56 protein-coding genes and 2 tRNA genes (2 of these 58 only partly in view) are annotated in these 55,594 nt (G+C 65.5%); 37 read left to right on the forward strand and 21 right to left on the reverse strand.

Translation table 11 applies throughout. From position 1 onward, the window contains the following. From ACGLHS_RS12385 to ACGLHS_RS12415, 7 genes are all read right to left on the reverse strand, one after another. Positions 1-661 carry the 5' portion of a Gfo/Idh/MocA family protein gene (locus ACGLHS_RS12385; protein WP_394480009.1) on the reverse strand. It extends 503 nt beyond the left edge of the window, so the window shows 661 of its 1,164 coding nt (coding positions 1-661); the start codon lies at positions 659-661; the stop codon falls past the left edge of the window. A gap of 49 nt (positions 662-710) precedes the next feature. Then, complete coding sequence (locus ACGLHS_RS12390; protein ID WP_394480011.1) at positions 711-2,141, reverse strand: enolase C-terminal domain-like protein; 1,431 nt, start codon at positions 2,139-2,141, stop codon at positions 711-713. Positions 2,142-2,150: 9 nt separating this feature from the next. Further along, positions 2,151-2,930, reverse strand: coding sequence for an ABC transporter ATP-binding protein (locus tag ACGLHS_RS12395; RefSeq protein ID WP_394480013.1), 780 nt, complete (start codon positions 2,928-2,930; stop codon positions 2,151-2,153). 57 nt (positions 2,931-2,987) lie between these two features. Further along, positions 2,988-3,989: an ABC transporter substrate-binding protein gene (locus tag ACGLHS_RS12400; RefSeq protein WP_093246841.1), complete on the reverse strand. Its 1,002-nt coding sequence runs from the start codon at positions 3,987-3,989 to the stop codon at positions 2,988-2,990. A 38-nt stretch (positions 3,990-4,027) separates the two neighbouring features. Then, the gene (locus ACGLHS_RS12405; RefSeq protein ID WP_093246842.1) at positions 4,028-4,801 is read right to left on the reverse strand and encodes an ABC transporter permease; all 774 of its coding nucleotides are present in this window, start codon (positions 4,799-4,801) and stop codon (positions 4,028-4,030) included. A 35-nt stretch (positions 4,802-4,836) separates the two neighbouring features. Then, entirely contained in the window at positions 4,837-5,832 is a 996-nt protein-coding gene (locus ACGLHS_RS12410) for a tripartite tricarboxylate transporter substrate binding protein (RefSeq protein WP_394480016.1), read from the reverse strand. Between the two features lie 142 nt (positions 5,833-5,974). Next, complete coding sequence (locus ACGLHS_RS12415; protein WP_093246844.1) at positions 5,975-6,631, reverse strand: TetR/AcrR family transcriptional regulator; 657 nt, start codon at positions 6,629-6,631, stop codon at positions 5,975-5,977. 94 nt (positions 6,632-6,725) lie between these two features. Between ACGLHS_RS12415 and ACGLHS_RS12420 the strand changes: the two genes are divergently transcribed. Beyond that, positions 6,726-8,450 (forward strand): thiamine pyrophosphate-binding protein, encoded by a 1,725-nt coding sequence (locus tag ACGLHS_RS12420; RefSeq protein WP_394480019.1) that lies wholly within the window; start codon positions 6,726-6,728, stop codon positions 8,448-8,450. Here the strand turns inward: ACGLHS_RS12420 and ACGLHS_RS12425 are convergent. After that, positions 8,416-8,709, reverse strand: a complete 294-nt coding sequence (locus ACGLHS_RS12425; RefSeq protein ID WP_394480021.1) for a hypothetical protein — start codon at positions 8,707-8,709, stop codon at positions 8,416-8,418. The genes ACGLHS_RS12420 and ACGLHS_RS12425 overlap by 35 nt on opposite strands. 121 nt (positions 8,710-8,830) lie before the next feature. Between ACGLHS_RS12425 and ACGLHS_RS12430 the strand changes: the two genes are divergently transcribed. After that, entirely contained in the window at positions 8,831-9,610 is a 780-nt protein-coding gene (locus tag ACGLHS_RS12430) for an AraC family transcriptional regulator (RefSeq protein ID WP_394480023.1), read from the forward strand. A gap of 40 nt (positions 9,611-9,650) precedes the next feature. On the opposite strand, the gene ACGLHS_RS12435 is transcribed toward ACGLHS_RS12430, so the two are convergent. Together ACGLHS_RS12435 and ACGLHS_RS12440 are read right to left on the reverse strand one after the other, a co-directional pair. Continuing rightward, positions 9,651-10,097 carry an SWIB/MDM2 domain-containing protein gene (locus ACGLHS_RS12435; protein WP_093246848.1) on the reverse strand — a complete coding sequence of 149 codons (447 nt, stop codon included), beginning with the start codon at positions 10,095-10,097 and terminating at the stop codon, positions 9,651-9,653. Positions 10,098-10,252: 155 nt separating this feature from the next. Continuing rightward, positions 10,253-11,176 (reverse strand): DMT family transporter, encoded by a 924-nt coding sequence (locus ACGLHS_RS12440; protein ID WP_394480025.1) that lies wholly within the window; start codon positions 11,174-11,176, stop codon positions 10,253-10,255. Positions 11,177-11,217: 41 nt separating this feature from the next. Between ACGLHS_RS12440 and ACGLHS_RS12445 the strand changes: the two genes are divergently transcribed. Next, positions 11,218-11,598: a gamma-glutamylcyclotransferase gene (locus ACGLHS_RS12445; RefSeq protein ID WP_394480027.1), complete on the forward strand. Its 381-nt coding sequence runs from the start codon at positions 11,218-11,220 to the stop codon at positions 11,596-11,598. 241 nt (positions 11,599-11,839) lie between these two features. Next, on the forward strand, positions 11,840-13,171 hold the full coding sequence (aceA, locus tag ACGLHS_RS12450; RefSeq protein ID WP_093246982.1) for an isocitrate lyase: 1,332 nt from the start codon (positions 11,840-11,842) through the stop codon (positions 13,169-13,171). A 97-nt stretch (positions 13,172-13,268) separates the two neighbouring features. Here the strand turns inward: aceA and ACGLHS_RS12455 are convergent, their stop codons facing one another. Beyond that, positions 13,269-14,228 (reverse strand): GlxA family transcriptional regulator, encoded by a 960-nt coding sequence (locus ACGLHS_RS12455; RefSeq protein WP_394480029.1) that lies wholly within the window; start codon positions 14,226-14,228, stop codon positions 13,269-13,271. Between the two features lie 118 nt (positions 14,229-14,346). Here ACGLHS_RS12455 and ACGLHS_RS12460 point away from each other — a divergent pair, with 118 nt between their 5' ends. The 10 genes from ACGLHS_RS12460 (at position 14,347) to ACGLHS_RS12505 (ending at position 22,942) form a co-directional block, all read left to right on the forward strand. Next, on the forward strand, positions 14,347-14,658 hold the full coding sequence (locus ACGLHS_RS12460; RefSeq protein WP_093246852.1) for a putative quinol monooxygenase: 312 nt from the start codon (positions 14,347-14,349) through the stop codon (positions 14,656-14,658). A 217-nt stretch (positions 14,659-14,875) separates the two neighbouring features. Next, positions 14,876-16,783, forward strand: a complete 1,908-nt coding sequence (gene thrS / locus ACGLHS_RS12465) for a threonine--tRNA ligase (protein WP_394480032.1) — start codon at positions 14,876-14,878, stop codon at positions 16,781-16,783. A 101-nt stretch (positions 16,784-16,884) separates the two neighbouring features. Continuing rightward, on the forward strand, positions 16,885-17,505 hold the full coding sequence (gene infC, locus ACGLHS_RS12470; RefSeq protein ID WP_093246854.1) for a translation initiation factor IF-3: 621 nt from the start codon (positions 16,885-16,887) through the stop codon (positions 17,503-17,505). Positions 17,506-17,668: 163 nt separating this feature from the next. Next, positions 17,669-17,872 carry a 50S ribosomal protein L35 gene (gene rpmI, locus ACGLHS_RS12475; protein WP_007832497.1) on the forward strand — a complete coding sequence of 68 codons (204 nt, stop codon included), beginning with the start codon at positions 17,669-17,671 and terminating at the stop codon, positions 17,870-17,872. Between the two features lie 24 nt (positions 17,873-17,896). Next, a complete protein-coding gene (gene rplT, locus ACGLHS_RS12480) occupies positions 17,897-18,256 on the forward strand; it encodes a 50S ribosomal protein L20 (protein ID WP_012747009.1) in 360 nt (119 codons plus the stop codon). 112 nt (positions 18,257-18,368) lie between these two features. After that, positions 18,369-19,445, forward strand: coding sequence for a phenylalanine--tRNA ligase subunit alpha (gene pheS / locus ACGLHS_RS12485; RefSeq protein WP_093246855.1), 1,077 nt, complete (start codon positions 18,369-18,371; stop codon positions 19,443-19,445). Positions 19,446-19,503: 58 nt separating this feature from the next. Continuing rightward, complete coding sequence (gene pheT / locus ACGLHS_RS12490; protein WP_394480036.1) at positions 19,504-21,945, forward strand: phenylalanine--tRNA ligase subunit beta; 2,442 nt, start codon at positions 19,504-19,506, stop codon at positions 21,943-21,945. Positions 21,946-21,947: 2 nt separating this feature from the next. Then, entirely contained in the window at positions 21,948-22,319 is a 372-nt protein-coding gene (locus ACGLHS_RS12495; RefSeq protein WP_093246983.1) for an integration host factor subunit alpha, read from the forward strand. Between the two features lie 64 nt (positions 22,320-22,383). Further along, on the forward strand, positions 22,384-22,839 hold the full coding sequence (locus tag ACGLHS_RS12500; RefSeq protein WP_394480038.1) for a MerR family transcriptional regulator: 456 nt from the start codon (positions 22,384-22,386) through the stop codon (positions 22,837-22,839). Positions 22,840-22,865: 26 nt separating this feature from the next. Continuing rightward, positions 22,866-22,942: transfer RNA gene (locus tag ACGLHS_RS12505), tRNA-Pro, on the forward strand. Positions 22,943-23,115: 173 nt separating this feature from the next. Here the strand turns inward: ACGLHS_RS12505 and ACGLHS_RS12510 are convergent. Both ACGLHS_RS12510 and ACGLHS_RS12515 read right to left on the reverse strand, forming a co-directional pair. Next, the gene (locus tag ACGLHS_RS12510) at positions 23,116-23,496 is read right to left on the reverse strand and encodes a hypothetical protein (RefSeq protein ID WP_394480040.1); all 381 of its coding nucleotides are present in this window, start codon (positions 23,494-23,496) and stop codon (positions 23,116-23,118) included. Then, positions 23,496-23,984: a hypothetical protein gene (locus tag ACGLHS_RS12515; protein WP_394480042.1), complete on the reverse strand. Its 489-nt coding sequence runs from the start codon at positions 23,982-23,984 to the stop codon at positions 23,496-23,498. Before ACGLHS_RS12515 ends, ACGLHS_RS12510 begins: the two co-directional genes overlap by 1 nt. A 94-nt stretch (positions 23,985-24,078) precedes the next feature. Here ACGLHS_RS12515 and ACGLHS_RS12520 point away from each other — a divergent pair, with 94 nt between their 5' ends. After that, positions 24,079-24,264: a YadA C-terminal domain-containing protein gene (locus ACGLHS_RS12520; protein ID WP_394480044.1), complete on the forward strand. Its 186-nt coding sequence runs from the start codon at positions 24,079-24,081 to the stop codon at positions 24,262-24,264. Between the two features lie 63 nt (positions 24,265-24,327). On the opposite strand, the gene ACGLHS_RS12525 is transcribed toward ACGLHS_RS12520, so the two are convergent. Further along, positions 24,328-24,981, reverse strand: coding sequence for a glutaredoxin domain-containing protein (locus tag ACGLHS_RS12525; protein WP_394480046.1), 654 nt, complete (start codon positions 24,979-24,981; stop codon positions 24,328-24,330). Between ACGLHS_RS12525 and ACGLHS_RS12530 the strand changes: the two genes are divergently transcribed. Continuing rightward, a complete protein-coding gene (locus ACGLHS_RS12530; RefSeq protein WP_394480048.1) occupies positions 24,980-25,438 on the forward strand; it encodes a MerR family DNA-binding protein in 459 nt (152 codons plus the stop codon). The genes ACGLHS_RS12525 and ACGLHS_RS12530 overlap by 2 nt on opposite strands. A 5-nt stretch (positions 25,439-25,443) precedes the next feature. Here ACGLHS_RS12530 and ACGLHS_RS12535 read toward each other — a convergent pair whose 3' ends face one another. The 4 genes from ACGLHS_RS12535 to ACGLHS_RS12550 form a co-directional block, all read right to left on the reverse strand. Further along, positions 25,444-25,977 carry an SGNH/GDSL hydrolase family protein gene (locus ACGLHS_RS12535; RefSeq protein ID WP_394480050.1) on the reverse strand — a complete coding sequence of 178 codons (534 nt, stop codon included), beginning with the start codon at positions 25,975-25,977 and terminating at the stop codon, positions 25,444-25,446. Between the two features lie 89 nt (positions 25,978-26,066). After that, on the reverse strand, positions 26,067-26,594 hold the full coding sequence (locus tag ACGLHS_RS12540; RefSeq protein WP_394480052.1) for a nucleoside 2-deoxyribosyltransferase: 528 nt from the start codon (positions 26,592-26,594) through the stop codon (positions 26,067-26,069). 107 nt (positions 26,595-26,701) lie between these two features. After that, positions 26,702-27,118, reverse strand: a complete 417-nt coding sequence (locus tag ACGLHS_RS12545; RefSeq protein ID WP_394480054.1) for a hypothetical protein — start codon at positions 27,116-27,118, stop codon at positions 26,702-26,704. A gap of 414 nt (positions 27,119-27,532) precedes the next feature. Beyond that, entirely contained in the window at positions 27,533-27,748 is a 216-nt protein-coding gene (locus ACGLHS_RS12550) for a hypothetical protein (protein ID WP_394480056.1), read from the reverse strand. A 354-nt stretch (positions 27,749-28,102) separates the two neighbouring features. On the opposite strand from ACGLHS_RS12550, the gene ACGLHS_RS12555 reads away from it, so the two are divergent. The 9 genes from ACGLHS_RS12555 (at position 28,103) to ACGLHS_RS12595 (ending at position 39,107) form a co-directional block, all read left to right on the forward strand. Continuing rightward, entirely contained in the window at positions 28,103-29,902 is a 1,800-nt protein-coding gene (locus ACGLHS_RS12555) for an FAD-dependent oxidoreductase (protein ID WP_394480058.1), read from the forward strand. Beyond that, positions 29,899-31,785, forward strand: coding sequence for a 2-oxoacid:acceptor oxidoreductase subunit alpha (locus ACGLHS_RS12560; RefSeq protein WP_394480060.1), 1,887 nt, complete (start codon positions 29,899-29,901; stop codon positions 31,783-31,785). The genes ACGLHS_RS12555 and ACGLHS_RS12560 overlap by 4 nt, the downstream gene beginning before the upstream one ends. Next, a complete protein-coding gene (locus ACGLHS_RS12565; RefSeq protein WP_093246869.1) occupies positions 31,782-32,837 on the forward strand; it encodes a 2-oxoacid:ferredoxin oxidoreductase subunit beta in 1,056 nt (351 codons plus the stop codon). Before ACGLHS_RS12560 ends, ACGLHS_RS12565 begins: the two co-directional genes overlap by 4 nt. A gap of 44 nt (positions 32,838-32,881) precedes the next feature. Continuing rightward, complete coding sequence (locus ACGLHS_RS12570) at positions 32,882-33,319, forward strand: CBS domain-containing protein (RefSeq protein WP_394480062.1); 438 nt, start codon at positions 32,882-32,884, stop codon at positions 33,317-33,319. 157 nt (positions 33,320-33,476) lie between these two features. Next, positions 33,477-35,105, forward strand: a complete 1,629-nt coding sequence (locus ACGLHS_RS12575; RefSeq protein WP_394480064.1) for a phospholipase D family protein — start codon at positions 33,477-33,479, stop codon at positions 35,103-35,105. A gap of 114 nt (positions 35,106-35,219) precedes the next feature. Beyond that, positions 35,220-35,293: transfer RNA gene (locus ACGLHS_RS12580), tRNA-Gly, on the forward strand. Between the two features lie 512 nt (positions 35,294-35,805). Beyond that, positions 35,806-36,459, forward strand: a complete 654-nt coding sequence (locus ACGLHS_RS12585; protein WP_394480066.1) for a hypothetical protein — start codon at positions 35,806-35,808, stop codon at positions 36,457-36,459. A gap of 226 nt (positions 36,460-36,685) precedes the next feature. After that, positions 36,686-38,491 carry a hybrid sensor histidine kinase/response regulator gene (locus tag ACGLHS_RS12590; RefSeq protein ID WP_394480068.1) on the forward strand — a complete coding sequence of 602 codons (1,806 nt, stop codon included), beginning with the start codon at positions 36,686-36,688 and terminating at the stop codon, positions 38,489-38,491. Positions 38,492-38,819: 328 nt separating this feature from the next. Further along, positions 38,820-39,107: a hypothetical protein gene (locus ACGLHS_RS12595; protein WP_093246874.1), complete on the forward strand. Its 288-nt coding sequence runs from the start codon at positions 38,820-38,822 to the stop codon at positions 39,105-39,107. A 329-nt stretch (positions 39,108-39,436) separates the two neighbouring features. Here the strand turns inward: ACGLHS_RS12595 and ACGLHS_RS12600 are convergent, their stop codons facing one another. The 3 genes from ACGLHS_RS12600 to ACGLHS_RS12610 all read right to left on the reverse strand — a co-directional run bounded on the left by ACGLHS_RS12600 (position 39,437) and on the right by ACGLHS_RS12610 (position 42,325). Next, a complete protein-coding gene (locus ACGLHS_RS12600; protein ID WP_394480071.1) occupies positions 39,437-40,543 on the reverse strand; it encodes an alpha/beta fold hydrolase in 1,107 nt (368 codons plus the stop codon). A gap of 538 nt (positions 40,544-41,081) precedes the next feature. Then, on the reverse strand, positions 41,082-41,426 hold the full coding sequence (locus ACGLHS_RS12605; RefSeq protein WP_143012602.1) for a hypothetical protein: 345 nt from the start codon (positions 41,424-41,426) through the stop codon (positions 41,082-41,084). A 77-nt stretch (positions 41,427-41,503) separates the two neighbouring features. Next, the gene (locus ACGLHS_RS12610; protein WP_093246878.1) at positions 41,504-42,325 is read right to left on the reverse strand and encodes a ferritin-like domain-containing protein; all 822 of its coding nucleotides are present in this window, start codon (positions 42,323-42,325) and stop codon (positions 41,504-41,506) included. Between the two features lie 253 nt (positions 42,326-42,578). Here ACGLHS_RS12610 and alaS point away from each other — a divergent pair, with 253 nt between their 5' ends. The 12 genes from alaS to ACGLHS_RS12670 all read left to right on the forward strand — a co-directional run. Next, positions 42,579-45,203 (forward strand): alanine--tRNA ligase, encoded by a 2,625-nt coding sequence (alaS, locus tag ACGLHS_RS12615; protein ID WP_394480074.1) that lies wholly within the window; start codon positions 42,579-42,581, stop codon positions 45,201-45,203. A gap of 38 nt (positions 45,204-45,241) precedes the next feature. Further along, positions 45,242-46,258: a 2-dehydropantoate 2-reductase gene (locus tag ACGLHS_RS12620; RefSeq protein WP_394480077.1), complete on the forward strand. Its 1,017-nt coding sequence runs from the start codon at positions 45,242-45,244 to the stop codon at positions 46,256-46,258. Between the two features lie 62 nt (positions 46,259-46,320). Next, entirely contained in the window at positions 46,321-47,580 is a 1,260-nt protein-coding gene (locus tag ACGLHS_RS12625) for a D-amino acid dehydrogenase (protein WP_394480079.1), read from the forward strand. 185 nt (positions 47,581-47,765) lie between these two features. Continuing rightward, positions 47,766-48,752 carry a Bug family tripartite tricarboxylate transporter substrate binding protein gene (locus ACGLHS_RS12630; RefSeq protein WP_394480081.1) on the forward strand — a complete coding sequence of 329 codons (987 nt, stop codon included), beginning with the start codon at positions 47,766-47,768 and terminating at the stop codon, positions 48,750-48,752. A gap of 12 nt (positions 48,753-48,764) precedes the next feature. Next, on the forward strand, positions 48,765-49,580 hold the full coding sequence (locus tag ACGLHS_RS12635) for an SDR family oxidoreductase (RefSeq protein WP_394480084.1): 816 nt from the start codon (positions 48,765-48,767) through the stop codon (positions 49,578-49,580). A gap of 30 nt (positions 49,581-49,610) precedes the next feature. After that, positions 49,611-50,159, forward strand: a complete 549-nt coding sequence (locus ACGLHS_RS12640; protein WP_093246884.1) for a cupin domain-containing protein — start codon at positions 49,611-49,613, stop codon at positions 50,157-50,159. A 7-nt stretch (positions 50,160-50,166) separates the two neighbouring features. Then, positions 50,167-51,039 (forward strand): alpha/beta fold hydrolase, encoded by an 873-nt coding sequence (locus ACGLHS_RS12645; RefSeq protein ID WP_394480086.1) that lies wholly within the window; start codon positions 50,167-50,169, stop codon positions 51,037-51,039. A gap of 39 nt (positions 51,040-51,078) precedes the next feature. Then, a complete protein-coding gene (locus ACGLHS_RS12650) occupies positions 51,079-51,912 on the forward strand; it encodes an IclR family transcriptional regulator (RefSeq protein WP_093246886.1) in 834 nt (277 codons plus the stop codon). A gap of 5 nt (positions 51,913-51,917) precedes the next feature. After that, positions 51,918-52,754, forward strand: coding sequence for an SDR family oxidoreductase (locus ACGLHS_RS12655; RefSeq protein ID WP_394480088.1), 837 nt, complete (start codon positions 51,918-51,920; stop codon positions 52,752-52,754). Continuing rightward, positions 52,747-54,450, forward strand: a complete 1,704-nt coding sequence (locus ACGLHS_RS12660) for a thiamine pyrophosphate-binding protein (RefSeq protein WP_394480090.1) — start codon at positions 52,747-52,749, stop codon at positions 54,448-54,450. Before ACGLHS_RS12655 ends, ACGLHS_RS12660 begins: the two co-directional genes overlap by 8 nt. A 20-nt stretch (positions 54,451-54,470) precedes the next feature. Next, positions 54,471-55,268: an aspartate dehydrogenase gene (locus ACGLHS_RS12665; protein WP_394480092.1), complete on the forward strand. Its 798-nt coding sequence runs from the start codon at positions 54,471-54,473 to the stop codon at positions 55,266-55,268. Positions 55,269-55,286: 18 nt separating this feature from the next. After that, positions 55,287-55,594, forward strand: the 5' end (the start) of a protein-coding gene (locus tag ACGLHS_RS12670; RefSeq protein ID WP_394480094.1) for an aldehyde dehydrogenase. The gene runs 1,168 nt beyond the window's last position; only the first 308 of its 1,476 coding nucleotides appear in the window; its start codon is at positions 55,287-55,289; the stop codon falls past the right edge of the window.

Below are 55,594 nucleotides of genomic sequence, written 5' to 3' on the forward strand. Positions count from 1 at the left end.
ACGACACCGACTTCACTTCGCCGAACAGGTTGTCCAGCACGTAGCGCCAGTGGCACATCATGTCCAGGATCATGCCGCCGCCGTCTTCCTTGCGGTAGTTCCAGCTCGGGCGCTGGATGGGCTGCAGGTCACCCTCGAACACCCAGTAGCCGAACTCCAGGCGCACGCTGAGCATGCGGCCGAAGAAGCCGGCGCGGCGCAGCATGTCGAGCTTGCGCAGGCCGGGCAGGAAGAGCTTGTCTTGCACGGCGCCGTGCTTCAGGCCCGAGCCTTCGGCCAGGCGTGCGATCTCGACGGCTTCGTTCAGGTTGGTGGCGATCGGCTTCTCGCAGTACACATGCTTGCCGGCGCGGATGGCCTTGGCCAGCAACGCGGGGCGCATCTGCGTGGTGCCGGCGTCGAAGAAGATGGTGTCGTCCTTGTTCTCCAGCGCCTTGTCGAGGTCGGTGCCCCAGCGTGCGATGTTGTGGGCCTTGGCGAGCGCTTCCATCTTCTCGGCGTTGCGGCCGATGAGGATCGGGTCGGGCATGACCTTGTCGCCGTTCGACAGCGTGACGCCGCCCTGTGCGCGAATGGCGCAGATGGAGCGGATCAGATGCTGGTTCATGCCCATGCGGCCGGTGACGCCGTGCATGATGATTCCGAGACGTTGGGTGGCCATCGTTTTCTTCCTTGAGATGCGAGAGAGACTGAGAGAGAGAAGGGGTGCTTCAGTAGACGGAACGCATGGCGTCCCACGAGATGCCGGCGCCGGGTTGGCCGGTGGCAAAGCCGGGCGCGGTGGCGAGCGAGGACAGGTCGAGCTGTCCGTCGCGGATGGCGAGGCGCACGGCGCCATCGCTTGCTTCGTAAAGGCCGGGGTGCCGCTTCAGCAGGGCTTGCTGCTCGGCCTCGGGCACGGCCGCAAGGCCGTTGACGTAGTGATGGCCGTTGCGCTCCACATGCGAGAGCCCGAGCCACGCAACCAGCGCCAGGTCTTGCTGCACACCAATGCCGGCCTGCATGGTCAGGTCTTCGCCCGAGAGAAAGTAGCGGGGCTTGTCGGCATTCGCATTCCAGTGCGCGCAGCGCGCCGCATTGACGATCGACTTGTAGAAGCCCTTGCAGCTCTTGCTCGACACGCCGGTGTAGCCCAGCGCGCGGGCCTGCACGAAGGCGTCGAGCGTGGCGTCGGATTCGTCGATCAGCAGCGGAATGCGCTTGCCCAGCGCCGACACGTCGCGTTGCAGCGCTGCATCGCGGCGGATCGGCTGCTCGACGAAAACCGTCTTCTGCGCGAGCTTCCACAGCACGGGCGTCGACAGCATGCGGTCGAGAAAGACGGCAAAGGCATCGGCATCGGCGTACTGCTCGTTGCCGTCGAGCGTGACCAGTTGCGCATGGCCATCGATCACGCGGGCGATGCGTTCGAGCCGGTCGATGTCTTGCGCGGTGTTGCCGCACAGCTTGAGCTTGAAATGCGTGAGCCCGTAGCGGCGCACGGCGGCCGCGAGCGTCGTGGGCAGGCCGTCGGCGGGCGCGTCGGGCAGTGCATCGCTGTCGTCGATGGCATCGGCCAGGCCCACGGTGTGGCGCGCCGCGATGCGCGTGCGAGGCGATTGCTTCGCCAGGAAGCCGGGCATGTCGAAGCCCGCGAGGTCATCGGCCAGGCCGCTGCCGGCGATGTCGATGCCGCTCAGGTTGCGGCTCATTGCCGTCGCAAAGCTCAGGCCGCTGTGCAGGCACAGCGCGTCGAGCAGGGCGCGGTCGATCAGCGCGGGGCCGTAGCTTGCGACCAGCGGCTGCAGGCCCTTGGCCCTGGCGCGCGCCTGCAGCGCGGCGTAGTTCGAGGCGAAATGCGTCCACGCCGTCTGCGCATCGGCCTCGCCGGTGTAGGCCTCGCGCGCGTCGCGCAGGGCAAAGCGCAGCTGCTCGAAATTCTGTTCGTTGGTCAGCGCGGGGTTCTTGTCGAACCACTTGGGCACCATCATCTCGGCGGCGCAGCCCTCGGCCGTGCGGCCGTCGGGCAGGCGAATGCGGGCCTTCACATAGACCTGCGGGCAGGCGGTGACGGTGGCCGCGCCGAAGCGGAACGGCAGCCGCAGCGCCACGTTGCGTTCGGCGAAGCGGATCTCTTCGACGTGAAAGCGGATCGCGTCCATCGGTGCCGCTCAGTGGTCCAGGATGCCCTGGGAGAAGAAATGCGCGCGCACCAGCTTCGTGTACGCGCCGAACTCGGCCGAGGCCATCATGTCCAGCGTGCGGGCGCGCGGCAGGTCGATGTCGTACACGGCGGCGATCGAGCCGGGCCGCTCGCTCATCACGATCACGCGGTCCGACAGGAAGATGGCCTCGGGGATGCTGTGGGTGATGAGCATCACGGTCTTCTTCGAAGCCATCCAGATGCGCTGCAGCTCCAGGTTCATCTTCTCGCGCGTCATTGCGTCGAGCGCACCGAAGGGCTCGTCCATCAGCAGCACCGACGGGTCGTGCAGCAGCGCGCGGCAGATCGATGCGCGTTGCTGCATGCCGCCCGACAGCTGCCAGGGGTACTTGCCTTCGAAGCCTTTGAGGCCGGCCATTTCCATCAACTCGCGGGCGCGCGCCCTGGCGGCGTCCATGAGCAGATGGCGCATCTCGGCCTGCAGCAGGATGTTGTCTTCGACGCTGCGCCAGGGCAGCAGCACCGCGCTCTGGAACACGATGCCTACGTCTTTCTGCGGCCCCTTGATCGGCTTGCCGGCCAGCGTGAGGCTGCCGCCACTGATCGGCAGCAGGCCCGCCACCATCTTCAGCAGCGTGCTCTTGCCGCAGCCCGAGGGGCCGACGACGGAGACGAACTCGCCTTCCTTGATGGCGAAGTCGAGGGGCCTGAGCGACTCGACGGGGCCATCCTTGCTGGGGTAGATCTTCGAGACGCCGCGCGCTTCGATCAGGTTGACTTGGGACATGGAATGCGTGAGAGGTTGCAACGGCAAAAGGCGCGCGGGTTCAGGAGCGGCGGGCGGTCAGGGCAGGAAGTCGAGCGTCACGTAGTCTTCGGGCTTGCCGCGCGTGGATGCGTCCATGCCGCCGTACTGCACCAGCAGGTCGAGCGAGTCGCTGACGTTCTTCATGGTCACGCGGAAGGGGCGCTGGTTGGCCGTTTCCTTCGTGTGATAGAGCGCCACGCTCTGCTTCATGCCGACGATGAGCGTGTCGCGCACGCCGGCCTTGGCGTTGGCCTTGAGCATCGCGTCGACGGCGGCCTCGGGGCTCTTTTCGGCCGCTTCGGCGGCCTTGGTCGAGGCGCGCATGAAGCGCTTCACGAGGTCGGGGTTCTCGGTCAGCAGGTTCTTGTTGGTGATGATCCCGGAGCTGATCTGGTTGACGCCCGAGTCGGCAAAGCGGATCGGCGTCACGGGCTTGCCGGTGGCGTCCTGCAGCTTGATGGCCTGGTCCATCACGTAGCCCAGCAGCAGGTCGGCCTGGCCGTTGGTCACGGCATTGAGCTTGGTCTGGCCGTCGCCCGAGACGATCTTCACCTGGTCGGGCTTGATATTGTTGACCTTGAGGAACAGCGGCCACATCTGCGACATCGAATCGCCGGGCGTGACGGCCACGGTCTTGCCGATGATGTCCTTCGGGGTCTTGATGTTCTTCTCGGTGAAGCCCATGACCGACATCGGGCTCACCTGGAACAGCACGCCGGTCGACTTCAGCGGCGCGCCTTTGGCGGCCGCCTTGATCATGGTCGTCACGTCGATGTAGCCGAAGGTGGCCGACTTGGCCGCCACGGCCTGCGCGGTGACGGCGGAGCCGCGGCCTTCCTGGATGTCGAGATCGATGCCTTCGTCGGCATAGAAGCCCTTCTCCTTGCCCAGGAAGAAGGGTGCGTGCTCGCTGTACAGGTACCAGTTGAGCATCAGCGTGACCTTGTCCTTCGGCTTGTCGCCCTGTGCGTGCGCGGGGGCGATGGCAAAGGTAGCAAGCGCCGCGGCGGCGAGCAGCGAGGGAAGCAGTTTCTTCATGGTCTTGTCTCCAGGATTTGTTGGATTTGCGAGGGAACTCAGTGCGCGTGGCGCTGCGAGGCGTGCCACGGAATCATCACGCGCTCGATCAGGTCGACCGCGACGAAAAGAATGACGCCGATGCTCGACAGCACGACCAGCGCGGCGAACATCAGGGGCAGGTCGAAGTTGCCGTTGGCCACCTGCAGCACGTAGCCGATGCCCGAGTTGGAGCCGACGAATTCACCGACCACCGCGCCCACCACCGCGAGCGTGACCGACACCTTCAGGCCGCTGAAGATCTGCGGCAGCGCCTGCGGCAGGCTGATCTTGAAGAAGGTCTGCAAGCGGCTCGCACCCATCGAGCGCGAGAGGTCGAGCATGTCGGGCTCGACCGACTTGAAGCCCATCACGGTCGACACGACCACCGGGAAGAAGCCCAGCAGGAAGGCGCTGATCACCTTCGGGAAGATGCCGAAGCCGAACCACACCACGAACAGCGGCGCGATCGCCACCTTCGGGATGCTCTGCGAGAACACCAGCAGCGGGTACACGTACGACTCGACGACGCGCGAGTAGGCGATGACCATCGCGATCGGGATGCCGATGAGGATGGTCAGGCCGAAGCCGCCGAGCGTGGCGAGCGTGGTCTTCCAGCTTTCGGCGAGCAGGTGCGGCCATTCGGCCACCAGCTGCTTCACGACGTCCCACGGCGTTGGGATCAGGTAGGCCGGAATCTTGAAGAGGCGGATCGTCAGGTCCCAGAGCACCAGCAGCAACAGGATCAGGATGAAAGGGCGCAGGGCCGGGGAGAGCAGGAGCTTGCGGAGCATGGCGGTGGCCGGGACTTTCTTTGGGGCTGACTTACTTACTGTTGAACGGAAAGGCCGGCGGCCTTCACGAGTTCGGCGTTGCTGGCGATCTCGTCCTTGATGTAGGCATCGAACTGCGCGGGCTTGAGCGTCCAGGCGTCGGCGCCGAGCTTGAGAAAGCGCTCTTTCACCTCGGGCGTGGCCAGGGCCTTGGTCACCTCGGCGTGCAACCGATCGACAACGTCGCGCGGCGTCTTGGCGGGCGCCATCATTCCGATCCAGAAGTTGAATTCGGAGCCGGGCACGCCGGCCTCGGTGGTGGTGGGCACGTCGGGCAGGGCGTCGGCGCGCCGGGGCGAGCCGACGGCCAGTGCGAGCAACTGGCCTTCCTTGATCTGACCGATGACCGGGGCGATGGGCGAGAAGTAGTAGTCGACGCGGCCCGAGAGCACCTCGGTCACGGCCTCGCCCGAGCCCTTGAAGGGGATGTTGGTCGCGTCGATCTTCGCGGCCATCTTGAACTTCTCGGCGTTCAGGTGCGTGGCGCTGCCCTGGCCGGCCGACGCGAAGTTCATGCTGCCCGGCTTGGCGCGGGCCGCGGCCAGCAACTGCGGCAGCGTCTTGATGTTCTTCGAGGGCGAGATCACCAGCGCGTTGGGCAGCGACGAGATGGGCGTGACACCGGCGAAGTCGCGCGCCGTGTCGAACGGCAGCCTGGCGAAGGTGGAGGGGCTCACTGTGTGCGAAGACGAGTGAATCATGATCGTGTAGCCGTCGGGCGCGGCCGTGGCCACCGCCTGCTGGCCGATGGTGCCGCTGGCGCCGCCGCGGTTGTCGATCACCAGTGCCTGGCCCATGCTGGCGCCCATCTTGTCGGTGATGGCACGGGCAATGATGTCCGTGGTGCTGCCCGCCGCGAACGGAACGATCACGCGGATCGGCTTGCTGGGGTAGCCGTTGTTCTGCGCGAAAGCCAGGCCCGGCAGCAGGGCGGCCAGGCAGGCCAGCGCCGAAAGCGCGCTGACAGCGGTGGTGCGTGCAAGTTGCTTCAAGGTTGTCTCCGCGCGGTCGGGCCGCCTGCTTGGGTCAATCAATTCACCAATAAGTGAATTAAAGATTTTAGAAAGGCTCGCGCTGCAGCGTCAACCGCTGCTGCCTAGTGGATACCCGAGGGTGGCGAAGAAGCCTGTCGGCTCAGTGAAGCACGTAGCCCAGGACCAGGTCGGTCATGTGCGAGAGGCGTTGCGCCATCGCCTTGGGCGCACGCAGATCGCGGCCGAAGATGGCCGAGAGCGTGTGGTTGTTCGAGAGGTAGAAGTAGCAGAGCGACGCGATGGAGATGTACAGCTGCACGGGGTCGACGCCCGCGCGAAAGAGGTTGTCTTTCTTGCCGCGCTCCAGCACGGTGTCGAGCAGTTGCACCAGCGGCGAGTTCATTTCCTGGATGCGGTCGGAGCGCTTGAGGTGCGCGGCGCAGTGCAGGTTTTCGCTGTTGAGCAGCGTGATGAACTCGGGGTGCTCCAGGTAGTAGTGCCAGGTGAACGAGACCAGCTGGCGGATCGCCTCGACCGGATCGATCTCGTCGAGGTGCAGCCGCTGCTCGGCTTCGCGGATGTCGGCGTAGGTGCGTTCGAGCACCGCCAGGAACAGGTCGTCCTTGCTGCCGAAGTAGTAGTAGATGAGGCGCTTGTTCAGGCCCGCGCGCTCGGCGATGCTGTCCATGCGCGCGCCGGCCAGCCCGCGGGCCGAGAACTCGTCGCGCGCCGACGCGAGGATGGCGAGCTGCGAACGGTCGGCATCGCGCGAGCGCGGTTCGAGCGTTTCGGTGGCGGAGTCCTTCGGGGCCTTCATGGCGCGAATGTAACCAATTGGGGAATTAACGCAAGGCGTGGAAGGTGGACGCGGATAATTGCCAGAGACATTTGCAGCTGAGGTTCGACTTCACATGAGTACATCACAACCCGCGGGCCACCTGATCGTCGAGTGCCTCGTCGCGCAGGGCATGAAGATCGCGTTCGGCGTGCCGGGCGAGAGCTTCCTGGCGGTGCTCGACGGCTTTCATGCGTACCGCGATCGCGCGCGTTTCATCGTCAACCGGCAGGAGGGCGGCGCGGCCTTCATGGCCGAGGCGCACGGCAAGGTCACCGGGCGGCCGGGCGTGTGCTTCGTGACGCGCGGGCCGGGTGCGACCAATGCATCGATCGGCGTGCACAACGCCTTCCAGGATTCGACGCCGATGGTGCTGTTCGTGGGTGACGTCGGCAGCGACTTCCGCGACCGCGAGGCCTTCCAGGAAGTCGACTACGGCAGCTTCTTCGGCCCGAGCACCAAGGGCTTTGCCAAGCGGGTGGAGCGCATCGACGATGCCAACCGCATTCCGGAGTACGTGGCGCGTGCCTTCGCCACGGCGATGAACGGTCGGCCGGGGCCCGTGGTGCTGGTGCTGCCCGAAGACATGCTGCGCACCGAAACCACGGCGCGGCCGTTGCCGCGCGTTGAGCCGGTACAGCCCTGGAGCGACCCCGGCGCATTGCGCACCTTGCGCGAGTTGCTGCTGAAGTCGCAGCGCCCGCTGGTGATTGCAGGCGGTGGCGGCTGGACGACACAGGCCGCGCAGGCGCTGCAGCGCTTTGCCGAGAACTGGCGCCTGCCGGTCACCAACGCCTTCCGCTACCAGGACACTTTCGACAACCACCATCCGCAGTACGCGGGCGATGTCGGCATCGCGATCAACCCGAAGCTTGCACAGCGCGTGAAGGATGCGGACCTGATCCTTGCCATCGGGCCGCGCCTGGGCGAGATGACGACCGGCGGCTACACGCTGCTCGAAGCGCCCAAGGCGAAGCAGACGCTGGTGCACATCCACGCGAGCGCCGAGGAACTGAACCGCGTCTACCAGGCCGACCTGGCGATCAATGCCGGCATGAGCGCCGCCGCGCGCAGCCTCGAAGTGTTGAGCGCGCCGCCCGTGTTGCCGTGGGAAGAGTGGACCGAGCAGGCGCATGCGGACTACGAGGCCAACTGCGTGCCGCAGGCGCTTGCCGGCATGCCGGCGGAAACGCCGCGCGGGGCGGTCGACATGGCGGCCGTGGTCGCGTTGCTGCAGAAGCACCTGCCGCCCGATGCGGCCATCACCAACGGTGCCGGCAACTTCGCGAGCTGGGTGCATCGCTACTTCCGCTACCACGGGCTGACGAAGGGGCACAAGACGCAACTGGCACCGACCAGCGGGGCGATGGGCTATGGGGTGCCCGCGGGCATCGCGGCCAACCTCGCGACGGGGCGCGTGGCCTTCACCATCGCGGGCGACGGCGATTTTCTGATGACGGGGCAAGAGCTGGCGACAGCATCGCAGCACGGTGGCAAGAGCATCATCGTGCTGCTGAACAACGGCATGTTCGGCACCATCCGCATGCACCAGGAACGCGAATACCCCGAACGCACCAGCGGCACCGCGCTGCGCAACCCCGATTTTTGCGGGCTCGCACGTGCCTATGGCTACGCGGCCGAGCGGGTGACCGAAACGGCGCAGTTCGAGGCCGCGCTGCTGCGCGCGCTGGCCGCAGATACCGGCACGCTGATCGAGATTCCGCTGGACCCCGAGGTGATCACCACGCGCGGCACGCTGGCGTCGATCACGCGCGCGGCGAAGCAGCAGGCGCAGGGCTGAGCGCCGCGCGATGACGGGCCACCTCGTCGCGCAAGGCCGGCGAGCGCAGCTCGAACACATCGAACAGGCCGAGCGCGTCGAGGGCGGGCAGCAGCGCGATCAGGTCGCGTTCGGCGGCCTGCCGCGCTTCGGGCGTGGCGAGCGGGTCTTGCAGCAGCTGTGCGTTGGCGAGGAAGGCGCCCACCGATCCCTTGCGCAGCGTGAGGCCGTTCCTGACGACGAAATCCTGCCCGTCGGGCAATACATCCTGAGCTTGCATGAGCGTTCCTTTGAAGGCGTTGTGAAGATGGACTCGATGCTAGGCAGCAGGGCGATCCGGGGCTTGCGGCGCGAGGCCAATCGATACCGCGCGCGGGCCACGCCGCCGGAGGGCAGGGCGCATGGCTGCTGAAGCGCCGGTCAAGCTCTGGATCAACGCCTACGAGGCGCCACGGGTCACGGGCTATCACGCACACGAAGATGGCCAGTTGTTCGCACTGCGCGAAGGCCTGCAGGTGATCGAGACGCCAGCGGGGCGCTGGGTGCAACCACCGGGCTGGATCGGCTGGATCGCGCCGCGCTGCGCGCATGCGGCGCACAGCTTTGGTGCTACAGCAGGCTGGAGTCTGCACATCGACCCAGCCATGGCGCAGGCCTTGCCGGCCGAACCGCATGTGTTTGCGACGACGCCGCTGATGCAGGGGCTGGTCGATCGGCTGACCTCGCTCGATGCATCGTCGATGGCTTGTGAGGCGCGTCGCGCACGGCTTGTCGGCGTGCTGCTCGACGAGCTTGCCGCGAGTGCGAGGCCGTCGCTGCACCTGCCGATGCCGCAGGACAAGCGGTTGGTGGGAATGGCCTCGGCGCTGGCCAATGACCCAGCATCGCCCGACACCATCGACCAGTGGGCCGACCGCATCGGCATGGCACGCAGGACGCTCACGCGCCGCTTCGCCATCGAGACCGGCCTGAGCTTTGCGCAATGGCGCCAGCAGGCGCGCTTGCTGAAGGCGGTGGAGCTGCTGAGCCTCGGGGAGTCGGTCACGGCCGTGGCGTTGACGGTCGGCTACAGCTCGGTGAGCGCCTTCATCGAGGCCTTCCGCAAGCACTTCGGCTGCACGCCGGCACGCTTCTTCGACGAAGGAATGGCCTTGCCGCAGGCGAAAAAAAAGCCGGCATGAAGCCGGCTTTTTGATTCAGGAGCACGAGGCTCCCGAGCGCTTACTTGACGTGCTTGCCAATCAGCGCGGCCAGTTCGAACATCGAAACTTGGGCCTTGCCGAAGATTTCCTTCAGCTTGGCGTCGGCGTTGATGTTGCGCTTGTTGGCCTTGTCTTGCAGGTTGTTCTTCTTGATGTAGTCCCACAGCTTGCTCACGACAGCGGTACGCGGCAGCGGCGTCGAGCCGACCACAGCGGCCAGTGCCGGGCTGGGGGTCAGGGCCTTCATGAACGCGGCGTTGGGCGTGCGCTTCTTGGCGGGAGCAGCCTTCTTTGCGGGAGCGGCCTTCTTTGCAGGAGCAGCCTTCTTCGCCGGTGCAGCCTTCTTTGCAGGAGCAGCAGCCTTCTTGGCCGGTGCAGCCTTCTTCGCAGGAGCTGCCTTCTTTGCGGGAGCCGCAGCCTTCTTTGCCGGAGCTTTCTTGGCCGGAGCCTTCTTTGCAGTTGCCATGGTTGATTTCCTTTTTTGGTTGAACACTCACCAATGAAAAACTTGCGTCTCCAGTGGCAATGCGGATGCTAAATGAGAAAAAACGCGTTTCCAAGGGAAAAAGCGCTTTTTTCATTGGGAGCTGTTGTTTTTTCAGAGGGGAGAAGCCTTGTTTTTCACGTTCGGCGGCCGGGCCATGTCGCCAGCACCACGCCCACGAGTGCGATGACGAACGCAAGCAGCTGTGGCGAAGAGAGGTTTTCGCCCAGCACAAGCACACCGACAAGGGCCGCGCTCACGGGCAGCAGCACAGCGAAAACACCCGCTTGGGCAGCCGGTACATGGCGCAGTCCGGTCATCCAGAGCCACACCGTCCAGATGCTTGCAGCGAGCGCGTAGGCCACGAGCAGCGCCCACGTGCCGAAGCGCACTGCGGTGAAGTCGAACTGCAAGGCGAACCAGATGCCGAAGGGCATCGAGAGCACGAAGCCCCAGAGGTTGATGAGTGACGCGATGCGCTTGGGCCCGAGCCGCCCCGTGAGCGACTTGCCGATCACCGCATAGGCGGTCTCGCAGAGCACCGCGCAGAACACCAGCAGGTTGCCGAGCCAGGGTATCGACGACTTCATTGCGCCGGGCGATGCGGATGCGTGCGTGGGCGAGAGCGCGAGCAATCCGATGCCCAGTGCCGCGCAGGCGATGGCCATGCCGATGCGAACGGTGATGCGCTCGCGCAGGAAGAGCCAGCTTGCGACGGCTACGCACGCGGGGATCGAAGCCATGATCACACCCGCCGACACCGCGCTCGTGAGGCTCACGCCGAACAGCATGCAGATCGAAAACAGGAAGTTGCCGAGGAAGGATTCGAGGAACACCAGCCAGCGCGTGTGCCCGGTCATCGGGGGCTCGTCGGGCGCGGGCTTCAGCCAGTGCGGCATGGCGAGCGCCGCGATGCCGAAGCGCAGCCATGCCAGCAGCAGCACCGGAAAGGCAGCCACCAGCGGCTTGGAGAGGGCGACGTAGCCGCCGACGAGCGACATGCTCAAGGCCAGGCAGCCATAGGCCACGAGGCGACCGGATGCGGGGGCAGCGGAGTTCAATAGACTGAAGTTCTGTTGTTGCGAAAGAGGAAGCGCATTCGATGATGCCCCACGTTTTTGTTTACGGCACGCTGCGTCGCCACGGGCGCAACGACATCGCCCGCTATCGGCCCGCGCCGGTGTTTGTCGGCAAGGCGCGCATCGCCGGCACGCTGTACGACCTGGGCGCGTATCCGGGCGTCGTGCTTGGTGGGGCGGGGTGGGTGAAGGGCGAGATCTATCGCATCGAGCCCGAGGTCGAGGCCGCGCTCGATCAGCTGGAAGAGGTGGCCGACGACGACTCCGGGGAATACATCAAGCGCCATGTGCGTGTGGCGCTTGGTGCGCAGTGGATCGATTGCCTTGTCTACGAGATCCATCCGGCGCGGATCGCGGGCTGCCAAGTGATCGACACCGGCGACTGGATCGCGCATGCGGCTTGAGTGAAGGGGCCCGGTTTTCATCACCGAAAGAGTGATTGCGTATTGCGAAATTCACGGCTGCTGCGCTGCAATATTTTTTCTCGATACGAGAAAAATAATTTTGCATTGAGAAATATGTGCGTAACTTGTTGATTTTGTTGATCGAAAAATATGTCTTCTATAAGACATAAGAGTCCTCAATCGAATTACAGTAACTCCACGGCCGCAGCGCCCAACCTTCAATCAACCTCACGGAGTGACCATGCCCCAGACCCTCACAGAACAACTGAGCCGCGAACAACAGATTGCCGCCCTCGAAAAGGAATGGGCGACCGATCCGCGCTGGAAGGGCGTCAAGCGCGGCTACAGCGCAGCCGATGTCGTGCGCCTGCGCGGTTCGTTCCCCATCGAGCACACGCTGGCCAAGCGCGGCGCCGAGAAGCTCTGGAGCAAGATCAACGGTGGCGCCAAGAAGGGCTACGTGAACGCCTTCGGCGCGATCTCCGCCGGCCAGGCCATGCAACAGGCCAAGGCAGGCCTGGAAGCCGTGTACCTGTCGGGCTGGCAAGTCGCCGCCGATGGCAACACGTCTGAAACCATGTACCCCGACCAGTCGCTGTACGCCTACGACTCGGTGCCGACGATGGTCCGTCGCATCAACAACACCTTCCGCCGTGCCGACGAAATCCAGTGGGGCCGTGGCATCAACCCGGGCGACAAGGAGTTCATCGACTACTTCCTGCCGATCGTTGCCGACGCGGAAGCCGGCTTCGGCGGCGTGCTGAACGCGTTCGAGCTGATGAAGAACATGATCGCTTCGGGCGCTGCCGGCGTGCACTTTGAAGACCAGCTGGCCGCCGTGAAGAAGTGCGGCCACATGGGCGGCAAGGTGCTCGTGCCGACGCAGGAAGCCTGCGAGAAGCTGATCTCGGCGCGTTTCGCTGCCGACGTGATGGGCGTGTCGACCATCGTGCTGGCCCGTACTGATGCGGAAGCGGCCAACCTGATCACGTCCGACCACGACGCCAACGACAAGCCGTTCCTGACCGGCGAGCGCACGCAGGAAGGCTTCTACCGCGTCAAGAACGGCCTGGAGCAAGCCATCAGCCGCGGCGTAGCCTACGCGCCCTACGCCGACCTGGTGTGGTGCGAAACCGGCGTGCCTGACATCGGCTTCGCCCGCGAATTCGCACAAGCCGTGCACGCCGCCTGCCCGGGCAAGCTGCTGTCGTACAACTGCTCGCCTTCCTTCAACTGGAAGAAGAACCTCGACGACAAGCAGATCGCCTCGTTCCAGGAAGACCTGTCGGCCCTGGGCTACAAGTACCAGTTCATCACGCTGGCCGGCATCCACGTCAACTGGTTCAACACCTTCCAGTTCGCCCACGCCTATGCACGTGGCGAAGGCATGAAGCACTACGTGAACATGGTTCAAGAACCCGAGTTCGCCGCACGCGACAAGGGCTACACCTTCGTGTCGCACCAGCAGGAAGTGGGCGCGGGTTACTTCGACGACGTGACGACCGTGATCCAGGGCGGCTCGTCCAGCGTGAAGGCGCTGTCGGGTTCGACCGAAGAAGAGCAGTTCCACTGATCTTCACGGACGCATGGTCGACAGATATTTCGCTGTCACCTTCAGCCCGGCCATGCGCCGGGCTTTTTTATGGGTGCTCGCTGGAGCCGGAGGGCTCTCAGGCCTCGAGCCGCATCTCGCGCACGCCGCGGCCAAGGCGTTGGCGCAGCAGGGTGCGCAAGGTGACGCCGTCGGCGTAGCCCACCATGCCCGCTATCTGTTCGAGGCTCTTGTCGCTGGTCTTGAGCAGGTGCACGGCGCGTTCGACGCGCAGATCCTGCACGTACGAGAGCGGGCTCTTGCCGAGCACCTGCTGCATGCGCCGGGCCAGCGTGCGCTTGCTGGTTCCAGCGGCCAGCGCGGCTTCGTCGAGTGAAAAGCCGTCGGCCAGGCGGCCGCGTGCCCAGCGCTCGAAGCGTTCGACCAGCGGGTCGGAATGCGACAGGTGATCGGAGATGACGTAGGCCGACTGCGAAGGACGCGAGTCGACGATGAGGTAGCGCGCGACCAGCGTGGCCAGTTCGGGGCTCACCTGGCGCACCAGCCAGAGCGCCATGTCGACGTGGCTCAGCGCCGCGCCCGCCGTCACGCGGTGGCCCGAGCTGACCAGCATGCGGGAGTCTTCGAGTTGCACTGCCGGATAGCGCTGGCGAAACATCGTGGCCAGCCACCAGGTGGTGGTGGCTTTGTGGTGATCGAGCAGGCCGGCTTCCGCGAGCACGAAGGTGCCGATGCAGGCCGCCGCCAGGCGGGCGCTTTCGCTGCTTGCCCGCAGGGCGGTGCAGGCGTCGCGCACATCTGCGCGCGAGAGGGCGGGTTCCAGTGTCTCGGGCATCTTGCAGCCCAGAGCGGGAACGACCAGCCAATCCGCGGGCGCGGTTCCCACTGCGCGTGCAATCGGAACGGCGAGGCCTTGCGCCGTTCGCACCCGCTTGCGAACGCCGACCACCGTGGCTTGGAATGGCGGTACGTCGAGTTGCAGCATGGCCGCGAGTTCGTTGGCGGTGGTGAAGACGTCGAGCACCGTGGACAGGCCGGTGTCGAACACGCCATCGAGTGCGAGTACGTCGAGTTTCATGGCAATAACAATATCAAAGATGTCAAAAATGCCAATAGCTCCGTTGGAGGCGGCTGCCTAGAGTTCATGCCAGCGCCGCGCAATCTCGCGCGCCGTTGTCCACACCAGGAGACCACTCATGATCAAGTTCGCACTGTTCGCCCGCCTCGAAGCCAAGCCGGGCAAGGAAGGCGAAGTCCAGCAATTCCTCGAAGCCGGCCTGGCCATGGCGCGCGACGAGAAGACCACGCCGATCTGGTTTGCGCTGCGCCTGTCGCCGACCACCTTCGGCGTCTTCGATGCTTTCGAAGACGAGGCAGGGCGCCAGGCGCACCTTGCGGGCCCGATTGCACAGGCGCTGATGGCGAAGGCGCCCGAGCTGTTCGCCAGCCCGCCCTCGATCCAGCCCATCGAGGTGCTGGGTCTCAAGAACGTCGCGGCGACGGCTTGAGCAGGCAGAAGCTAGAATCTGCGCCTCTGCACTCAACAAGAGCGAGAAAGGCACCTTGGTTATGACACCGCGAACTACACCGCAAGGATTCAGCGGCTTTTTCTTCTTCGAAGGAAAAGGCCGGTAGCCCGCGCACGCTGGTTTTCGCCAGCTCTCAAACCAAGCAAAGCGCGGTCGATCACCGCGCTTTTTTGTTTTTCTCTTCCGAGGTTTTCACATGATTCAGATCACGCTCCCCGACAACTCGCGCCGCGAGTTCCCAGGCCCGGTTTCAGTGGCTCAGGTCGCCCAGTCCATCGGACCCGGACTCGCCAAGATGACGGTGGCCGGCAAGGTCGATGGCCGGCTTGTCGATGCCAGCGACGTCATCGACCACGACGCGAAGCTCCAGATCATCACGCCCAAGGACGACGAGGGTCTGGAGATCATTCGCCACTCGACGGCTCACCTGGTCGGCCACGCGGTGAAGCAGCTCTATCCGACGGCGAAGATGGTGATCGGCCCGGTGATCGACGAGGGCTTCTACTACGACATCGCGTACGAGCGGCCCTTCACGCCCGAGGACATGGCGGCGATCGAAGCGCGCATGCGCGAGCTGATCGCGCAGGACTACGACGTCGTGAAGAAGATGACGCCGCGCGCCGAGGTGATCGAGGTGTTCAAGTCGCGCGGCGAAGACTACAAGCTGCGCCTCGTCGAGGACATGCCCGACGAGCAGGCCATGGGCCTGTACTACCACCAGGAATACGTCGACATGTGCCGTGGCCCGCACGTGCCGAACACGCGTTTCCTGAAGGTTTTCAAGCTCACGAAGCTGGCAGGCGCCTACTGGCGTGGCGATGCCAAGAACGAGCAGTTGCAGCGCATCTACGGCACGGCCTGGGCTGACAAGAAGCAGCTCGACCAGTACATCCAGCGCATCGAGGAGGCCGAAAAGCGCGACCACCGCAAGCTCGGCAAGGAACTCGACCTGTTCCACATCGACGAAGTGGCGCCGGGCGTGGTGTTCTGGCATCCCAAGGGCTGGGCGATCTGGCAGCAGGTCGAGCAGTACATGCGCGGCATCTACCGCGACACGGGCTATTGGGAAGTGAAGGGCCCGCAGATTCTCGACAAGAGCCTGTGGGAGAAGACGGGCCACTGGCAGAACTACCGCGACAACATGTTCACGACGGAGTCGGAGAAGCGCGAGTACGCGCTCAAGCCGATGAACTGCCCGGGCCATGTGCTGATCTTCAAGAGCGACCTGCGCAGCTACCGCGACCTGCCGCTGCGCTATGGCGAGTTCGGCCAGTGCCACCGCAACGAGCCCAGTGGCGCACTGCACGGGATCATGCGCGTGCGCGGCTTCACGCAGGACGACGGCCACATCTTCTGCACGGAAGACCAGATCCTGGACGAATGCATTGCCTACACGGCGCAGCTGCAGAAGGTCTATGCCGACTTCGGCTTCACGGACATCCTCTACAAGGTCGCGACGCGGCCCGAGAACCGTGTGGGCTCCGACGAGCTGTGGGACAAGGCCGAGCACGCCGTGATGGAGTCGCTGCGGCGCTCAGGCGTCGATTTCATCATCTCGCCCGGCGACGGCGCGTTCTATGGCCCCAAGATCGAGTACACGCTGCGCGACGCCATCGGGCGCCAATGGCAGTGCGGCACGATGCAGGTCGACTTCAACACGGCGGAGCGCCTGGGGGGCGAGTACGTGACGGAATCGAGCGGCCGCGCGCACCCCGTCATGCTGCATCGCGCCATCGTGGGCAGCCTCGAGCGCTTCATCGGCATGCTGATCGAACACCACTCCGGCGCCATGCCTGCATGGCTCGCTCCGGTGCAGGTGGCGGTGCTCAATATCAGCGAAGGACAGGCCGATTACGCTGCGCAAGTTGCGAAAACGCTGCTAAATCAAGGGCTTAGGGTTCAGCTTGACCTGCACAACGAAAAGATTACGTATAAAATACGGAAGCATTCGTTGCAAAAGCTCCCTTATATCGTTGTCGTAGGCGACAAAGAGAAGGAAGCAGGTGCCGTCGCAGTGCGCGCCCGGGGCAATCAAGACCTCGGTGCAATGTCCCTCGAATCGTTCGTGCAACGGCTCGTCCAGGATGTTGCTGACAAGCGTTGATTTGTCTCTGAAACACCTCATATGTTTCCCTGCCAAATCGTGCCGCTTGTCCGCGAGGACTGACCGGCGTTCGCTACAGATTTTGTAGCAAATTTTGAAGGATTCTGACCATCGCTACTGCATTTCGCGACCGCCGCCACCGCGAGGAACGCCAACACCGCCTGAACCGGGAAATCATGGCCCCGGAAGTCCGCCTTGTAGGCCCGGAAAACGAGCCAATGGGTGTTATGAGCCTCTCTGAGGCCTTGCGCCTTGCTGGCGAGGCCGATGTGGATCTGGTGGAGGTCGTCGCGGCGGCCAACCCACCGGTTTGTCGCCTGATCGAGTACGGCAAGTTCAAGTACCACGAGCAGAAGAAGGCGGCCGAGGCGAAGTCGAAGCAGAAGGTCATCGAGGTCAAGGAAATCAAGTTCCGGCCCGGTACCGACGATGGCGACTACAACATCAAGATGCGCAACATCAAGCGCTTTCTTGAGGACGGCGACAAATGCAAGATCACGCTGCGCTTTCGCGGCCGCGAGATCACGCACCAGGAGCTCGGGTTGGCTTTGCTGCAGCGTATTCGCGACGAACTGGGTGACCTGATCATGGTCGAGCAGTTCCCGAAGCTCGAAGGCCGGCAGATGATCATGATGATCGCTCCGGGCCGCAAGAAGCCGGGTGGCGGTGCACCGAAGCCGGCGGCGGAAGCTGCGCCGGCAGCGTCGCCCGCAACGGCCTGAGGCGCAAGCCGAAGGTTGCAGTAGCAGGGGTTCGAAGAGATTTCGCCTTTGCCAGTGCTTTGAAAGAAGCGCAGGCAGGGGCGGGATAAAGAAGTGTCTCGGGGCCAACAAGTCCGTGGAGTTTTCACGGCGCCTCACGAGCACAAACTAAAGGAGCATTCACATGCCCAAAATGAAGACCAAGAGCAGCGCGAAAAAACGTTTCCGCGTTCGTCCCGGTGGCACCGTCAAGCGCGGTCAAGCCTTCAAGCGTCACATCTTGACGAAGAAGACCACCAAGAACAAGCGTCACCTGCGTGGTGCAGTCGCAGTGCATGAAACCAACATGGTTTCTGTCGCCGCCATGCTGCCCGGCCGTGGCATTTAACTCAGACGAACAAGGAGTACACACATGCCTCGCGTCAAACGTGGTGTAACGGCTCGCGCCCGCCACAAGAAAGTTCTCGCACTCGCCAAGGGTTTCCGCGGTCGCCGCGGCAATGTCTTCCGCATCGCCAAACAGGCGGTGATGAAGGCAGGCCAATACGCCTACCGTGACCGCCGTACCAAGAAGCGCGTGTTCCGTCAGCTGTGGATCGCGCGTATCAACGCCGCCTCGCGTGAACTGGGCCTGACCTACAGCCAGTTCGCCAACGGCATCCGCAAGGCCGGTATCGAGATCGACCGCAAGATGCTGGCGGACATCGCCGTGCACGACAAGGCCGCTTTTGCCGGCATCGTGGAGCAGGTCAAGGCCAAGCTGGCTGCTTGATTCTGCACAGCAGGAGTGCCGTCTTCGGGCGGCTTCCTGCGCCCACGGCTCAAGGGCTGGCGCTTGAAAAGGCTCCAGCTCTTTTTTATTTCCCTCGAAGATTTTTGTTGCTATGAACGAGTTGGACTCCCTGGTAGCCACCGCACGCGCTGCCTTCGCCGAAGCGAAGACGCCCGCCGAACTCGAGAACGCCAAGGCACAGTTCCTTGGTAAATCGGGCCGCATCACCGAGCTGATGAAGGGCATGGCCGCGCTGAGTGTCGAAGAGAAGAAGTCCCGCGGCGCCGCGATCAACGTGGGCAAGCAGGCCATCGAGGCCGCCCTGACCGAGCGCCGCCAGCAACTCGCGGACGAAGAGCTTTCCCAGCAGTTGCGTGCCGAAGCGCTCGACGTGAGTCTGCCCGGGCGCCGCCGCATTCCCGGTGGCCTGCACCCCGTGAGCCGCACGCTCGAACGCATCGAGGAGATCTTCTCGAGCATGGGCTTCGACGTAGCCGATGGCCCCGAGATCGAGAGCGACTGGCACAGCTTCACGTCGCTCAACAACCCGCCGAACCATCCTGCGCGTTCGATGCAGGACACCTTCTACGTCGACATGAACGGCGACGACGGCATTCCCTACAACCTGCGTCCGCACACCAGCCCGATGCAGGTGCGCTATGCGCATCAGCACATCAAGAAGTACGCGGCCGAGTTTGCCGCTGCTGCAGCCGACACCACCGGCACCGTCAAGGCGCCCGAGATCCGCGTGATCGCACCCGGCCGCACCTACCGCGTCGACAGCGACGCCACCCACTCGCCCATGTTCCACCAGTGTGAAGGCCTGTGGCTTGGCGAGAACGTGAGCTTCAAGGACCTGAAGGTCGTCTTCACCGACTTCTGCCGCACCTTCTTCGAGCGCGACGACCTCGTGCTGCGCTTTCGCCCGAGCTTCTTTCCGTTCACCGAGCCGAGCGCCGAAATCGACATCCAGTTCGCGAGCGGCCCGTTGGCCGGCCGCTGGCTCGAGGTGTCGGGTTCGGGCCAGGTGCATCCGAACGTGGTGCGCAACATGGGGCTCGACCCCGAGCGCTACATCGGCTTTGCCTTCGGCATGGGCCCCGATCGGCTCACGATGCTGCGCTATGGCGTGAACGACCTGCGCCTCTTCTTCGACGGCGACCTGCGTTTTCTCTCGCAGTTCCAGTGATGCATTGACGCACTGACACGCCTTTCCACACCAGAAAAAACAGATCGAGATCGAAGAGATGCAATTCCCGGAATCCTGGCTGCGCGAGTTCTGCAACCCGCCCCTCGACAGCGCCGCACTGGCCGAAACGCTCACCATGGGCGGCTTCGAAGTCGAAGAGCGTCGACCGGTGGCGCCGCCTTTCACGCGCATCGTGGTCGGTGAAATCAAGGAAGCTGTTCAACACCCGAATGCCGATCGCCTGCGCGTGTGCCAGGTCGATGCAGGGCAGGGTGCCTTGCTCAATATCGTGTGCGGTGCGCCCAATGCACGTGTGGGCATCAAGGTGCCGTGCGCGCTGGTCGGCGCAGAACTGCCGCCGGGTGAAGACGGAAAACCTTTCCTCATCAAGCTCGGTAAGCTGCGCGGTGTCGAGAGCCAGGGCATGCTGTGCTCGGCGCGCGAACTGCACCTGAGCGAAGACCATGGCGGCTTGCTTGAACTCGACGCCGATGCGCCCATCGGTGCTGACGTGCGTGACGTGCTCAAGCTCGACGATGCGCTGCTCACGCTCAAGCTCACGCCCAATCTGGCGCACGGCCTTAGTGTCTATGGCGTCGCGCGCGAACTGGCAGCCCTTACCGGTGCGCCGCTCAAGACGCCTGCAATCGCACCGGTTGCGGCGGCGTTCGCCGACGTGCTGCCCGTCAAGGTCGAAGCGCCCGAACTCTGCGGCCGCTTTTCCGGCCGCATCGTGCGTGGCGTGAACACCAAGGTCGCCACGCCGGCCTGGATGGTCGAGCGCCTCGCGCGCTGTGGCCAGCGCAGCGTGACGCCGCTGGTCGACATCTCGAACTACGTGATGTTCGAGTACGGCCAGCCCAGCCACATCTTCGACCTCGACAAGATCCATGGCGGCCTCACGGTACGCTGGGGCAAGGCGGGCGAGCAGCTCAAGTTGCTCAATGGCACGACGATCACCGTCGACGAGAAGGTCGGCGTGATCGCCGATGACCGTGAAGTCGAATCGCTCGCCGGCATCATGGGTGGCGATGCGACCTCGGTGTCCGACGACACGCGCAACATCTACGTCGAGGCCGCATTCTGGTGGCCCGAAGCCGTTCAGGGCCGTTCGCGCCGTTTCAATTTCTCGACCGATGCGGGTCACCGCTACGAGCGTGGCGTGGACCCGAGCCGCACGGTGCAGATTATCGAGCGCATCACGCAGCTGATCGTCGAAATCTGCGGCGGCCAGGCCGGTGCCATGGACGACCAGAAGCTGCGTGTGCCCGAAGCGCTGCCCGTCACGCTGCGCGTGGCGCGGGCCGCCCGCGTGATCGGCATGCCGCTGACGCAGCCGCAATGCGCCGACGCGCTGCATCGCCTCGGGTTCGCCATCACCGAAGGCGATGGCACCTTGACGGTCGCGCCGCCGCCGCACCGATTCGATCTGCTGATCGAAGAAGACCTGATCGAAGAAGTTGCGCGCCTGATCGGCTTCAACAACCTGCCGACCACTGCGCCGCTCGCGCCCATCACGGCACGCGTGCGGCCGGAAGCGCAACGCAGCCGCTTCGCGGTGCGCCGCAGTGTGGCCGCGCTTGGCTACCAGGAGACGATCAACTTCAGCTTCGTGGAGGCGCATTGGGAGCAAGACCTCGCCGGCAATGCGAACCCCGTCAAGCTGCTGAACCCCATCGCCAGCCAGATGAGCGTGATGCGCTCGTCGCTGCTCGGCTCGCTGCTGCAGGTGCTCAAGTTCAACCTCGACCGCAAGGCACCCCGTGTGCGCGTGTTCGAACTCGGCCGCGTGTTCATGCGTGACGACAGCGTTGCGACCACCGACAGCACCGTGCGCGGTGTCAACCAGCCGATGCGCGTGGCGGGGCTTGCCTGGGGCGACGCCGACGAGTCGCGCTGGGATGGCAAGGCGCAGCGCGTCGATTTCTACGACGTGAAGGGCGATGTGGAAGCCTTGCTCGCCCCGGTGGTGCCGAGCTTCGATGCGGCCGAGCATCCTGCGCTGCATCCGGGCCGTTCGGCACGCGTGCTGGTCGATGGCAAGGCCATCGGTTTCGTTGGTGAACTGCATCCGCGCTGGCGCCAGAAGTGGGACTTCACCCATGCGCCGGTGTTGTTCGAACTTGACCTCGATGCAGTCACGGCGCGCCCTGTGCCCGTGGCTGAGCCTGTGCCCAAGCACCAGGCGGTCGAGCGCGACATTGCGGTCGTCGTGGCCGAATCCGTTTCGCACGATGCGCTGATGCAGACCATCCGTGCCGCCTCGGCCGCACAAGGACTGCTGCGCGATGCGACGCTGTTCGACATCTACCGTCCGCAGCCGCTGCGCGACGGTGCCGTGGCTGCGCCCGGTGCCCTGGCACAGGGTGAGAAGAGCATGGCGGTTCGCCTGAGCTTCCAGGACGACAGCGCGACCTTGACCGATGAACAGGTCGAGCCCGCTGTCCGTGCAATCGTCGAACAATTGGGCGCCAGGCTGGGCGGCCGCTTGAGAGGATGAAGATGAACGCTGCCGAATTCACGCTCGAAGCCCTCGAAACGCCAGCGCTCACCAAGGCGCATCTGGCGGACCTGCTGTTCGAGCAGATCGGGCTGAACAAGCGCGAGTCGAAGGACATGGTCGAGGCCTTCTTCGAGCTCGTGGCCAGCAGCCTCATCGAGGGCACCGACGTCAAGATCTCGGGCTTTGGCAACTTCCAGATCCGCGTGAAGGCGCCTCGGCCGGGCCGCAATCCGCGCACCGGCGAAGCCATTCCGATCGGTGAGCGCCGCGTCGCGACCTTCCACGCGAGCGCGAAACTCAAGGAACAGATTCACGGAAGTATCGACCAAGGAAGCTCTTCCGAAGTCGAGTGGAGCCTGGGCGCCGAATAGTGCTTGGTGCTGCGCGGCTGCGTAGAGTAATCTCTGAGCTTTCCCGCGCACCGTCTTGATTTCAATGGAGAAAACGCTCCCGCCGATACCTGTCAAACGCTACTTCACCATCGGTGAGGTCGGCGAACTTTGTGGCGTCAAGCCGCACGTGCTGCGCTACTGGGAGCAGGAGTTCACGCAACTGCGTCCGATGAAGCGGCGCGGCAACCGTCGCTACTACCAGCACCACGAGGTGCTGATGATCCGCCGCATCCGCGACCTGCTCTACGACCAGGGCTTCACGATCAGCGGCGCAAGAAACAAGCTGCAGGAGCTCGTTCAGGGCGAGCGCGATCGCCGCAAGGCCGGCGAAGTGCCGCTCGAAGGCATGGAAGCGATCGAGATCGGCCAGGAAGAATTCGACGCCGCGGTGCAGGACAGCCCCGAGCAAACGCCTCCAAGTACGGCCGACCTGTCGCAATTGCTGCACCTTCGGCGCGAACTCTTTGAAATTCGTGAGCTCCTGACCGTCGGACGCTGAATTTCGCCCGCTATAATCGAGAGCTTCGGTGTGTGGCGCAGCCTGGTAGCGCACTTGCATGGGGTGCAAGGGGTCGAAGGTTCGAATCCTTTCACACCGACCAAAATCAGTAGATAGAACAACGGGTTAGGGCCACAAGCTCTAGCCCGTTTTTCTTTGCGGCCGGCAAACTAGGGGGAGGCCTGGCAAACGCGAGCGTTCAAGCCGCGTTTCTACGGGCACTGGATTGCGTCTTCGGGCTTTCCAACGCGCAGGTTCATGGTGTCCATCTGTTGCCTAGCCATCGACGAAGATCTCGCCAAATCCCTGGAAGACCCAGCGATCACCGCTGCGTGCATAGACAGCCGTGAATTCGTTGTTGATGCGACGAGACCAGAAGTGGAGGCCGAGCCGCCCGCGAAACAGGATGATCTGCGCCAGATCGGCATTGATCTCGCCCAGCCCAATGACCATCTCGTCAATCAGCGGTAGCAGAGCCTCCAGCGTTGGCATGAACTCGCGTTCAAGCACTTGCTGATTGGAGGCATACACCTGGACCGTGACCTCGTCCGGTGTCCCGCAGTACAGGTCGCTGTCGAACTGCACGCGACCTTCGGAGTCACGACGGTCATCCGCTTGATGAAAACCTTGACGTCGAAGCTCGGCGAGGTAGTCCATCAGTTGTCGCAGAGTTTCTCTAGGAAGTAGTCGGCGAGAACATCGTCATAGTGCTCGCTCGACCGAGATGGATTCGCTGCGACGTAGTCAACAAATCCCTGTGCAATCTGCATGAACTTCCTTTTGCGCAGGCAGGTGGCGTCGGGGAACATCGCGCGCGCAGCTTCAAGCCGCTCCCGTTCACTTCGCTTGTCACGTTGGGGGCGCTGTTCGACGGCTGCATAGAGTAATCCTCTTCGGGTTCCCTTGAGCCAACCCGCCATGAACGCGGAGACGGTTGTGACGCATTCCTGATGCTGGCTCGAACTGCCCGTGCCCTTCAGCAACTGGGAGCAGGTGTTGGCCACATATCCCGCTTGCATCACCTGCGGGACTTGTGCCGATGAGAGGCAACTTGTTGAGGCGACAAGAGCTGCGCCGACGATGCGGGTGATGGCCAGGCGTTTTCCGGCCACCCACCCTGGAACCTTCTGATACTGCAGATCCATTCTCTCGTTCCTCAAATAGTTACGCGCGAGCATATCGAAAGAGACGAATTCGACGTCGCAAGCATCACGGCAAGGAAGCCCATGTTCGAGCTTTTTGAGTGTTCGCGACATTCACGCCTATGCGGGGTACTCGGCAGTGGCGATCGGCGGTAGTGCGCGTGTCAATGACCGTGTGGTTGTCGGGTTCGGCCTTGGCACGTCTTCAGGCAGCAAGGTGCTGGTGAATGGCGGGGTGGGTACTCCCGGTGAATATGCCGATGCGCGTGCTTATCGGAAGTGATCGGCTCGGCAGCAAGTAGAGGCACGCGTCCTTCGCGTGAAGTGCGTCGTGGGCAGAGCCCGACTACTTTCGCGATTTGAAGAACGCGTCGTAGGCATCAGCGGTGAAGCCGGTCACGCCTTGCCCGTTCACGTACAGCTGCGGCACGCCGTTGTTGCCTCCCAGTTGGGCGTAGGCCAGTTTGCCTTCGGCGGTGTCTATGTCGATGCCGCGATAGCCGATGTTCCGGGCTGCCAGATAAGCCTTGGCCTGCCTGCAGTAACCGCACCAGTTGGCAAAGAAAAGCACCGTGTCGCGCGGTGGTGGTGCGGATGCGCGGGCGTCCGCCGACTTGCGCAGCTGTTCGACATACGCAAGGGTCTCTACGGACAGGGGGCTGCCCGGCAGGTTCTTGAATGTCAACGTCTTCGAGATTTGTGCCTGAGGTTGCGGGCGGTCGCTGTAGATCGTTCGTCCGTCGGGGCCCGTCGACTTGTAGAGCGTCGTTGTCGTCGCGGTGGGGCCTTCGGCAGCGGATGCGGCGCTTGCAAGAAGAAGCACGAGCACAAGCATGGGATGGAGCCGCATCTGGAACACCTGAAGTGAAGGGCGGCGCGAAGAATAGCACCGGGTCGCAAGGCTGCGTTTGGCTTGGGAGCGTTCGCGCGGCGCCCCTTGACTTTCGCATCGTGTGAAGGCCGAGAGTTCGGCTTTCTTTAACTGGAAGGAGATCTCCATGGACAATCCCATTGCACTTGCCGCCGCACAGCGCTTGACCCTTTCCGAAGTCGTTGCGCGCTCCGGAGCGTCTGCGCAACTGCTGCACGATTGCGAGTCTCTCGGGTTGCTTGGCGGCATGACGTACGTCGATGCGAGCGGCCGCCGATATGACACGCGCGCCGTATCGGCATTGCGTTTCGCGCGGAGGGCGCATGACCTGGGTTTTGAAACCCAGGAAGTCGTCGAGCTGTTCTCCCTGTGGAAAGACGGCCATCGCGCGAGCTTCGACGTGAAGCGCGTCGCGCTCGCACGGGCAGACGACCTTGCTCTGCGGATCGAGGAGCTCGGGCGAATGAAGCGACTGCTGGAGCGCCTGGCCAATTGCTGTGAAGGAGACCAGCGCCCGGAGTGCCCCATCCTGGATGAGTTGGCCGATCTCAGGGGTTTCGCCGGTTGTGAAGCACGCGGTCGGTGACCCGTCTATGCCTGAGAGAGTGCCTCCACGAGACGGGCCACGAGGCGGTCGGCCATGGCCGCGTCGGGGTGTATCAGGTCGTCGGAGGAGTAGGCGACACCGTTCCATCCGGCGTGCGTGCACTTCAACTCTGTGGCCAGTTGCCCGATGTCGTCGTTCGCCCGGATCCAGCTGTAGGCACAGGGCAGCTCGCGGTGCGTGATGCCAGTGAACACCACGCGCCGGCCTTCGGTGATCGCGCGCGTTGCCATGCGTCGCAGGTACGGCAACGGATCGCGGCCCGCTGAAAGGTCGTTCGTGCCGTGCTGAAGCACGACGGTCTGCATGGTGCGAAGGTCGTAGGCGAAGCGGCGCCACGCATTGGCGGCCGAGTCGCCGGACTGCGACAGGTCATTGACCGCGACGCCCACAGCCTGCAGGCGCGGCGCGATGCCATTCGCCATGATGCTGTCGCCATACAGGGCCACGCCCGGCACGAGAAAACCATTCGGCGTGGCCGGGGGCATCAACAAGGCACGGATCAGGTCGGGAAGACTCAAGAGGCGCTCCAGTGTCATCGCTTCGCATCACGGACGCGATCGCCAAGCTGTTGCTGTAGCTCGGCAAGGCTCGAAAGACGAGCCATGCATTAGCCGGCATCCGAAGGTGCAAGCAGCACGCCGGCCAACGCCCGCAGCGCTTCTTCCGCAGAACCAGCAAAGGTGACGGCGCAAGACAGCATCAGGTTCAGCGGAAGGCCGAAGTCCTCGACCGCCATTCCCGCCGCATCGCGAAGTACCTTCGCCGCGTCCCGGTGCGCCGGGATGCCCGCGGCGTAGCTGGTTTGATCGACGCCGTAGGCCACCACCGGCAGGCCCAGCGCGACGGCCACGCCGACCTCGAACACCGTCCCCGAGTCGGGCTCGGCGCCGCGGAACGGAACCAGATTGGCGATGACGCCCTGCGCCTCGCTCAGCAGCCCCATGTTCACGTTGTAGATCGCACGGGCCAGCGCAGGCCCTTCGAGGCCGGCCGCGGCCGCGCCGTCATCGGAAGGAATGAGCGCACGCATGCCGAGCGCTTCGCATGCGTGGGCGAGCGCCTTCATGTGCTGCGCGGCATCCGGTCGAAACACATCCGGGCCGGCGAGGTAGACGCGCGGGCGGGTGGTGGTCATGGCTTGCAGTATGCAGCGCCGATTGCCGGCAAAAAAGCGCTGTCATTGCGAGGGGCTTGATCACCCGCGGCATGGAGGAACTGGCGATGCAAGCTGCGCCGGATGCGCTAGGCCGGCTTGACCTCGAAATACGCTTCGTCCACATCGCCGAGGTCGCGAAAGCCCGCGGTCCGCGCCGCGTCGTAGGCCTTGGCCCAGCGCTTGGCCTGTGCGATCTCGGCTTTCGACAGGTCGCTTTCGCCCGACTCACTGGCGTTCTGGAAGGCGCGCATGACCTGCAGCACATCGCCGGCCAGCTGCCGATCCAGTTCGCGCCGGAAGCGCTCCACGGCCGTCTTGACGACATTGGCGTCGGGATACGGACAGTCGGCAAGGCGCACGGTGTAGGCGACACCGGGCGCCGGTTCGTCGTCGTCATCTTCGAACCGGAAGGGAACGTCGTCGTCTTCGGGTTCTGTCCAGGAAATGATCGGGGCCTGCTTCGGCTCGATCGTTGGAGGGCTGAAAAGTTGAGCTTGATTCATCGAGGTCTCGCTTTCAGGGCCTGGCAGTCAGCGCTGCAAAGGGCGGGTCAATGCAGGCAGCCACGAGAGGCGGCGCTTCACGGTTCTCTTTGGCATGGTGGCTCCTTGAAAATACTGTTTAAATATACAGCTTTCTGTTGAATTGAACCACTCGGAAATGCTTTTGCAGGCGCAGCAGATGACGGGCCGCAAGGCTTGCAGCCGTCATACCTCGAGGCGCAACAGGAGCGAACCTTGCTGCCAGGAGCAGCAAATCCACCGAGCTCGATACTCGAATCGGTGCCGGAACTCACTCGCTGGCTGTCGCGTCGTTGCGCGGCAACCCAACGGCCTGTCTGGCCGAAGAAGTCGTCCGTGCAAAGAAGGCGCTCCGGTTTTCGTGCCCCTTGGCACCCGGGCGCCGAAGCGCGTCGGTTATTCCGGTGCAGCGGCTACCTGTGCTGCCTGCGAGGGCGCCTGTTGCTGTTCTTGCAACGCGCCGGCCGAATTGGTGGGTTCGGGTTCGCTCCGGTTCCTGCGTGCGATGCCTTTGACGAGGTGGCGAGGCACGTGATGTGTCTTGATGAACTGCGCCAGCACCTCGCTGCGTGCGGGTTCGCATGCCGGTAGAAACATGTGCAATACGCTCATGGTGTCGTCCCGTAAACGCCAGGAAGGAATGCGGCCGGGGCCCGTGTGGCAGGGCGAAGGCCTGCGGATGAAGGCGGCCTCTGGCGTGGTGGCCGCGAAGCATTATGGGCGCCTGGATTTCTCCATGCACGTGCAGCCACGTACAACCACCCCGGCGCAGGTGGCTTCGGCGCCGTAGCGCTTCATTCGGACAGGTGCACCGGCCGGCCCGCAGTCGGGCATCGGCATCAGGCGAAGACTTTCGTTGTTGCGGGATTTCACCGAGGCTTGCTGATCGCTGGTGCGGCGCATACTCGCGCCAAGCCACATGTCGGGCTCCTCCGGGGTCCCGGGCGGTCGTCCAGGAGACACGCATTGCAGCGAACCAACATTGCAAATCCGGCCTACTTCCACAAGGTCGTCGATTGCCAGTACGCCTGCCCGGCGCACACCCCCGTCCCCGAGTACATCCGCATGATCGCGCAGCGCCGCTACAGCGACGCCTACATGATCAACTGGGCCTCCAACGTTTTCCCCGGCATCCTCGGTCGCACCTGCGACCGGCCTTGCGAGCCGGCCTGTCGGCGCGGGCGCGTGGAGGAAAGCAACGCGAAAGACCCTGAGCCGGTGGCGATCTGCCGGCTCAAGCGCGTGGCCGCCGACATGAAGGACGACGTGCACGCGCGCATGCCGACGCTGGCGCCGAAGAACGGCAAGCGCATCGCCTGCATCGGCGCGGGGCCGGCCTCGCTCACCGTCGCGCGCGACCTTGCGCCGCTGGGCTACGAGGTGACGGTGTTCGACGGCGAAGCCAAGGCCGGCGGCTTCATCCGCACGCAGATCCCGCGCTTTCGCCTGCCGGAGTCGGTGATCGATGAAGAGACCGGCTACGTGCTGGACCTGGGCGTGGAGTTCCGCGGCGGCGAGCGCATCGATTCGATGAAGGCGCTGATGGCGCATGGATGGGACGCGATCTTCGTCGGCTGCGGTGCGCCGCGTGGGCGCGACCTCGACGTGCCCGGCCGCCAGGAAGCGGCGGCCAGCATCCACATCGGCATCGACTGGCTCAACTCCGTTTCGTTCGGCCACGTCAGCAGCATCGGCAAGCGCGTGATCGTGCTGGGCGGCGGCAACACGGCGATGGACTGCTGCCGCTCGGCCCGCCGGCTGGGCGGCACCGACGTGAAGGTGATCGTGCGCAGCGGCTTCGACGAAATGAAGGCCTCGCCCTGGGAGAAGGAAGATGCCCAGCACGAGGGCATTCCGATCATCAACTTCCACGTGCCCAAGGCCTTCGTGCATGAAGAGGGCAAGTTGAAGGGCATGCTGTTCGAGGTCGTGCGCGCCGAATACGACGACAAGGGCCACCGCACGCTGGTGCCCACGGGCGAGCCCGACGCCTTCTTCGAGTGCGACGAAGTGCTGGTCGCGGTGGGCCAGGAAAACGCCTTCCCGTGGATCGAGCGCGACTGCGGCATCGCCTTCGACAAGTGGGGCTTGCCGACACTCGACAAGGACACCTTCCAGTCGACGGTGCCGCGCGTGTTCTTCGGTGGCGATGCGGCCTTCGGTCCCAAGAACATCATCACCGCCGTGGCCCATGGCCACGAGGCGGCCGTGTCGATCGACAAGCTGCTGCGCGCCGAGCCGATCTACGTTCGCCCGGCGCCCATGACCAATCTGGTGTCGCAGAAGATGGGCATCCACGAGTGGAGCTACGACAACGACACATCGAACGACCTGCGCTACAAGGTGCCGTGGGCCAAGGCCGAGACGGCGCTGGCCAGCATCCGTGTCGAGGTGGAGCTGGGCTTCGACGCCGCCACCGCATTCAAGGAGGCCGAGCGCTGCCTGAACTGCGATGTGCAGACCGTCTTTACCGAGACCGCCTGCATCGAATGCGATGCCTGCGTGGACATCTGCCCGATGGACTGCATCAGCTTCGTCGACAACGCCGAAGAGGCCGAGCTGCGGCCCAGGCTCAAGGCGCCGGCGTTGAACCTTGCGCAAGACCTATACGTGTCGGGCGGACTCAAGACGGGCCGCGTGATGGTCAAGGACGAAGACGTCTGCCTGCACTGCGGCCTGTGCGCCGAGCGCTGTCCCACGGGTGCGTGGGACATGCAGAAGTTCTTGCTGAAGATGACGCAGGCGGGGCAGGAGGTCGCGCAATGAGCGCCGTGCTTCCGCCCGAAGGCGCGAGCGTCGGGGCCGTTCCGCAGATCGAGGCGATCAACGACTTCGTCATCAAGTTCGCGAACGTCAATGGCTCGGGCTCGGCCTCGGCCAACGAGCTGTTCGCCAAGGCCATCCTGCGCATGGGCGTGCCGGTGAGCCCGCGCAACATCTTCCCCAGCAACATCCAGGGCTTGCCGACCTGGTACGAGGTGCGCGTGACCGAGCAGGGCCACCTGGGCCGGCGCGGCGGCACCGACATGATGGTGGCGATGAACCCGCAGACCTGGGACGCCGACCTGGCCGAACTGGAGCCCGGCGGCTATCTCTTCTACGACAGCACGCGGCCGCTGCCGCCGTCGAAATTCCGCACCGACATCCGCGTGATCGGCATGCCGCTGACCGAGATCTGCAACGCGGTCTATCAAGACCCGCGCCAGCGTCAGCTGTTCAAGAACATCGTCTACGTGGGCGCGCTGGCCATCCTGCTGGGGATCGAGCCCGAGGTGGTCGAGAGGCTGTTCGGTGAGCAGTACAAGGGCAAAGAGAAACTGCTCGCCTCCAACGTGCAGGCGCTGCACCTGGGCTGCGACTTCGCACGCGAGAACCTGCGCGAACCGCTGGGGCTTCGGGTGCGACGCGCCGATCGGGTGGGCAACCGCATCTTCGTGGATGGCAACAGCGCGGCGGCGCTGGGTTGCGTGTACGGCGGTGCCACCGTTGCGGCCTGGTACCCGATCACGCCGTCTTCTTCGGTGGCCGAGGCCTTCCAGAAGTACTGCACCAAATTCCGCGTCGACCCGGCCACCGGCCAGCACCGTTTTGCCATCGTGCAGGCGGAAGACGAACTGGCCTCGATCGGCATGGTGGTGGGGGCCGGATGGAACGGCGCCCGGGCCTTCACGCCGACCTCGGGGCCGGGCATTTCGCTGATGACCGAGTTCATCGGGCTGGCCTACTTTGCCGAGATCCCCATCACGCTCATCAACGTGCAGCGCGGTGGCCCGTCCACCGGCATGCCGACGCGCACGCAGCAGGCCGACATCCTGTCGTGCGCCTATGCATCGCACGGTGACACCAAGCACGTGCTGCTGTTTCCCGAAGATCCGCATGAGTGCTTTGCGCACGCGGCAGCAGCGCTGGACCTGGCCGACCGGCTGCAGACGCCGGTGTTCCTGATGACCGACCTGGACATCGGCATGAACCAGCGCCTGTGCGAGCCCTTCGCCTGGGACGACAGCGTGGCCTACGACCGCGGCAAGGTGATGAGCGCCGAAGAGCTGGAGGCGGGCCGCGATTTTGGCCGCTACAAGGACGTGGATGGCGACGGTATTCCCTGGCGCACGCTGCCCGGCACGCACCCGACCAAGGGCAGCTACTTCACCCGCGGCACGACACGCGATGCCTACGCCCGTTATTCGGAGCGCGGGGTGGACTACATCTACAATGTGGAGCGGCTGCTGAAGAAGTTCGCGACCGCGGCCACGATCGTGCCGCAGCCGGTGCTCCGGCCGGCGGCGCAGAAGTCCGAGTTGGGCGTGATCTATTTCGGCTCGACCAGCCCGTCGATGCATGAGGCGCTGGAGGCACTGGAAGAACGCGGCATCCATCTCGACGCGATGCGGTTGCGCGCGTTTCCCTTCCCCGAGAGCGTGGTGGAGTTTTTGGCGCAGCACACGCAGGTGTTCGTGGTCGAGCAGAACCGCGATGCGCAGATGCGCAGCCTGCTGGTCAACGAACTCGAGATCGACCCGGCCCGATTGATCCGGGTTCTGCATTTCGACGGCACGCCCATCACTGCGCGCTTCATCGTTGAGGCGATCAGCACGCACGTGCGGCAGATGCAGGCACCCCGCGCCACCGATACGAAGGAGTCCGCATGACCTACCTTGCCAAGCCCCGGTTGCGCCACCCGACGCTGGCGACCAACAAGGTCGGCTACACGCGGCGCGACTACGAGGGAAAGATATCGACGCTGTGCGCCGGCTGCGGCCACGATTCGATCTCCGCCGCCATCATCGAAGCCTGCTGGGAGCTGGACATCGAGCCGCATCGCGTGGCCAAGCTCTCGGGCATCGGCTGCAGCTCGAAGACGCCGGACTACTTTCTGGGTGCGTCGCACGGCTTCAACACCGTGCACGGCCGCATGCCCAGCGTGCTGACCGGCGCCAACCTGGCCAACCGCGATCTGCTGTACCTGGGCGTGTCGGGCGACGGCGATTCGGCGTCCATCGGTCTGGGCCAGTTCGCCCACGCCATGCGGCGCGGCGTGCGCATGGCCTACATCGTGGAAAACAACGGCGTCTATGGCCTGACCAAGGGCCAGTTCTCGGCCACGGCCGACCAGGGCTCCAAGAGCAAGAAGGGCGTCGTCAACACCGACAGCCCGGTCGACCTCGTGGCCATGGCGCTGCAACTGGGCGCCAGCTACGTGGGGCGCGGCTTCTCGGGCAACAAGGCGCAGCTGGTGCCGTTGATCAAGGGGGCGATCAGCCATGGCGGCGCGGCGTTCATCGACGTCATCAGCCCTTGCGTCGCCTTCAACAACCATCCCGGCAGCACCAAGAGCTACGACTACGTGCGCGAGCACAACGAGGCAGTGAGCCGCATCGACTTCATCAGCGGGCGTGAAGAGATCACCGTCGACATGGGCGCGGGCGAAGTGGTCGACGTGCGCCAGCACGACGGCACGCTGTTGCGCCTGCGCAGCCTGCACCCCGACTACGACCCGAGCGACCGCTATGCCGCCATGGCCTACATGCAGCGGCATCACGAGATGGGCGAGGTGGTGACGGGCCTGCTCTACGTCGATCCGCTGGCCACCGATTTGCACACGGCGCTCAACACCAGCGACCGGCCGCTCAATTCGCTGGGGCCGGACCAGCTCTGCCCCGGTGCCCAGGCACTGGAGCGGCTCAACAACTCCTTGCGCTGAGCCAAGGCCAGGCGCACCATAACGTCTCCTTCGGAGGGCGCATCATGGCCGAGCGCACTGTTTTTCAGTCCATCTCGCGCAAGCACGCGGTCAGCCTGGGCCCGCAGGCCAGCGTGCGCGATGCCGCCTGCGTGATGACGCGCGCCAACTGCGGCAGCGTGCTCGTCATGGAACTGCCCGACACGCTTCTGGGCATCCTGACCGAGCGCGACCTCATGACCCGCGTGCTGGCCCGGGGGCTCGATCCCGATCGCACGGCGGTGCGCGAGGTCATGACGCCCAACCCGATCTGTGTGCCGCCGGAGACGCTGGTGTCCGATGCCGTGGTGCTGATGCTCGAGCGAGGTTTTCGCCATTTGCCGCTGGTGGCCGGAACGAAGATCCTCGGCGTTTTCTCGGTGCGCGATGCGCTGCCGCGAGAGATCGGAACAGCCGTCAGCCTGACCGAATTCCGCGAGCAGGTGAACGACGCACTGGGCTAGATCGGCCAGGAGGGCGGTGCCCGTCCACTGCGAAACCGATGCCGAAATGCGAAGAGGCATGCGGGCCAGGTAAACGCACGGGCCACATTGCCCGAACCGGAGCGATCTGCTTCATGATCCGGCTGTCCGAATCCACGGAAGGTCAGGGATGAAAAAGATGCTTCGGAACCTCCTCGCACCCATCTGCCGCCCGGTGCTCGCACTGGGCTTCGCTCTCTTGCTGGCGGCCTGCTCGAGCTTGCCACCACAGGTTCCCAGTGCACCCACGTCGGCCATTCCCGACTATGCGCAGACACCCCTTGCCACGATCACGCAGAAGGTATTGCCCACGGACGGCCGCTCGGGGTTCCAGCTTCAGCCCTACGGCCCCAATTCGTTTGCGACGCGCATCGAACTCACCCGGCTCGCAGCGCGCAGCCTCGACGTGCAGTACTACCTGCTGCAAGGCGACAACACCGGCCGAACCTTGATGCGCGCACTGCGGGACGCCGCCACGCGCGGCGTTCGCGTTCGTCTGCTGGTCGATGATTTGTACACGGCTGGCGAAGACGATCTGCTGCTGGGGCTTGCCAGCTATCCGAACGTGGAAGTGCGCCTGTTCAATCCGTTCCCGGGCGGCCGCGGCAGCGAGATCACCCGCTTCATCAGCTCGGGCCTGGAATTTCGCCGCGTGAACCGGCGCATGCACAACAAGCTCTTCGTCGCGGACAACGTGGCTGCCGTGGCCGGTGGCCGCAACATGGCCGACGAATACGTGATGAACGCCCAGGGCGCCAACTTCATCGACATGGACACCTTCGTGGCCGGGCCCGTGGTGCGCGACCTGTCCAGCGAGTTCGATCACTACTGGAACAGCGAGGTCGTGTTTCCCCTGCAGCGCATCGCACACACCGGGCTGAGCCGCGCGCAACTGCAGAACAACTTCGAGCAGCAGACCGCCAACGCGAAGCCGCCCGAGGCGAGCGAGATACCGGCCGACGGCAGGCCGCTGCATCCCGGTGAAGGCGAGCCGACTTCGGTCGCGCCCGACCTCGTGCCCATGCTCAACCTGCCGTTCGAGCTGGCCAACCATCGACTGAGCCCGCTGCTGTGGGCCAAGGCGCGCGTCCTGTTCGATCCGCTGACGAAGACGGAAGGGCTGAACGAGAAGGAAAACTCGATCAAGGGCACCGTGACCGAAGGCGTCATCCAGTGGCTCAGGACGGCGGACAAGGACATCAAGATGGTGTCGCCTTACTTCGTGCCGAGCGAAGGTTCGGTCAACAGCCTGGTGGGCGCGCGCAAGGCCGGCATCAGCATCGAGCTGGTGACCAATTCGCTGGCCTCGACCGACGAGCCGTGGGTTTACGTGGGCTACTGGGCCCACATCAAGGAACTGCTCAAGGCCGACGTGAAGATCTTCGAGATCAGCCCCTCGCTGAGCGTGAAGCGCCACAAGCTCGGCATCTTCGGCCACCGGACCGGCGCGCTGCACATGAAGAACGCGATCCTCGACCGCAAGGAGGTTTTTCTCGGCTCGATGAACCTCGATCCGCGCTCGGCGGTGCTCAACACCGAGCTGGGCCTGATCATCGAGAGCGAAGAAATGGCGCGGCAGCTCGAAAGCTTTGCGGACGCCGGCAGCTCCTACACGCTGCGCCTGAGCGCCAACGGGCAGAACGTCGAGTGGGTGGAGCTTGGCGACGACGGCAAGCAGACGGTGTACGACGTACCGCCCGAAACCAGCGCCTGGCAGCGCTGGCGGCTGCGCTTGTTGGCGCCGTTCATTCCGGTGCAGGAGCTGTAGGGCAGAGGGGGCTGCTTCGGGTGGCCCTGGCGATCCGAAAATTCCGCGCCGTTCTTCCTCTGTAGAATCCGGCGCTTGGGTCGACGACTCGCCGGGATCAGCGAGTCGGACAATGCGGGTGTAGTTCAATGGTAGAACGGCAGCTTCCCAAGCTTCATACGAGGGTTCGATTCCCTTCACCCGCTCCAGCATCCCACCGATGACCTGAACCTGCCGCAAGTGCGGTCGGCATCGATCCCCCAAAGTACTCGCAGCATCAACGATGCGCCAGGCCACGCCGGCGGCGGCCGATGCCTTCACGGGACACCAGCATCACATGCATTGCGACCAAGGCCGGGAGCCAACGGCTTGCAGCCTGCAGCGGGGAAAACCCAGGCCAAGGCGCGCCCGCCGGCCCCCGGGATTTCACAATTTTCTGAGATGATTAATTCCGGGAGACATATCCCAAGGAAGGCTTGCCGCGCTGCTCGGCAAGCTCAAACAAGAAAATCGAGGAGTTCACATGCTGATTGATCGCGGAGGGCCGTCGGCCCTCCTGGCTTGTCTTGTGCTGTCCATTTCTGCCTGCGGTGGTGGTGGGGGAGGTGGCGGAGGTGGAGGTTTCCCGGTCGCCGGTCTCGGTCCGGGCGCAGGGGTTCCCACCTCTACGGGCGGACCGAATCCATCGGACCTCTCCTCAGCGGGAGACGATGCGATTGCCGTGACGTTCGACGGTTCGTTGGACGGCTTCTTCATCGCAAGCAGCAACTACCCACAGCCCACACCGGTGCTGATCAAGGCAAAGCTCAGTCGTGACCCGGTCGGCACCGTGTATCCGGTCATCGTCGATTCGCAGCAGGTCCTGAGCACCCAATGGGGAGGCTTCACGGTCACGAAGGGCCCGGACGGCGCCTATTCCGGATACCTGACGCCCAAAGCGGGGATGGCGCCGGGCGTCTACAGCGGCAAGCTGCAGCTCAGGCTGTGCAAGGACCCGGCCTGTGCGGCCGAGTACAAGCTCACCGGTGGTGAATTTCCGTACAAGCTGGAGTACGCGGCCGACGTCACCCTGACGGCCAAGATGAACGGCACCCCAGTCAAGGACATCCGGGGCATGACGAGCGTGAGTTCAGGCAAGACGATGCAGTTCGTTGCGCTGGATGGCGCGGTGGTGCAGGTGGAGTCCAACATTCCCGTCACCTGGACCGTGACGTCGTCGGGTACGACCAAGTCGCTCGCCGTCGCGACGCAGACCGACAAGCTTGTGAGCGGCACGGTGATGACCGGTTCCATGAGCGGCTCCATCGAAGTGAAAGCCCAGCCTGTCGATACGCGCTACAAGTACATCGCGACGGTGTCGCTCTTGCCGCAGTAAGCAGATGGGGCGCGTCGAGCGGGCATGGGCCCCGACGCCTTCATTTGCCTCCCGCGCCCCGTGCGTCCGGGCGTGTGACCGAAAGCCCGCTTCATGCGGGCTTTTTGCTGCCTGCGGTGTGATTCAGCGAACCGAACATCTCGCAGCCATGCGGCAGGCAGCGCGCTGATTGGCCTGCACACGACGCCCAACCGCACCCCGTACCCCCAAGAACCCTGGACCTCGCATGACCAACCTTTCCCGGACCATCGACAGCCAACGCGTCTTCGAGGTGCAGATCTCCGTGCTGCTGCGCAGCTTCCCGTTCGCGTTGGGTGGCTCGGTGGTGTCGGCGTGCGTGGTGGCCTACGTGATGCTCGCCGTGGTCCCGAGGACGCAGGTCACGGTCTGGCTGTCGGCCACGGTGTTCGTGGCGGCCTGCAGGTTTGTCGCCATGCTGTACTTCTACCGGGTGCGCCATCGCCCCGGCGCGGGCGAGCGGTGGCTGCGGCAGATGGTGGCCGGCAACGTCGCGTCGGGCGTGTTGTGGGGGCTGCCGTTTGCCTACTGGACCTTCTTCGTCCCGCTCGAATACCAGCTGTTCTTCATCGTGGTCCTGTTCGGCCTGGGCACGGGCGCCATCTATTCCAACTACATGGTGTTGTCGGCGGTCTATGCGTTCCTGGTGCCGACCTTCGCGCCGACGTTCATCGCGCTTGCGACCCAGCCGTCGGCGGTCAATCTCGCGCTGGTCGCGAGCGGCGTCGCCTACCTGGTCGCGACGGTCGCTTTCATCCACCGCATGAACCGGACGCACCTGAACGCATTGCAGCTGAGCTATGAAAACCTGGCGCTGCTGCAGCAGGTACGGCGCGAGAAGGAAGCCGCCGAGCGCAGCGACCTCGAGAAGTCGCGCTTTCTGGCGGCGGCGAGCCACGACCTGCGGCAGCCGGTTCATGCGATGAGCCTGTTCCTGGGCTTGCTCACGAACGAGCGGCTGTCGGAGCACGGGCGCTATCTGGTCGAGAACATCACCAAGGCGAGCGCCGCCATGGGGCATCTGTTCGATGCCTTGCTCAACATCTCGCGGCTGGATGCGGGGGTGATCCATCCGAGGCTTCAGAACTTTCCGCTCGACCGGCTGCTCGACCAGATCCGCACCGAGTACACACCGCAGGCCCAGCAGAAGGGGCTGGCGCTGAAGGTGCGCCACAGCAAGGCGTGGGTCTACTCCGACCCGATGCTGCTGGAGCGCATCCTGCGCAACCTGGTCAGCAACGCGATCGCCCACACGCCCAGCGGGCGCGTGCTGATCGGTTGCCGCATGCGTGGCGGCTGCGTCCGCATCGAGGTCTGGGACACGGGGCCGGGCATTCCGCCGCACGAGCACGAGCGCATCTTCTGGGAGTTCCACCAGCTGCAGAACCCCGAGCGCGACCGCAGCAAGGGGCTCGGCCTGGGCCTGGCCATCGTCCGCCGGACGGCCGCGCTGCTGGGGCACGCGCTGGCGATGCGCTCGACTGAGGGGCGCGGCACGGCGTTCCTGTTGAGCGTCGAGTCGAAGCGGGCGTCGGCGGTGGAGGCGCCCGTGGCGGCAGGGGCTCTCGGCGCGACGGCGGGGGAGATGCCGCTGCTCGATACCAGGCCGGCCAAGGGCCAGTTGATCCTGGTGGTCGACGACGACGCGCAGAACCGCGAAGGGCTGCAGCTGCTGTTCGAAAGCTGGGGGCACCGCGTGGTCGCGGCGCCGGGTGTGTCGGAGCTGGTGGCGCTGATCGCGGACGTGCCCGGCAAGCCCAACCTGATCGTGAGCGACTATCGCCTGCGGGAGCACGAGACCGGCATCGAAGCCATCGACCGGGTGCACGAGGAATACAACGACGACACCATTCCCGCGCTGCTGGTCAGCGGCGACACCGACCCGGCGCGCCTGATCGAAGCCGCGGCCCGCTCGATTCCGGTGCTGCACAAGCCGGTCGAGGTCGAGGCATTGCGAAGCTGGGTCGAGAAGCTGCTCGTTGGAGGTGCGGCGCCCGGGAACAACCAGCCCTGAGCTGCCCCGAAAGCGGTGGCCGGACGGCCGGAGTGATGCGCAAAGACCACTGTGCGGGCCTGAATCTGGCCGGCATCGAAAAAAATCCGGCGGCTGCCTCTTTCGCAGGCACCGCGTTGCAGGCCACGCCAGGCAAGGCTTTCGCGCAATGCGCACACGGTTTTCCACAGCATTGTCCCCATCAACCAGGGAAAACGCGTCACGACCGTGTGTTATTAGGCAAAAAGCACCGTGCCTGCAGTGAAAAGGTAGGGCGCCCGCCGACAGACGTACCGTGCTATCCGGGAGGAACATCGCCTTACCGCACTGTTGCGGGAAGGAGCGTGAAATGACGTTCGACTTCTTGTTTCGCCCGAGCCATACCGCGTACCTCCGGCGTGCGTCGGCATTGCTGGAAGAGGCACAGATGGCGCGCATCGAGCACCAGGCCGCGGCCGAGCACCACAGTGCGCTGGCCCGGATGTATGCCGAGCGCGTGCGGCGTCTGGAGAACGAGCTCTACCGGCAGCCGCGCGGCCCGGAACACGGCCCCGCGGACAGCGTTGCGGACGAACGGCCGCAGCTGTATTCGCTGGACGGAAGCCGCAAGCCGGGGCTGACGTCCTCCGCGCCGTAACCCGGTGCGCTAGCTGTGGAGCGGTTGCTGGGGGTCCGCAGGGCCCTCCGTTTCCGCATCGAGCCATTGCAGATCGCTCGGCGAGTACGGCCGGGACCATTTCATGCCGTCGAGCCGGACCCGGACCATCAGCCCGCGCACAGTGGTGACGGTACCCAGGTGATCCTGAAACCGGACCCGGGCTCCCTTCTTGGCCGGCACGTTGAACCGCGCACAAATGTGCTCATAACTCATTCGTGGACACCCCTCATGGTTTGCTTGATGTCCTCCCTGTGAACTGCGTACGCAGCTTCCGGCCATCCGGATTCAAACCCCGGGTGCCGGCAGGCCTACCGCCAGGCCATGGCGTCGATCAGCCCCAGCACCTCGGCTTCGTGGGCAATGAAGAAATCGGTGTGGTTGGCCGGCTGGAAAGTCTTTTGCAGGCTGCCGGGCGGCAGCGCCGCGAGCAACTGCGCGGCGTCTTTCGTGCGCGCGGCCTGGAAGATCTGAAGCATGTCGCTTGCGTCTTTTTCCGTTCCGGCGTCGATCCGGGCCGGTAGCCATGGAAACATGTGCTGCCGGTCGCCGGGCAGCGTCGTCAGTGCCAGGGCGGGCGTGCGCAGGGGGCGGTAGTCCGGCGAGAACCGGCGGGCCGCCTTGTACATGGCCGCCATCACCTCGGCGGGCGTGTTGTTCTGGACGCTGCCGTCGGCGTTCACCTGGAGCTTGTCGAGCAGGTCGGCCTCCATCGGCGCCGACCAGCTCTGGTTGATGCGCTTGTTGAAGGCGATGGCCGCGGCCACCGAGGCGTTGTCGGCATCGGTGGGCGAAGGCTCCGTCAGCGCGGGGTTGTCGGATTCGCCTTCCTTGCTGCCATCGGGCGTGGCGGTGGTGTAGTCGAAGTTGGTGTCCAGGTAGACGAGGCCGCGCACGCGCTCCGGATAGCGGCCGGCAAAGCGCGTGACCTGATTGCCCGCGATCGAATGGCCGGCAAGCACGATGCGGCCGATGCCGAGCGCTTCGAGCACCTCGTGCACGTCGTGGACCAGCGTGTCGGTGTCGTAGGGATGGGTGGCGTCGGGCAGCGGCTTGTCCGACTGGCCGAACCCGCGGCAGCTGATGGCGATTGCGCGCCCGCGTTGCGCCAGCGCCGGCGCGAGGCTGTTGAAGTGCGCGGCCGTGGCGCCGAAGCCCGGCAGCAGCACGAACGTGGTGCCGCCAAGGCGGTCCGACTGCCAGTCCCGCACGTGCAGCGAAACGTCGGGCGCCACGCGGATGCGGCGATCGGTGACTTTGGCCCCGGTGGACGTGGGCGGGGCTGGTGGAAACGGGCCGGAGCTGCCGCCGCCAGAGCCTCCGCCGCCGCAGCTCGCAAGAAGAAGTCCGGCCGGAAAAGCGGTTGCGGCGCGCAGCAGGTGCCTGCGCTGTTCGGAATGGAATCTGGGTGAAAACAAGAAGGGCTCCGTCAGGGAAGAATCGGGCTTCGCACCGTTGCCGGATGCGTGACCTGACGGTATCCGCGGGGCTTGCCATCGGCCTGAAGGCGAACTGAAGGTGCGCTGAAGCGAACCTGGGTCCCGGCAAGGCAGGGGCGGAATGCTGCGGGCAAAAAAATACCCGCCGAAGCGGGTTCGAGGAGCCCTGGTGGGCACTCTAAGTACGAACAGAGAGCTCTTCTTCTATGCGGCCCTGTTGCGTGACAGCACCGCCATGGTCGGCTGCGAGCGGCTCGGCCAATGTCAGTCAGAAATAGACAGTTGCCGTAGGACACTCTTAAAAACGTGAACAATTTGGCAGTTCTTATGCATGCAGGCATGTGCTTTCTCGGGTCCGCGCGCCGGAAGTGTCGGTCCTGTCTGACACGGCGATGTTGTCCGAGGGCCTAGATTTTGTGGACTCGCTTCGAAGTGCGAGTTCTCTGTGTGTGACAGCACTCAAGAGGTTCAACCCAGCCTTGCGCTGGGTTTTTTTTGCCCCGACCGCGGGGGCGGGTCAGCAAAGCTCGAAGCGGAACACCGTGGTCTGCGGATGGCTGAGCAGCGGCACGGTCACTTCGCTGGCGTGCTCCCAGGCTTCCTGCCAGGCGCGCGCGCTGGCGATCTGCGCCTCTGCCATGGTCCGGGCGCCGGACTCCATCTGGCTTGCCCACGCCCGGTAGCACTTCAGCACCTGGGCAGGTCCGCCGATGCGCTGCTCCAGCACCCTGATGAACGTGAAGCGCACTTCCATGAGATCCCGCAGCGAGAGGCTCGTGCCGTCGAGGTGCACCGTGTAGGGCTGCTCGTGACTGTCGTGGTGGTCGAACATCGAATCCGAATGCAAAAGAGCGGCGCTCAATTCGGCGGGCGTGGTGCGCTGCTCGTTAAAGGAAGATCCCGAAGCCCCGCCATGGGACTGGAAAGCGGCGGGCGCGCTCAGCGCAAAAACACATGCTGCATGAACTGCTTGATCGGGTACTGGATCACCGTCTGCACCCGCGCCGGAAGCTCCAGCGGGCGCATCAGCATCTTGAGCGTCGTGCCCGCGCTCAGGTTGGTGCGGATGGTGCTGTTCATGCGCGCACTCAGCTGCTGCACATAGGCCGTGTCTTCGGCACGGGCTGGCGCGCGGGCCTTCACCACGTGGCGGATCGCGCAGTCGGCGTCTTCGCTCTTGAGTTCCAGCGTGCGCCGGCCGATGGTGCCGAACACGCGGAAGCGGCTGAGTCGCTCCTGCTCGCGGTAGCGGCGGAAGAAGCGGTAGAAGTGCTTGTAGTGGTTGACCTCGTCGGTCGCGATGCGGGTCGCGAGGTCGCGCAGCACCGGCTCGGTGGTGCTGCGGGCCATGGCGCGGTAGTAGGTGGCGGTGCCGGTCTCGACCACGCAGCGCGCGGTCATCTCGAGGGCGCGGGTGGGGGCCAGCAGCTCGACCTTGCAATAGGTCGCGTACTCCTCGAGAAAGCCGTTGTAGGCCCTGTCCCATTCGAACTCTGGCCAGACGTGACGCACGTAGGCGCGCAATGCCTTGCCGTGCTGCAGTTCTTCGGCTTCCCAGTAGTTCGAGAGCCAGTCGGTGACCTCGTCGTCGCCCCGGAAGAAGTCCACCAGGTTGTGCGTGTAAAGGTCCGACCCGCTTTCGATGAACGAGGCGGAAGTCACCAGGTAGAAAAGATTCTCGTCCGGACGCACCTCGTCGAGCGCGATGCGCGAGAAATCGAGATCCTCGATCTTCCAGTGTTCGGCCTCTTGACGTGCCATTCGGGCTCCTTGATTCATGTCGTACATATGAATAGGACGAAGCCGACCGTCTTTGGTTCGACCGAGTCGCTTCAGCGCGCCATATTAGCCGCGGCGCCCGGATCATGCAGTTTGCCCCTGTCGGGGCCGGGCGCCATAGCCAAACCTATAATCGTTTGTTCAAGCAAATCAAGCAGTTAGGCCGGTTCGCCGCAGTGGGTTCGACGAGAGGTCGCCATCGCAGGGCCGCCCTCGACAGAAGACGAATCCAAAGATGAGCCAGCCCACATTCACGGTCGCGGACATCCGCAAGACCTTTCTCGATTTCTTCGCCTCCAAGGGCCACACGGTGGTGCCCTCCAGCTCGCTGGTGCCGGGCAACGATCCGACCCTCATGTTCACCAACTCGGGCATGGTCCAGTTCAAGGACGTGTTCCTCGGTGAAGACAAGCGCCCCTACGTGCGCGCCGCCTCGGTCCAGGCGTGCCTGCGCGCCGGCGGCAAGCACAACGACCTCGAGAACGTGGGCTACACCGCGCGTCACCACACCTTCTTCGAGATGCTGGGCAACTGGAGCTTCGGCGATTACTTCAAGCGCGAATCGCTCACCTGGGCCTTCGAGCTGCTGACCCAGGTCTACAAGCTGCCGGCCGAAAAACTCTGGGCCACCGTCTACATCGAGGACGACGAGGCCTACGACATCTGGACCAAAGAGATCGGCCTGCCGCCTGAGCGCGTCGTGCGCATCGGCGACAACAAGGGCGGCCGCTACATGTCCGACAACTTCTGGATGATGGCCGACACCGGCCCGTGCGGCCCGTGCTCCGAAATCTTCTACGACCACGGCCCCGAGATCCCCGGCGGCCCGCCCGGCTCGCCCGATGAAGACGGCGACCGCTACATCGAGATCTGGAACAACGTGTTCATGCAGTTCGACATGCAGCCCGATGGCTCGGTCAAGAAACTGCCCGCACCCTGCGTCGACACCGGCATGGGCCTGGAGCGCCTGGCGGCCATCCTGCAGCACGTGCACAGCAACTACGAGATCGACATCTTCGATGCGCTCATCAAGGCTGCGGCCCGCGAGACCGGCGAGAAGGACCTGGGCAACAACTCGCTGCGCGTGATCGCCGACCACATCCGCGCCACCTCGTTCCTGGTGGCCGACGGCGTGATCCCGTCGAACGAAGGCCGCGGCTACGTGCAGCGCCGCATCGTTCGCCGTGCCATCCGCCATGGCTACAAGCTGGGCCAGAAGAAACCGTTCTTCCACAAGCTGGTGCCCGACCTCGTCAAGCTGATGGGCGATGCGTACCCCAAGCTCGTGGCCGATGAAAAGCGCATCACCGAAACGCTGAAGGCCGAAGAAGAACGCTTCTTCGAGACGCTGGCCAACGGCATGGAAATCCTCGACGCGGCCCTGGCCGGCGGCGCCAAGACGCTGCCGGGCGAAGTCGCCTTCAAGCTGCACGACACCTACGGCTTTCCGCTCGACCTGTCGGCCGACGTCTGCCGCGAACGCGGCGTGAGCGTCGACGAAGCCGGCTTCAACGTCGCCATGGAAAAGCAGAAGGCCGCGGGCCGTGCGGGCGGCAAGTTCAAGATGGACCGCAACGTCGAATACACCGGCGCGGGCAACATCTTCACCGGCTACGACCACCTCGAAGAAAACGCGAAGGTCGTCGCGCTGTACCTCGAAGGCACGGCCGTGCAGGAGCTGAAAGAAGGCCAGAGCGGCATCGTCGTGCTCGACACCACCCCGTTCTATGCCGAGAGCGGCGGTCAGGTCGGTGACCAGGGCGTGCTGATCGCCGAAGGCGTTCAGTTCGGCGTCGAAGACACGCTGAAGATCAAGGCCGACGTGTTCGGCCACCACGGCACGCAAACCCAAGGCACGCTCAAGGTCGGCGATGCGGTCAAGGCTGCGGTCGACACCGCGCGCCGCGCCGCCACCATGCGCAACCACTCGGTCACCCACCTGATGCACAAGGCCCTGCGCGAAGTGCTCGGCGACCACGTGCAGCAGAAGGGCTCGCTGGTCGATGCCGACAAGACGCGCTTCGACTTTGCGCACAACGCACCCGTCACGCACGAGCAGATCGTCGAGATCGAAAAGCGCGTGAACGCCGAAGTGCTGGCCAACGTCGCCACGCAGGCGCGCGTGATGGACATGGAATCGGCCCAGAAGACCGGCGCCATGATGCTGTTCGGCGAGAAGTACGGCGAGACCGTGCGCGTGCTCGACATCGGCACCAGCCGCGAATTGTGCGGCGGCACGCACGTCGGCCGCACCGGCGACATCGGCCTGTTCAAGATCGTCAGCGAAGGCGGCGTGGCCGCCGGCGTGCGCCGCATCGAAGCGGTCACTGGCGCCAATGCGCTGTCGTACCTGCAAGACCTCGAATCGACCGTGCACAGCGTGGCCGCCACGCTCAAGTCGCCGGCCGCCGAGCTGCAGGGCCGGCTTGCGCAGGTGCTGGAGCAGGTGAGAGCGCTGGAGCGCGAAGTGGGCGCGCTCAAGGGCAAGCTCGCATCGTCCAAGGGCGACGAACTGCTGGCGCAGGCCATCGACGTCAACGGCATCAAGGTGCTCGCGGCCAAGCTCGACGGCGCCGACGCCAAGACGCTGCGCGACACCATGGACAAGCTGAAGGACAAGCTCAAGACCGCCGTGATCGTGCTGGCCGCCGCCGATGGCGACAAGGTGCAGATCGCGGCCGGCGTCACCGCCGACAGCACTGGCAAGGTCAAGGCCGGCGAGCTGGTCAACTTCGTGGCCCAGCAGGTCGGTGGCAAGGGCGGCGGCAAGGCCGACATGGCCATGGCCGGCGGCACCGATGCGGCAGGCCTTCCGGCCGCGCTGAAGTCGGTGCAGGCCTGGGTCGCCGAACGCGCCTGACGCACCGCCGGTCAACTTCCACACAAAGCAACCACTTCATGCCTGACGCGATCCCCGGTGAAGTGCTTGTGATGGGGGCCGGCACCATCGGTTGCTTCATCGGCGGCAGCCTCGCGGCGGCCGGTGTGCCCGTGACCTTCGTCGGCCGTCCGCGCGTGCTGGAAACGCTCGCGCGCAACGGCCTGACGCTCAGCGACATCGACGGCGGCAACCGCAAACTCCCGGCTTCCGCGTTGCGCCTGTGCGAACAGGTGCCCGTGGGTGCCCGGCCCGCGCTGGTGCTGCTCTGCGTGAAGAGCGGGGCCACGGCCGAGGCGGCGAGCGAGCTGGCCTTTGCGCTGCCCGCCGGTACCGCGGTGGTCTCGCTGCAGAACGGTATTTCCAATTGCGCGGCCGCGTCGCAGGCCGGCCCGTCGCTCAATGTGCTGCCTGGCATGGTGCCGTACAACGTGGCCGAGATCGGCGACGGCGCCTTCCACCGCGGCACGCCCGGCCGGCTCGCCGCCGGCGACGACGCGGCGCTGCGTCCCTGGCTGCCGGTGTTCGAGCGCGCCGGCGTGCCGCTCGACCTGCACGCCGACCTGCTGCCCGTGCAGTGGGGCAAGCTGCTGCTGAACCTCAACAACCCCGTCAATGCGCTCTCGGGCCTGCCGCTGCGTGCGGAACTGATGCAGCGCGGCTACCGGCGCTGCTTCGCGGCGCTCATCGACGAGGCGCTGGGCGTGCTCCACGTTGCCGGCATTGCGCCGGCGCAGGTCGCGGCCGTTCCGGCGCAGCGGCTGTCGGGCCTGCTGCGGCTGCCCGACTGGCTGTTCCGCATCGTCGCGGCGCGCATGCTGCGCATCGACGCCAAGGCTCGCTCCAGCATGGCCGACGACCTGGCGCTGGGCCGCCGCACCGAGATCGACGCGCTCAGCGGCGAGGTGGTGCGGCTTGCGCAAGAGCACGGCCTGAGCGCGCCGCGCAACGCGCGCATGGTCGCCTTGCTCGATGCGTGGCCGCAACGGCCCAAGCCGTGGCCGGCACGCCAATTGCAGGATTCGCTGGGCCTGTAGCGCCCGTCCTGTACCAAGCCCTGTACCCTCGGGAGCGTCGCGGCTTTCAAAGGGTTGTTCTCATGCAGGTCCTGATTCTCGGCAGCGGTGTCATCGGCACCTCGGTGGCTTACTACCTGGCGCGCGCCGGGCACGAGGTGACGGTGCTGGAGCGCCAGGCGGCGCCTGCGCTCGAAACCAGCTTCGGCAATGCGGGCGAAGTCTCGCCTGGCTACTCGGCGCCCTGGGCCGGGCCCGGCGTGCCGGTCAAGGCGATCAAGTGGATGCTGATGCAGCACAGCCCGCTGGTCATCAAGCCCATGCTCGATCCGGCCATGTGGCGCTGGGGCCTGTCGATGCTGCGCAATTGCACGCAGGCGCGCTACGAGATCAACAAGGGCCGCATGGTGCGGTTGGCCGAATACAGCCGCGACTGCCTGAAGGCCCTGCGCGCCGACACCGGCATTCAGTACGACGAGCGCATGCAGGGCACGCTGCAGCTGTTCCGCACGCAGCAGCAGCTCGACGGCACGGCAAAAGACGTCGAAGTGCTCAAGGCCTCGGGCGTGCCCTACCAGGTGCTCGACCGCGAAGGCTGCGTGCCCTACGAGCCCGCGCTCGCCATGGTCAAGGAGAAGTTCGTCGGCGGCCTGCGCCTGCCGGGCGACGAGACCGGCGACTGCTTCAAGTTCACGCAGGCCCTGGCCAGGCTGGCCGAGGCCCACGGCGTGAAGTTCAGGTTCGGCGTGAACATCCAGGCCCTCGACCATGACGCGGGCAAGGGTGTGACGGCCGTGCGCACCGACGCGGGCCACTTCACCGCAGACCGCTACGTGGTCGCGCTCGGTAGCTATTCGCCCGCGCTGGTCAGGCCGCTGGGCATTCGCCTGCCGGTGTATCCGGTCAAGGGCTTCTCGATCACCGTGCCCATCACCGATGCGCGTGGCGCGCCCGAATCCACCGTGATGGACGAGACCTTCAAGGTCGCCGTCACCCGCCTGGGCGACCGCATCCGCGTCGGCGGCACCGCGCAGCTCTCGGGCTTCGACCTGAAGCTCGATGCGGGCCGCCGCGACACGCTCGAACACGTCGTGACCGATCTCTTTCCGAAGGGCGGCAACGTGCGCGACGCCTCCTTCTGGACCGGCCTGCGCCCCATGACGCCCGACGGCACGCCGGTGATCGGCAACACGCACATCCCCAACCTGATGCTGAGCACCGGGCACGGCACGCTGGGCTGGACCATGGCCGTCGGCACCGGCCGCGTGATGGCCGACCTGATCGCCGGGAAGGCCCCCGGCATCGACATGGAAGGCCTGACCGTGGCGCGCTACGGCGGCTGAGTCCGCGCCTCGCGGCAACGCGCATCCCGAACAGGGCGCCCCGAAAGGGCGCCCTGTTTTCGTTGGGTTGCAACTCTCAGGGTTTTCACTTAGTCATGAAGTTGTCTTCCTCGTTATTCTTCGTGGCGTTCCATTAATAAATCGTTGTTTCTTTAGTGAAACAAAACCGATCCAAACGGACCCCGATGAAACACACCCGCCGTCATGCCATCGCCGCCGCCATTTCCATGGCTGCCGCTTGCGCCACCGGACTCGCCTGGGCCGACGCCTATCCGAGCAAGCCGATCACGCTGATCGTCGCCTATCCGGCCGGTGGCGACACCGACGCGCTGGCGCGGCTCTTCGCCGAGAAGCTGGCAACGCGCATGGGCCAGCCCGTGGTGGTCGACAACCGCCCCGGCGCCAGCGGCATCATCGGCAGCGCCTATGTGTCGAAGGCGGCACCCGATGGCTACACGCTGCTGCTCGCGCCCAGCACCTTCTCGATCGCGCAACTGGTGCTCAAGACCAATGGCGCCTCGGCCTACGACGTGCTCAACGGCTTCACACCGATCGTGCAGACGGGCAGCCAGCCGCTGTTCCTGGTGGCGAGTGCCGGCAGCGGCTTCACCAGCCTGAAGGACGCCGTCGCCGCCGGCAAGGGCGCAGGCAAGTCGCTGTCGTATGCCAGCCCGGGCAGCGGCTCGCCGATGCACATCCTGGGCGAGATGTTCGCCCGCGCCTCGGGCACGAACCTCGCGCACGTGCCGTACAAGGGCGTCGCGCCCGCCGTCAACGACGTGCTGGGCGGCCATGTGCCGGTGACCTTCATCACCCTGGGCCCGGTGGCGCCTTACTTCTCCAACGGCAAGCTGCTGCCGCTGGCCGTGGCCTCGCGCGAGCGTTCGCCGCTCGCGCCCAAGGTGCCGACGCTGGCCGAGCTGGGCTACAAGGACGTCGAGGTCACGGCCTGGAACGGCCTCTGGGGCCCGCGCCACCTGTCGCCCGAGATCGTGAAGACGCTCAACGGCCACTTCAACGAAATCCTCAAGATGCCCGAGATCGTCGCGCGCATGGCGGTGCTCGGCACCGCGCCCGTGGGCGGCGACGCCGACGTGCTCGGCAAGACCAACGCCGCCGACTTCACGCGCTTCGGCAAGGTCATCAAGGAACTCGGCATCCAGGCCGACTGAGACTGAACACCCATGTCCGAACTCAAAGCCATTCCCGATCCTTCGAGTCTGCAGTCGCTGCTGGCCGAACTGCCCGCCAACCTGCTGGCCGGCCGCCGCGTCCTCGTGACCGGTGGCGCGCGCGGCCTGGGCCTTGCGTTCGCGCAGTGCATCGCCGCGGCAGGCGCCAGCGTGGTGTTGGCCGACATCCTCGGCGAGCTGGCCGAGACCGAGGCGAAGGCGCTGCGTGAAGCCGGCCACAAGGCGCACGCGCTGACCGTCGACCTGGCGGACCCCGCGTCCATCGACGCTTGCGCCGGCGAAGCGATCCGCCTGCTCGGCGGCCTCGACGGCCTCGTCAACAACGCCGCCATCACCAACTCGGGTGGCCGCGATGCGCACCAGCTCGACATCGACACGTGGGACCGCGTGATGAACGTCAACGTGCGCGGCAGCTGGCTCATGGGCCGCGCCTGCCGGCCGGCACTCGCGGCAAGCGGCCGTGGCGCGGTCGTCAACCTGGCTTCCGACACCGCGCTCTGGGGCGCGCCCAACCTGCTGGCCTATGCGTCGAGCAAGGGCGCCGTCGTTTCCATGACGCGCTCGCTGGCGCGCGAATGGGGCGGCGACCACATCACCGTCAACGCCGTGGCACCGGGCCTCACGCTGGTCGAGGCCACCGAGTACGTGCCGATGGCGCGCCACCAGAAATACCTCGAAGGCCGCGCCATTCCGCGCGAGCAGCAGGCCGCCGACGTGTGCGGCGCCGCGCTGTACCTGCTTTCCGGCCTCGCACGCTTCGTGACGGGCCAGCTGCTGGCCGTCAACGGCGGCTTTGTCATGCACTGAACGAATTTTTCCGACGAAGGAGTGACCCCCATGAGCGATTTGTCCGAACAGCAGAAGATCAACGATGCGGCTGGCACCACGCTGGCGCAGCCCGAGGGCAGCAGCCTTGCCGAGTGGATGAACACCCGCATCGCGCGCTACGAAACCCGCAAGTACGACTGGGACGCGCTGAAGTTCCAGGCCGACTTCGACCCCAAGTTCCGCCGCGCGCAGATGCGCTACGTGGGCACCGGCGGCACCGGCGTGGCGAAAGACGTCAACACCGTGCCCGCCGAGCACTTCACCTTCTCCACCATGGTGATCCCGGCCGGCCATGAAGGCCCGCCGCACCTGCACACCGACGTGGAAGAAGTGTTCTTCCTGATCCGCGGCAAGCTGAAGGTCGTGATCGAGAAGGACGGCGAGCGCTTCGAAACCATCATGACCGACCGCGACCTCATCTCGGTGCCGCCGGGCGTGTACCGCGAAGAGATCAACATCGGCGACGAAGACGCGCTGATGTGCGTGATGCTCGGCGCCAAGAAGCCCGTGACGCCGACCTATCCGGCCGATCACCCGCTCGCCAAGATCAAGCGCTGAGCCCGGCATGAGCGACGCGATGGCCACCGACGCACAGGCGCTGCCCGCTTCCGAGCTGGCGCTGCTCGACGCACTTTTTCCGGCGCGCTCGGTGCCGGTCGGCGGCGGCGCCGTGGTGTCGGTGCGCGAGCGCGGCACGGGCCCGGCGATCGTGTGCCTGCACGGCATCGGCTCGGGCGCGGCCTCGTGGCTCAACGTCGCGTTGCTGCTTGCACCGCAGGCCCGCCTGATCGCGTGGGATGCACCGGGCTACGGTGCATCGACGCCGCTCGCGTCCACCACGCCAACTGCAGCCGACTACGCCGGGCGGCTGCATGCCCTGCTCGATGCGCTCGACGTGCCATCGTGCGTGCTCGTCGGCCATTCGCTCGGCGCGCTCACCGCCGGCGCTGCCGCGCGCGGCGGCTCGGCTTTGGCTTCGCGCATCCGCCGCCTCGTGCTCATCAGCCCGGCCGCCGGCTACGGTGCCCCGTCGCGCGCCGAAGCCCGCGCCAAGGTGCATGCCGAGCGGCTTGCCACGCTCGACGAACTGGGCATCGCCGGCATGGCCGCGAAACGCTCGGGCCGCCTCGTGGCCGATGGCGCCAGCGAACTCGCGCGCCAATGGGTGCGCTGGAACATGGCGCGCCTGAACGACGGCGGCTACCGCCAGGCCGTCGAGCTGCTGTGCAACGGCGACCTGCTGGCCGACCTGCCGCCCGCCATGCCGGTGCGCGTGGCCTGTGGCACGCTCGATGTCGTCACCACGCCGGAGGCCTGCACCCAGGTCGCGCAACGCTGCGGGGTGGCGCTCGAACCCATCGAAGGCGCGGGCCACGCCAGCTACGTGGAACAGCCGCAGGCCGTTGCCGCGCTGCTGCGCGAAGCGCTCGCCGCCTGACCGGGTACCCGGAACAACCAACCCCAACAACCAACGATCATGGCCAACGACAACGAAGTGATGGAAGAGGGCGCCGACCGCTACAACGTGCCCGCGCTCGAGCGCGGCCTGCGCGTGCTGTGCGAGTTCAGCCGCGAAAGCCGCACGCTCTCCGCGCCCGAGCTGGCGCGCCGCTTCGACCTGCCGCGCTCGACCGTGTTCCGCCTGCTCACCACGCTGGAGAACATGGGCTTTCTGGAACGCGCCGAAGGCGGCCGCGACTACCGGCTCGGCCTTGCGGTGCTGCGCCTGGGCTTCGAGTACCTGGCGTCGCTCGAGCTCACGCAGCTCGGCACGCCGCTGCTTAACCGCCTGTGCGACGAACTGCGCACGCCCTGCAACCTCGTGGTGCGCGACGGCCGCTCGATCGTCTACGTCGCCAAGGTCGCGCCGCCCACGCCGTTCGCCAGCTCTGTCACCGTGGGCACGCGCCTGCCGGCCCACGCCACGGTGCTGGGCCGCGTGCTGCTCGAAGACCTCACGCTGCCGCAATTGCGCGCGCTCTACCCCGAAGACAAGCTCGAGACCTTCTCGCCGAGCACGCCCAAGACCGTGAACGAACTCTTCGACATGGTGCAGGCCGACCGCTCGCGCGGCTATGTGCTGGGCGAAGGCTTCTTCGAGTCGAACATCTCCAGCATCGCCGCGCCGGTGCGCGACCACAGCGGCCACATCGTGGCGGCGCTGGGCGCAACCATCACCTCGGGCCACATCGAAGAAAACCGCATGGACGAGATGGTGCTGCGCGTGCGCAGCACGGCCGAGGAAATCTCGGGCCTGCTGAACTATTCGCCTGCACGCGCCAGCAAGGTGGTGCCGCTTCGCAGCGCCTGAAGGTCATGACGATGCACGCACCTTCTTCCTTCTTTGCCGCCGATGCGCTGGCCGGCCGCGTGGCCGTGGTCACGGGCGGTTCGTCGGGCATCGGCCTCGCGACCGTCGAGCTGCTGCTCGGCTGCGGCGCCTCGGTCGCCCTGTGCGGCCGCAATGCCGAACGGCTGGACGACGCCGTGTCGGACCTGAGCGCGCGGCATCCCGGTGCGAAGCTCTTCGCACAGCCTTGCGATGTGCTCGACGGCGCATCGGTCAGGGCCTTCGCGGCCGCCAGCGAGGCCGCGCTCGGCCCGGCCTCGATGCTCGTCAACAACGCAGGGCAGGGCCGCGTCTCGACCTTCGCCAACACCGACGACGCGGCCTGGACCGAAGAGCTGAACCTGAAGTTCTTCTCCGTCATCAACCCCACGCGCGCCTTCCTGCCGCAGCTCGCGGCGCAGCGCGCAGCGCTCGGCGATGCCGCCATCGTCTGCGCCAACTCGTTGCTGGCGCGCCAGCCCGAGCCGCACATGGTCGCCACCTCGGCCGCACGCGCGGGCCTGTTGAACCTCGTGCGTTCGATGGCCACCGAGTTCGCGCCGCAGGGCGTGCGCGTCAATGGCATCCTGATCGGGCTGGTCGAGTCGGGCCAGTGGCGCCGCCGCTTCGAGGCGCGCGAAGACAAATCGCAGGACTGGGCCGCCTGGAGCGGCCAGCTCGCGCAGAACAAACACATCCCGCTGGGTCGCCTGGGGCTTCCGACCGAAGCCGCACGCGCGATCCTTTTCCTCGCTTCGCCCCTCGCGTCCTACACGACGGGCAGTCACATCGATATCTCCGGAGGCCTGTCGCGCCATGCATGAACCCACGAACAACAACACGGTCACGGTCGGCGCGGTCGTCGCGGCCTTTCTCGAGCAGTGCGGCGTCAAGGCGGCGTTCGGCGTGATCTCGATCCACAACATGCCGATCCTCGATGCCTTCGCGCAGCGCGGCATGGTTCGCTTCATCTCCTCGCGCGGCGAGGCGGGCGCGGGCAACATGGCCGACGCCTATGCGCGCTCCACCGCCAGCCTGGGCGTGTGCATCACCAGCACAGGCCCGGCCGCGGGCAACATCGCGGGCAGCCTGGTCGAGGCGCTGACCGCCGGCGCACCGCTGTTGCACATCACCGGGCAGATCGAGACGCCGTACCTCGACAAGGGCATGTCGTACATCCACGAGGCACCCGACCAGCTCACCATGCTCAAGGCGGTGTCGAAGGCGGCGCTGCGCGTGCGCAGCGTGGAGACGGCGCTCGGCACGCTCAAGCGCGCGGTGCAGCTTGCGCTGACGGCGCCCACCGGTCCGGTGAGCGTGGAGATCCCGATCGACATCCAGTCGGCGCTCATGACGATGCCCGCCGACCTGTCGCCGCTGCCCATCGAGCGGCCTGTGCCATCGGCCGCCGCGCTCGACGCGCTGGCCGCGCGCCTGGCGACCGCCAAGCGCCCGCTGCTGTGGATCGGTGGCGGTGCACGCCACGCCCGCAGTGCGATCCAGCGCCTGCAGAAGCTCGGCTTCGGCGTGGTCACCACCACGCAGGGCCGTGGCACCGTGCCCGAAGACGATGCCGGCTCGCTCGGCGCCTACAACATCCAGAAGCCGGTCGAGGCCTTCTATCAGACCTGCGACGCGATGCTGGTGGTGGGCTCGCGCCTGCGCGGCAACGAAACGCTCAAGTACGAACTGAAGCTGCCGCGCCCGCTGTACCGCATCGACGCCGATGCCGCCGTTGAAGGCCGCTGCTACGCCTCCGAAGCGTTCGTCTGCGGCGACTCGGCGCTCGCGCTCGAAGGCCTGGCGGATCGCCTCGAGGCAACGGGCTACTGCGCCGACGCGCAACTGCTGGTCGATCTGCGCGCTGCGCACGACCAGGCCGTGGCAACGCTGCGCGACGGCCTCGGCCCGTACGCCGAACTCGTGCGCCGCATCCAGTCGGCAGCGGGCCGCAATTTCAACTGGGTGCGCGACGTCACCGTCTCCAACAGCACCTGGGGCAACCGCGAGTTGCGCATCTTCGAGCCCAGCGCCGGCGTGCATGCCACGGGCGGCGGCATCGGGCAGGGCATGCCGATGGCGATCGGTGCGGCCATCGGCGCGGCAGTCACCGGCTCGGGCCGCAAGACCTTCTGCCTGGCCGGCGACGGCGGCTTCATCCTGAACCTGGGCGAACTGGCCTGCATGGTGCAGGAGAAGGCGCCCATGGTGATCGTGCTCATGAACGACAAGAGCTATGGCGTCATCAAGAACATCCAGGACGCGCAATACGGCGGCCGCCAGTGCTACGCCGAGCTGCATACGCCCGACTACGACCTGCTGTGCAAGTCGATCGCGCTGCCGCACGCTTGCGTGAAAGACCTGGCCGACCTGCCGGCGCGGCTGGGCGAGGCACTGTCCACCGACGGCCCGTTCCTGCTGGAGATCGACATGCTCTCCATCGGTGGCTTCAAGACCAGCTTTGCCGGCCCGCCGACGAACACGGTCACGCAGATCCCTGCGCTCGGCACGGCCAAGTGACAGCGCGCAAGGCCTCTTCCATGACCGCCATCACACGCATCGCACTTGTCGGCTGCGGCGCCATCGGCACCGCCGTGCTCGAACTGCTCCGGGGCGATCCGGCCCTCCGGGTGACGGTCATCGTCGTGCCCGCCGAAGGCATCGCCGCCGCACAGCAGGCCGTGCCTGGCGCGCAGGTCCTGAGCGCGGTGCCCGTCGCCGGCATCGACCTCGTGGTCGAGACGGCCGGCCACGCGGCCATCGAAGAGCATGTGCTGCCAGCGCTCGCGCGCGGCACGCCTTGCGTGGTTGCCTCGGTCGGCGCGCTGTCGGCCACAGGGCTTGCCGAAAAGCTCGAAGCCGCCGCCGTCGCGGGCCGCACGCAGGTGCAGTTGATCCCCGGCGCCATCGGCGGCATCGATGCGCTCGCCGCCGCCCGCATCGGCGGCCTCGACAGCGTGCGCTACACCGGCCGCAAGCCGCCGAAGGCCTGGAAGGGCACGCCGGCCGAGCAGGGCCGCGACCTCGATGCGCTGGCGCACGAAACCGTGATCTTCGAAGGCAGCGCGCGCGAAGCCGCCTTGCTGTACCCGAAGAACGCGAACGTCGCGGCCACCGTGTCGCTGGCGGGCCTCGGCCTCGACAAGACGCTGGTGCGCCTGATCGCCGACCCCGCCACCGCCGAGAACGTGCACACGGTCGAAGCCGAGGGCGCCTTCGGCAGCTTCGCGCTGACCATGCGCAACAAGCCGCTCGCGGCCAACCCCAAGACCTCTGCGCTCACCGTCTACAGCGCGGTGCGTGCCCTGCGCAACCGGGCCGCGGCCCTGGTCATCTGAGCTGCTTTTTTCACCACCATGATTTCTTCCGAACTTCTTCCGATCTGCATTGCCGGCGAATGGCGCCTGGGCGGCGGCGATGTGTATGAAAGCCTCTACCCGGCCACGGGCGAGCCCATCGCGCGCCTGAAGGCCGCGAGCCTTGCCGATGTCGAGGAGGCCATCACACGCGCCGACCACGCCTTCCGCACCAGCGGCTGGGCGCAGCGCCTGCCGCACGAACGCGCGGCCGTGCTGCACCGCGTGGCGCAACTGATCCGCGAAGAAAGCGAATCGCTCGCGCAGAAGCAGCGCCTGGACAACGGCAAGCCCATCAACGAAACGCG

Origin of the sequence: Variovorax sp. VaC1, assembly GCF_043658315.1 — a bacterium.
Classification (GTDB): domain Bacteria; phylum Pseudomonadota; class Gammaproteobacteria; order Burkholderiales; family Burkholderiaceae_C; genus Variovorax.

Bases quoted from the DNA above. Each gene is read 5' to 3' on its own strand.
- ACGLHS_RS12430 (WP_394480023.1), top strand. From the start codon at position 8,831: ATGGCTGCTGAAGCGCCGGTCAAGCTCTGGATCAACGCCTACGAGGCG.
- ACGLHS_RS12395 (WP_394480013.1), bottom strand. From the start codon at position 2,930: ATGTCCCAAGTCAACCTGATCGAAGCGCGCGGCGTCTCGAAGATCTAC.
- ACGLHS_RS12425 (WP_394480021.1), bottom strand. From the start codon at position 8,709: ATGCAAGCTCAGGATGTATTGCCCGACGGGCAGGATTTCGTCGTCAGG.
- ACGLHS_RS12595 (WP_093246874.1), top strand. From the start codon at position 38,820: ATGACGTTCGACTTCTTGTTTCGCCCGAGCCATACCGCGTACCTCCGG.
- ACGLHS_RS12445 (WP_394480027.1), top strand. From the start codon at position 11,218: ATGATGCCCCACGTTTTTGTTTACGGCACGCTGCGTCGCCACGGGCGC.
- aceA (WP_093246982.1), top strand. From the start codon at position 11,840: ATGCCCCAGACCCTCACAGAACAACTGAGCCGCGAACAACAGATTGCC.
- ACGLHS_RS12655 (WP_394480088.1), top strand. From the start codon at position 51,918: ATGACGATGCACGCACCTTCTTCCTTCTTTGCCGCCGATGCGCTGGCC.
- pheS (WP_093246855.1), top strand. From the start codon at position 18,369: ATGAACGAGTTGGACTCCCTGGTAGCCACCGCACGCGCTGCCTTCGCC.
- ACGLHS_RS12515 (WP_394480042.1), bottom strand. From the start codon at position 23,984: ATGGATCTGCAGTATCAGAAGGTTCCAGGGTGGGTGGCCGGAAAACGC.
- ACGLHS_RS12500 (WP_394480038.1), top strand. From the start codon at position 22,384: ATGGAGAAAACGCTCCCGCCGATACCTGTCAAACGCTACTTCACCATC.
- ACGLHS_RS12415 (WP_093246844.1), bottom strand. From the start codon at position 6,631: ATGAAGGCCCCGAAGGACTCCGCCACCGAAACGCTCGAACCGCGCTCG.
- ACGLHS_RS12420 (WP_394480019.1), top strand. From the start codon at position 6,726: ATGAGTACATCACAACCCGCGGGCCACCTGATCGTCGAGTGCCTCGTC.
- thrS (WP_394480032.1), top strand. From the start codon at position 14,876: ATGATTCAGATCACGCTCCCCGACAACTCGCGCCGCGAGTTCCCAGGC.
- ACGLHS_RS12525 (WP_394480046.1), bottom strand. From the start codon at position 24,981: ATGGAGATCTCCTTCCAGTTAAAGAAAGCCGAACTCTCGGCCTTCACA.
- ACGLHS_RS12530 (WP_394480048.1), top strand. From the start codon at position 24,980: ATGGACAATCCCATTGCACTTGCCGCCGCACAGCGCTTGACCCTTTCC.
- ACGLHS_RS12510 (WP_394480040.1), bottom strand. From the start codon at position 23,496: ATGGACTACCTCGCCGAGCTTCGACGTCAAGGTTTTCATCAAGCGGAT.
- ACGLHS_RS12575 (WP_394480064.1), top strand. From the start codon at position 33,477: ATGCTTCGGAACCTCCTCGCACCCATCTGCCGCCCGGTGCTCGCACTG.
- alaS (WP_394480074.1), top strand. From the start codon at position 42,579: ATGAGCCAGCCCACATTCACGGTCGCGGACATCCGCAAGACCTTTCTC.
- ACGLHS_RS12620 (WP_394480077.1), top strand. From the start codon at position 45,242: ATGCCTGACGCGATCCCCGGTGAAGTGCTTGTGATGGGGGCCGGCACC.
- ACGLHS_RS12495 (WP_093246983.1), top strand. From the start codon at position 21,948: ATGAACGCTGCCGAATTCACGCTCGAAGCCCTCGAAACGCCAGCGCTC.
- ACGLHS_RS12645 (WP_394480086.1), top strand. From the start codon at position 50,167: ATGAGCGACGCGATGGCCACCGACGCACAGGCGCTGCCCGCTTCCGAG.
- ACGLHS_RS12560 (WP_394480060.1), top strand. From the start codon at position 29,899: ATGAGCGCCGTGCTTCCGCCCGAAGGCGCGAGCGTCGGGGCCGTTCCG.
- rplT (WP_012747009.1), top strand. From the start codon at position 17,897: ATGCCTCGCGTCAAACGTGGTGTAACGGCTCGCGCCCGCCACAAGAAA.
- ACGLHS_RS12390 (WP_394480011.1), bottom strand. From the start codon at position 2,141: ATGGACGCGATCCGCTTTCACGTCGAAGAGATCCGCTTCGCCGAACGC.
- ACGLHS_RS12435 (WP_093246848.1), bottom strand. From the start codon at position 10,097: ATGGCAACTGCAAAGAAGGCTCCGGCCAAGAAAGCTCCGGCAAAGAAG.
- ACGLHS_RS12610 (WP_093246878.1), bottom strand. From the start codon at position 42,325: ATGGCACGTCAAGAGGCCGAACACTGGAAGATCGAGGATCTCGATTTC.
- ACGLHS_RS12660 (WP_394480090.1), top strand. From the start codon at position 52,747: ATGCATGAACCCACGAACAACAACACGGTCACGGTCGGCGCGGTCGTC.
- pheT (WP_394480036.1), top strand. From the start codon at position 19,504: ATGCAATTCCCGGAATCCTGGCTGCGCGAGTTCTGCAACCCGCCCCTC.
- ACGLHS_RS12625 (WP_394480079.1), top strand. From the start codon at position 46,321: ATGCAGGTCCTGATTCTCGGCAGCGGTGTCATCGGCACCTCGGTGGCT.
- ACGLHS_RS12570 (WP_394480062.1), top strand. From the start codon at position 32,882: ATGGCCGAGCGCACTGTTTTTCAGTCCATCTCGCGCAAGCACGCGGTC.
- ACGLHS_RS12665 (WP_394480092.1), top strand. From the start codon at position 54,471: ATGACCGCCATCACACGCATCGCACTTGTCGGCTGCGGCGCCATCGGC.
- ACGLHS_RS12630 (WP_394480081.1), top strand. From the start codon at position 47,766: ATGAAACACACCCGCCGTCATGCCATCGCCGCCGCCATTTCCATGGCT.
- rpmI (WP_007832497.1), top strand. From the start codon at position 17,669: ATGCCCAAAATGAAGACCAAGAGCAGCGCGAAAAAACGTTTCCGCGTT.
- ACGLHS_RS12650 (WP_093246886.1), top strand. From the start codon at position 51,079: ATGGCCAACGACAACGAAGTGATGGAAGAGGGCGCCGACCGCTACAAC.
- ACGLHS_RS12590 (WP_394480068.1), top strand. From the start codon at position 36,686: ATGACCAACCTTTCCCGGACCATCGACAGCCAACGCGTCTTCGAGGTG.
- ACGLHS_RS12640 (WP_093246884.1), top strand. From the start codon at position 49,611: ATGAGCGATTTGTCCGAACAGCAGAAGATCAACGATGCGGCTGGCACC.
- ACGLHS_RS12405 (WP_093246842.1), bottom strand. From the start codon at position 4,801: ATGCTCCGCAAGCTCCTGCTCTCCCCGGCCCTGCGCCCTTTCATCCTG.
- ACGLHS_RS12635 (WP_394480084.1), top strand. From the start codon at position 48,765: ATGTCCGAACTCAAAGCCATTCCCGATCCTTCGAGTCTGCAGTCGCTG.
- ACGLHS_RS12540 (WP_394480052.1), bottom strand. From the start codon at position 26,594: ATGACCACCACCCGCCCGCGCGTCTACCTCGCCGGCCCGGATGTGTTT.
- ACGLHS_RS12460 (WP_093246852.1), top strand. From the start codon at position 14,347: ATGATCAAGTTCGCACTGTTCGCCCGCCTCGAAGCCAAGCCGGGCAAG.
- ACGLHS_RS12565 (WP_093246869.1), top strand. From the start codon at position 31,782: ATGACCTACCTTGCCAAGCCCCGGTTGCGCCACCCGACGCTGGCGACC.
- ACGLHS_RS12400 (WP_093246841.1), bottom strand. From the start codon at position 3,989: ATGAAGAAACTGCTTCCCTCGCTGCTCGCCGCCGCGGCGCTTGCTACC.
- ACGLHS_RS12545 (WP_394480054.1), bottom strand. From the start codon at position 27,118: ATGAATCAAGCTCAACTTTTCAGCCCTCCAACGATCGAGCCGAAGCAG.
- ACGLHS_RS12550 (WP_394480056.1), bottom strand. From the start codon at position 27,748: ATGAGCGTATTGCACATGTTTCTACCGGCATGCGAACCCGCACGCAGC.
- ACGLHS_RS12455 (WP_394480029.1), bottom strand. From the start codon at position 14,228: ATGAAACTCGACGTACTCGCACTCGATGGCGTGTTCGACACCGGCCTG.